Annotated in this window: 50 protein-coding genes and 1 pseudogene (1 of these 51 running past the window's edge); 31 read left to right on the plus strand and 20 right to left on the minus strand. The window is 61.2% G+C overall.

Features of this window, described 5'->3' with window-relative positions:
- Positions 1-570: 570 nt before the first annotated feature.
- From QWU44_RS09080 to QWU44_RS09090, 3 genes are all read right to left on the minus strand, one after another.
- Positions 571-3,168: an ABC transporter permease gene (locus QWU44_RS09080; protein ID WP_370915374.1), complete on the minus strand. Its 2,598-nt coding sequence runs from the start codon at positions 3,166-3,168 to the stop codon at positions 571-573.
- A gap of 8 nt (positions 3,169-3,176) precedes the next feature.
- Positions 3,177-3,950, minus strand: coding sequence for an ABC transporter ATP-binding protein (locus QWU44_RS09085; protein WP_370915375.1), 774 nt, complete (start codon positions 3,948-3,950; stop codon positions 3,177-3,179).
- Positions 3,951-4,108: 158 nt separating this feature from the next.
- Complete coding sequence (locus tag QWU44_RS09090; RefSeq protein ID WP_370915376.1) at positions 4,109-5,104, minus strand: pseudouridine synthase; 996 nt, start codon at positions 5,102-5,104, stop codon at positions 4,109-4,111.
- Here QWU44_RS09090 and QWU44_RS09095 point away from each other — a divergent pair.
- The 5 genes from QWU44_RS09095 to QWU44_RS09115 all read left to right on the plus strand — a co-directional run bounded on the left by QWU44_RS09095 (position 5,103) and on the right by QWU44_RS09115 (position 8,721).
- Complete coding sequence (locus QWU44_RS09095) at positions 5,103-5,270, plus strand: hypothetical protein (RefSeq protein ID WP_370915377.1); 168 nt, start codon at positions 5,103-5,105, stop codon at positions 5,268-5,270. The two genes, QWU44_RS09090 and QWU44_RS09095, sit on opposite strands and share 2 nt — an antisense overlap.
- Positions 5,271-6,287: an LLM class flavin-dependent oxidoreductase gene (locus QWU44_RS09100; protein ID WP_370915378.1), complete on the plus strand. Its 1,017-nt coding sequence runs from the start codon at positions 5,271-5,273 to the stop codon at positions 6,285-6,287.
- 115 nt (positions 6,288-6,402) lie between these two features.
- Positions 6,403-7,329, plus strand: a complete 927-nt coding sequence (locus QWU44_RS09105) for a universal stress protein (protein WP_370915379.1) — start codon at positions 6,403-6,405, stop codon at positions 7,327-7,329.
- A 253-nt stretch (positions 7,330-7,582) separates the two neighbouring features.
- A complete protein-coding gene (locus tag QWU44_RS09110) occupies positions 7,583-7,834 on the plus strand; it encodes a GlsB/YeaQ/YmgE family stress response membrane protein (protein WP_370915380.1) in 252 nt (83 codons plus the stop codon).
- Positions 7,835-8,163: 329 nt separating this feature from the next.
- A complete protein-coding gene (locus QWU44_RS09115) occupies positions 8,164-8,721 on the plus strand; it encodes a TetR/AcrR family transcriptional regulator (RefSeq protein ID WP_370915579.1) in 558 nt (185 codons plus the stop codon).
- Here the strand turns inward: QWU44_RS09115 and yidC are convergent.
- A complete protein-coding gene (gene yidC / locus QWU44_RS09120; RefSeq protein ID WP_370915381.1) occupies positions 8,709-9,935 on the minus strand; it encodes a membrane protein insertase YidC in 1,227 nt (408 codons plus the stop codon). The two genes, QWU44_RS09115 and yidC, sit on opposite strands and share 13 nt — an antisense overlap.
- Before the next feature lie 138 nt (positions 9,936-10,073).
- On the opposite strand from yidC, the gene QWU44_RS09125 reads away from it, so the two are divergent.
- The gene (locus QWU44_RS09125) at positions 10,074-10,907 is read left to right on the plus strand and encodes a class E sortase (protein WP_370915382.1); all 834 of its coding nucleotides are present in this window, start codon (positions 10,074-10,076) and stop codon (positions 10,905-10,907) included.
- A gap of 1 nt (position 10,908) precedes the next feature.
- Positions 10,909-11,061 carry a hypothetical protein gene (locus QWU44_RS09130; RefSeq protein ID WP_370915383.1) on the plus strand — a complete coding sequence of 51 codons (153 nt, stop codon included), beginning with the start codon at positions 10,909-10,911 and terminating at the stop codon, positions 11,059-11,061.
- On the opposite strand, the gene QWU44_RS09135 is transcribed toward QWU44_RS09130, so the two are convergent.
- The gene (locus QWU44_RS09135; RefSeq protein WP_370915384.1) at positions 11,058-11,663 is read right to left on the minus strand and encodes a DUF2020 domain-containing protein; all 606 of its coding nucleotides are present in this window, start codon (positions 11,661-11,663) and stop codon (positions 11,058-11,060) included. The genes QWU44_RS09130 and QWU44_RS09135 overlap by 4 nt on opposite strands.
- Between QWU44_RS09135 and QWU44_RS09140 the strand changes: the two genes are divergently transcribed.
- Positions 11,662-12,951 carry a sensor histidine kinase gene (locus tag QWU44_RS09140; RefSeq protein ID WP_370915385.1) on the plus strand — a complete coding sequence of 430 codons (1,290 nt, stop codon included), beginning with the start codon at positions 11,662-11,664 and terminating at the stop codon, positions 12,949-12,951. The genes QWU44_RS09135 and QWU44_RS09140 overlap by 2 nt on opposite strands.
- Before the next feature lie 60 nt (positions 12,952-13,011).
- A complete protein-coding gene (locus QWU44_RS09145) occupies positions 13,012-13,650 on the plus strand; it encodes a LuxR C-terminal-related transcriptional regulator (protein WP_370915386.1) in 639 nt (212 codons plus the stop codon).
- Between the two features lie 162 nt (positions 13,651-13,812).
- Here the strand turns inward: QWU44_RS09145 and QWU44_RS09150 are convergent, their stop codons facing one another.
- Complete coding sequence (locus QWU44_RS09150) at positions 13,813-14,151, minus strand: Lsr2 family protein (protein ID WP_370915387.1); 339 nt, start codon at positions 14,149-14,151, stop codon at positions 13,813-13,815.
- Between the two features lie 531 nt (positions 14,152-14,682).
- Positions 14,683-15,321: a DUF6474 family protein gene (locus QWU44_RS09155; RefSeq protein WP_370915388.1), complete on the minus strand. Its 639-nt coding sequence runs from the start codon at positions 15,319-15,321 to the stop codon at positions 14,683-14,685.
- 84 nt (positions 15,322-15,405) lie between these two features.
- On the opposite strand from QWU44_RS09155, the gene QWU44_RS09160 reads away from it, so the two are divergent.
- Positions 15,406-16,935, plus strand: a complete 1,530-nt coding sequence (locus QWU44_RS09160) for a TM0106 family RecB-like putative nuclease (protein WP_370915389.1) — start codon at positions 15,406-15,408, stop codon at positions 16,933-16,935.
- On the opposite strand, the gene QWU44_RS09165 is transcribed toward QWU44_RS09160, so the two are convergent.
- Entirely contained in the window at positions 16,848-18,293 is a 1,446-nt protein-coding gene (locus tag QWU44_RS09165) for a hypothetical protein (protein ID WP_370915390.1), read from the minus strand. The genes QWU44_RS09160 and QWU44_RS09165 overlap by 88 nt on opposite strands.
- Before the next feature lie 9 nt (positions 18,294-18,302).
- Positions 18,303-19,553, minus strand: coding sequence for an MFS transporter (locus tag QWU44_RS09170; protein WP_370915391.1), 1,251 nt, complete (start codon positions 19,551-19,553; stop codon positions 18,303-18,305).
- A gap of 86 nt (positions 19,554-19,639) precedes the next feature.
- Between QWU44_RS09170 and QWU44_RS09175 the strand changes: the two genes are divergently transcribed.
- Positions 19,640-20,542 (plus strand): LysR family transcriptional regulator, encoded by a 903-nt coding sequence (locus tag QWU44_RS09175; RefSeq protein WP_370915392.1) that lies wholly within the window; start codon positions 19,640-19,642, stop codon positions 20,540-20,542.
- Between the two features lie 90 nt (positions 20,543-20,632).
- On the opposite strand, the gene QWU44_RS09180 is transcribed toward QWU44_RS09175, so the two are convergent.
- Positions 20,633-21,244, minus strand: a complete 612-nt coding sequence (locus tag QWU44_RS09180) for a superoxide dismutase (RefSeq protein ID WP_370915393.1) — start codon at positions 21,242-21,244, stop codon at positions 20,633-20,635.
- A 260-nt stretch (positions 21,245-21,504) separates the two neighbouring features.
- On the opposite strand from QWU44_RS09180, the gene msrA reads away from it, so the two are divergent.
- Positions 21,505-22,182 (plus strand): peptide-methionine (S)-S-oxide reductase MsrA, encoded by a 678-nt coding sequence (msrA, locus tag QWU44_RS09185; RefSeq protein ID WP_370915394.1) that lies wholly within the window; start codon positions 21,505-21,507, stop codon positions 22,180-22,182.
- 57 nt (positions 22,183-22,239) lie between these two features.
- On the opposite strand, the gene QWU44_RS09190 is transcribed toward msrA, so the two are convergent.
- Positions 22,240-23,367 carry a hypothetical protein gene (locus QWU44_RS09190; RefSeq protein WP_370915395.1) on the minus strand — a complete coding sequence of 376 codons (1,128 nt, stop codon included), beginning with the start codon at positions 23,365-23,367 and terminating at the stop codon, positions 22,240-22,242.
- Positions 23,368-23,611: 244 nt separating this feature from the next.
- Entirely contained in the window at positions 23,612-24,274 is a 663-nt protein-coding gene (locus QWU44_RS09195) for an HAD family hydrolase (protein WP_370915396.1), read from the minus strand.
- A 125-nt stretch (positions 24,275-24,399) separates the two neighbouring features.
- Between QWU44_RS09195 and QWU44_RS09200 the strand changes: the two genes are divergently transcribed.
- The 4 genes from QWU44_RS09200 to QWU44_RS09215 all read left to right on the plus strand — a co-directional run bounded on the left by QWU44_RS09200 (position 24,400) and on the right by QWU44_RS09215 (position 27,965).
- The gene (locus QWU44_RS09200) at positions 24,400-24,996 is read left to right on the plus strand and encodes a hypothetical protein (protein ID WP_370915397.1); all 597 of its coding nucleotides are present in this window, start codon (positions 24,400-24,402) and stop codon (positions 24,994-24,996) included.
- Between the two features lie 197 nt (positions 24,997-25,193).
- Positions 25,194-26,156 carry an L-lactate dehydrogenase gene (locus tag QWU44_RS09205; RefSeq protein WP_370915580.1) on the plus strand — a complete coding sequence of 321 codons (963 nt, stop codon included), beginning with the start codon at positions 25,194-25,196 and terminating at the stop codon, positions 26,154-26,156.
- 112 nt (positions 26,157-26,268) lie between these two features.
- Positions 26,269-27,012, plus strand: a complete 744-nt coding sequence (locus tag QWU44_RS09210; protein WP_370915398.1) for a glycerophosphodiester phosphodiesterase family protein — start codon at positions 26,269-26,271, stop codon at positions 27,010-27,012.
- Positions 27,013-27,047: 35 nt separating this feature from the next.
- Positions 27,048-27,965, plus strand: a complete 918-nt coding sequence (locus tag QWU44_RS09215; protein WP_370915399.1) for a DUF5926 family protein — start codon at positions 27,048-27,050, stop codon at positions 27,963-27,965.
- A 71-nt stretch (positions 27,966-28,036) separates the two neighbouring features.
- Here QWU44_RS09215 and QWU44_RS09220 read toward each other — a convergent pair whose 3' ends face one another.
- The 3 genes from QWU44_RS09220 to QWU44_RS09230 form a co-directional block, all read right to left on the minus strand.
- A complete protein-coding gene (locus tag QWU44_RS09220; RefSeq protein ID WP_370915400.1) occupies positions 28,037-28,921 on the minus strand; it encodes an LCP family protein in 885 nt (294 codons plus the stop codon).
- A gap of 485 nt (positions 28,922-29,406) precedes the next feature.
- Entirely contained in the window at positions 29,407-30,141 is a 735-nt protein-coding gene (locus QWU44_RS09225; RefSeq protein ID WP_370915581.1) for a CPBP family intramembrane glutamic endopeptidase, read from the minus strand.
- A gap of 11 nt (positions 30,142-30,152) precedes the next feature.
- Positions 30,153-31,355, minus strand: coding sequence for an amidase (locus tag QWU44_RS09230; protein ID WP_370915582.1), 1,203 nt, complete (start codon positions 31,353-31,355; stop codon positions 30,153-30,155).
- A gap of 94 nt (positions 31,356-31,449) precedes the next feature.
- Between QWU44_RS09230 and pheA the strand changes: the two genes are divergently transcribed.
- Positions 31,450-32,304 carry a prephenate dehydratase gene (pheA, locus tag QWU44_RS09235; RefSeq protein ID WP_370915401.1) on the plus strand — a complete coding sequence of 285 codons (855 nt, stop codon included), beginning with the start codon at positions 31,450-31,452 and terminating at the stop codon, positions 32,302-32,304.
- Positions 32,305-32,328: 24 nt separating this feature from the next.
- Here pheA and QWU44_RS09240 read toward each other — a convergent pair whose 3' ends face one another.
- The 3 genes from QWU44_RS09240 to QWU44_RS09250 are packed head-to-tail and all read right to left on the minus strand — an operon-like array spanning position 32,329 to position 34,546.
- Entirely contained in the window at positions 32,329-32,673 is a 345-nt protein-coding gene (locus QWU44_RS09240; RefSeq protein WP_370915402.1) for a metallopeptidase family protein, read from the minus strand.
- 28 nt (positions 32,674-32,701) lie between these two features.
- Positions 32,702-33,721, minus strand: a complete 1,020-nt coding sequence (locus QWU44_RS09245; RefSeq protein WP_370915403.1) for a septum formation family protein — start codon at positions 33,719-33,721, stop codon at positions 32,702-32,704.
- 57 nt (positions 33,722-33,778) lie between these two features.
- On the minus strand, positions 33,779-34,546 hold the full coding sequence (locus QWU44_RS09250; RefSeq protein ID WP_370915404.1) for a GntR family transcriptional regulator: 768 nt from the start codon (positions 34,544-34,546) through the stop codon (positions 33,779-33,781).
- Positions 34,547-34,645: 99 nt separating this feature from the next.
- Between QWU44_RS09250 and serS the strand changes: the two genes are divergently transcribed.
- From serS to QWU44_RS09270, 4 genes are all read left to right on the plus strand, one after another.
- Complete coding sequence (gene serS / locus QWU44_RS09255) at positions 34,646-35,905, plus strand: serine--tRNA ligase (protein WP_370915405.1); 1,260 nt, start codon at positions 34,646-34,648, stop codon at positions 35,903-35,905.
- Positions 35,906-35,988: 83 nt separating this feature from the next.
- Positions 35,989-36,957: a lysophospholipid acyltransferase family protein gene (locus QWU44_RS09260; RefSeq protein ID WP_370915406.1), complete on the plus strand. Its 969-nt coding sequence runs from the start codon at positions 35,989-35,991 to the stop codon at positions 36,955-36,957.
- Positions 36,954-37,778, plus strand: a complete 825-nt coding sequence (locus tag QWU44_RS09265; protein WP_370915407.1) for an HAD family hydrolase — start codon at positions 36,954-36,956, stop codon at positions 37,776-37,778. The genes QWU44_RS09260 and QWU44_RS09265 overlap by 4 nt, the downstream gene beginning before the upstream one ends.
- A gap of 247 nt (positions 37,779-38,025) precedes the next feature.
- A complete protein-coding gene (locus QWU44_RS09270; RefSeq protein ID WP_370915408.1) occupies positions 38,026-38,727 on the plus strand; it encodes a TetR/AcrR family transcriptional regulator in 702 nt (233 codons plus the stop codon).
- Positions 38,728-38,793: 66 nt separating this feature from the next.
- Here QWU44_RS09270 and QWU44_RS09275 read toward each other — a convergent pair whose 3' ends face one another.
- Entirely contained in the window at positions 38,794-40,830 is a 2,037-nt protein-coding gene (locus QWU44_RS09275; RefSeq protein ID WP_370915409.1) for an N-acetylmuramoyl-L-alanine amidase, read from the minus strand.
- A gap of 711 nt (positions 40,831-41,541) precedes the next feature.
- Between QWU44_RS09275 and glf the strand changes: the two genes are divergently transcribed.
- Positions 41,542-42,738, plus strand: a complete 1,197-nt coding sequence (gene glf / locus QWU44_RS09280) for a UDP-galactopyranose mutase (RefSeq protein WP_370915410.1) — start codon at positions 41,542-41,544, stop codon at positions 42,736-42,738.
- A gap of 1 nt (position 42,739) precedes the next feature.
- Here glf and QWU44_RS09285 read toward each other — a convergent pair whose 3' ends face one another.
- Positions 42,740-44,146, minus strand: coding sequence for a DUF5129 domain-containing protein (locus QWU44_RS09285; RefSeq protein WP_370915411.1), 1,407 nt, complete (start codon positions 44,144-44,146; stop codon positions 42,740-42,742).
- A gap of 264 nt (positions 44,147-44,410) precedes the next feature.
- On the opposite strand from QWU44_RS09285, the gene QWU44_RS09290 reads away from it, so the two are divergent.
- From QWU44_RS09290 to QWU44_RS09330, 9 genes and pseudogenes are all read left to right on the plus strand, one after another.
- Positions 44,411-46,438, plus strand: coding sequence for a glycosyltransferase (locus QWU44_RS09290; RefSeq protein ID WP_370915412.1), 2,028 nt, complete (start codon positions 44,411-44,413; stop codon positions 46,436-46,438).
- Positions 46,431-46,943: a phosphatase PAP2 family protein gene (locus QWU44_RS09295; protein WP_370915413.1), complete on the plus strand. Its 513-nt coding sequence runs from the start codon at positions 46,431-46,433 to the stop codon at positions 46,941-46,943. The genes QWU44_RS09290 and QWU44_RS09295 overlap by 8 nt, the downstream gene beginning before the upstream one ends.
- On the plus strand, positions 46,940-47,920 hold the full coding sequence (locus QWU44_RS09300) for a decaprenyl-phosphate phosphoribosyltransferase (RefSeq protein WP_370915414.1): 981 nt from the start codon (positions 46,940-46,942) through the stop codon (positions 47,918-47,920). The genes QWU44_RS09295 and QWU44_RS09300 overlap by 4 nt, the downstream gene beginning before the upstream one ends.
- 115 nt (positions 47,921-48,035) lie before the next feature.
- Entirely contained in the window at positions 48,036-49,061 is a 1,026-nt protein-coding gene (locus QWU44_RS09305; RefSeq protein WP_370915415.1) for an alpha/beta hydrolase, read from the plus strand.
- Between the two features lie 1,937 nt (positions 49,062-50,998).
- Positions 50,999-52,987 (plus strand): alpha/beta hydrolase-fold protein, encoded by a 1,989-nt coding sequence (locus QWU44_RS09310; RefSeq protein ID WP_370915416.1) that lies wholly within the window; start codon positions 50,999-51,001, stop codon positions 52,985-52,987.
- Complete coding sequence (locus QWU44_RS09315) at positions 52,987-53,532, plus strand: DUF732 domain-containing protein (protein WP_370915417.1); 546 nt, start codon at positions 52,987-52,989, stop codon at positions 53,530-53,532. The genes QWU44_RS09310 and QWU44_RS09315 overlap by 1 nt, the downstream gene beginning before the upstream one ends.
- Positions 53,533-53,537: 5 nt before the next feature.
- The gene (locus tag QWU44_RS09320) at positions 53,538-54,512 is read left to right on the plus strand and encodes a cutinase family protein (protein WP_370915418.1); all 975 of its coding nucleotides are present in this window, start codon (positions 53,538-53,540) and stop codon (positions 54,510-54,512) included.
- Between the two features lie 107 nt (positions 54,513-54,619).
- Positions 54,620-56,464, plus strand: a complete 1,845-nt coding sequence (locus tag QWU44_RS09325) for a FadD32-like long-chain-fatty-acid--AMP ligase (protein WP_370915419.1) — start codon at positions 54,620-54,622, stop codon at positions 56,462-56,464.
- 155 nt (positions 56,465-56,619) lie between these two features.
- A pseudogene (locus QWU44_RS09330) lies at positions 56,620-57,671 on the plus strand (beta-ketoacyl synthase N-terminal-like domain-containing protein) (its annotated part continues 2,609 nt past the right edge of the window); the annotation flags it as partial.

Here is a 57,671-nt window from a genome sequence, read left to right on the forward strand (position 1 = left end):
GAGCTACACCACAATGAGGGCACACCGGGGGAAGACCCAACACACACCAGCGGCTCGGATGTTATTCGCGCTAGACGGAACTGTGCGATGAACGGGACCCCATCGGTACCCTCTAACTGCGCGTCAGGGACGGACAACGTCACGCAAAAACAAAAGACGATCAGAGTAGGACCACTGATGTGGAATGTGGCAACAGTGCACAGACAGTCGGACCGGGCTTGATTAGACCCTCGGGTTTGAGGTACGAGCGATTTCCGTCGAACCTTGGAACCAGTAGACGGGTCGCTTGGTCCCACGGGTTCCTCGGATCGGTCGGAATATCTCTGACGTGTTCGTCTTGTACGAGTTGTTCCCGGAACGGACGGTGTTGGGAGTGAGCCCGCCCGACAGAGATTATCCGGTAGATACTTCGGGGTCTTAACACACCGTACTAACGGAACTGCCCGCGATACCTGTGTATCGCGGGCGACGAACGTGACTTCGACATACAAAAAGACCCGCGCACCACGGGAGAAATTGATGTCTCCTGCGATGCCCGGGCCCGGCCACTCAAATAACGCTGGGTAAAGATCAGCGTTCGCTGATGGCGTCCAACGGCTTCGTCTTCGCGGCCCGGTGTCCGGGCCAAACGGCGGCGATGACACCGACGATAGCTGAGGTCACGAGCATGAGTCCGAGTTGGCCCCATGGGATGACGATGGTGTCGAGGGAGTCTTCACCGATCGTGCGGGTGAAACACCAGCCGAGTCCGAGTCCGACTGCTGCCCCGAGTAACGCGCCGAAAAGCGCGATGACCACGGATTCGAGATAGATCATCGTGCGGATCTGGTTACGTTGGGTTCCGAGCGCACGGAGCATGCCGATCTCTCGGCGCCGCTCCGTCACGGACAGTGCGAGGGTGTTGATGATGCCGAGGACAGCGATGATGACGGCGAGACCGAGTAGCCCGTAGAGAATTCCGAGCAGTTGGTCAACCTGGTTAGCCTGGGAACTCGCGTACTCTTCTTTCGACATCACCTGAACGACGAGATAGTCGGCCATCGCTTCCCGAAGCGCCTCTCCTAGTTTGGCCTCGGAGGTCCCTGCCGCGGCGTCGACAAGCACCATCTCGATGTCCATCTGATTCACTGGCAGCAGTTCGCTCGCTGCGGAGAGGCTGATGAAACCGGGGCCACCCGCCTGGAGTTGGTCGTGAATTCCGATCAGCGGTACCTCAATTGAATCGGAATCATTGAGAGTTGACAAGGTCAGCTTGTCCCCGACCTTGAGTCCGAATTTATCGGCAATGTCCTTGTAGAGGATGACCCCCTTCTCGTCGTGGAGGTTCCCGGTTCCTTCCGTTATGGCGATATCCAGGCCCTCTGCCGAATCGAAGTTGAGGTCCGTCACGCCGGTTTTCGGAGGCCCGCCGAAGACCGGGTAAAGTGGCGCGCCGTTTACCAGGATGGGGGCGAGGTAGATGGTGTGCACTGTCTCCACCTCGTCGAGGGCGGCAATATTCGCTGGTACCGAGGACGGGATCTTGAAGACGTTGGAGTTCTGCGCTGAGATGATGTAATCCGAGGTGAACACGTCTTCGACGATGTTCTCGATGCTGTGGCGCATGGTGGCACCGAGCATGCCGATGGAGCTAACCATCATCAGCCCCAGGGTGAGCGCGAAGGCAGTAGCGGCGGTACGACGGGGGCTGCGGCGGGAATTCGTTGAGGCGAGCTTACCGACGGCGCCGAAGGGGGCGCCGATGACACGTCCGAGTCCGCCGACTACCGGGATGGACAGTGCAGGTCCGATGAGCCATACGCCGATGATCACCGCGAGAGCACCGATCCCGATGGCGATAAGCCGGTATTTCATTTCATCGATACTGGTGGTGAACGCACCGAAGAGGCAGAGGCCTGTCCCCGCCGAGGTGATCAGTCCGCCGATGACGGTGCGGGTACGGAGGGAATTACCGGAGGAACTGTCTCCACTGCGCATGGCCTCGACCGGGTGGATGGCTCCGGCGCGGCGTGCAGGCGCCCAGGCGCTCAGGACGGTTACGATCGCGCCGACGACGAGTGGAACGATGACGGTAGCGGGCGTGAGCGAGAGTCCGCTGTCCGGCATACCGATGCCGCCGGCCTTCAGAGCAAAGAAGAGTCCCTTTGCCAGCGCAATACCAAGGAGAATGCCCAGGGCGGATCCGATGAGTCCGACGAGGATGGCTTCGCCGATGACGGAGCGGGTGATCTGTGACCGTGAGGCGCCGATACTGCGGAGCAACGCGAACTCGCGGGTTCTCTCGGCGACGATCATGGCGAAGGTGTTGGAGATGATGAACGTTCCGACGAGTAGTGCGATCGCCGCGAACGCCCAGAGGAAGTAGTTGACGAAGCTCAGTGCTTTCTTCAGTTCCTTGGTCTGGCGTTCGACGAGTACATCGGCGTCATCGATGGACAATTCGGGGTAGGTTGAGCGGAGATCCTCAATCGTGGCGGTGAGGTCCGAGCTGTCGCGGAGGACGAGAGATGCGGAGTTGACGAGATTGTTGGGGGCGTAGGTGTCGAGGAATTGGTTCTCGGGGAGCAGAACTCCGACCCAGCCCCCGGTGGCGGTGGGGACATCGTAGATTCCGGTGACGGTTACGTCGAGTTGGTCACGGGGGGTGACCACCGTGACGTTGTCGCCGATGCTGATGTTCCCGCGTTCAGCGGCGCTGGTGTTGACGGCCACCTGGTTGGTGTCCCGGGGCCAGTCGCCGTCGGACAGTGTGAGTGTTGCGGCGTTCCCTCCGTCTGGATTGAACGGAATCGCGTCCGATGGTGCACCGCCGGTCTGAATGGCTTTACCGTCGCTTCCGGCGAGGATGATCGGTGCGGGCTGGACGATCATGTCTGCAGCGGTGAGGTCGTCCCGCTCGCGGAGTTCGCGGACGGTGTCGACATTTACCCCACGGCCCGCTCCCTGTGGTCCGGAGATGACGATGTCGACGTCGTCGTATTGTGTGGCGATGATCTTGGCGAAACTGCTCGACAGGGACGCGGTGAACATCGACGAGCCAGCGATGAACGCTGTGCCGAGGACGACGGCGAGGATCGTCAGTGCGAGCCGAAGTTTGTGGGCGGCGATCGTCCGACGGGAGATCGTCCGCATGGGTTTACGGAGTCCGGTGTAGGTGGATGTGCTCATGGGGCGACTCACAGCTTCTCGATGTCGGCCATCACGGACAGGATGCTCTCTGCGGTGGGATCCTCAAGTTCGTCGACGATTTTTCCATCGGCGAGGAAGATCACCCGATCTGCGTAACTCGCGGCTTTCGCGTCGTGGGTGACGATGACGACGGTCTGCCTGAGATCGTCGACGGCAGAGCGGAGAATGTCCATCACTTCGGCGGAAGCGTTCGAGTCGAGGTTTCCGGTGGGCTCATCCCCGAAGATGATCTCGGGTCGGCTGATAAGCGCGCGCGCCACGGCAACCCGCTGTTGCTGGCCTCCGGACAGCTCAGTGGGGCGGTGGTCGAGGCGTTTCGCCAGTCCGAGTCGGGTGGTCACCTCCTCGAACCAGGCCTGATCGACGGTTCCGCCGGCGATGTCGACGGGAAGGGTGATGTTTTCAGATGCGGTGAGCGTGGGTACGAGGTTGAAGGATTGGAAGACGAAACCGAGACGATCGCGGCGTAGTGCGGTGATCTGTCGGTCGGGCAGGCCCGCGAGATTGGTGTCCCCGATGAACGTCGCGCCTTCGGTCACGCTGTCGAGGCCAGCCATGCAGTGCATGAGGGTTGATTTCCCGGAACCGGATGGACCCATGATTGCGGTGAACTGTCCCCGTTTCAGGGTAACGGAGACACCGTCGAGAGCGCTGACGACGGTTTCTCCTGATCCGTAACGCTTGATCAGGTTCTCGGCGCGTGCGGCGGCTGCCTCGTTCGGTATCGGTTCGGTGGGGGTGGTGGAAACGGTATGGGTCACGTTCTCTCCTCAGAAATTCATGTCTATGCAGCATTTCTCGGATCTGCCGGAATGAGTCCTCCCAAGACTAAACCCTGCCGTTGCGGAAAGGGACAGGGGAATCATGTAGGGGATACCCCGATAGCGGGGCTGACGGGCAGATGGTTCGGTACAGAATTTCAGGCGCGTTCTGACACGAAACAACGTTGTGCGCCGCTGATCGGGTCGGTGAATTCGAGGATTGTCGCCGTGAGATGCATCGGGATTCGGAAGTCCTCGGTGTCTTCGGGCAGAATGTCCGGGTACAGCGGATCACCAAGGATCGGGGCGCCGGCGATGAGCATGTGCAGGCGGAGTTGGTGTGTGCGTCCGGTCGCAGGGTGGAGGGTGTAGCGGGCCTGACGGGGGAGCGCTCCGTGAATGGATTCGAGGGCGATTTGTTCAGTGTCGCTGACGGGGGTCACGGCGCTGACTATGGTGCGTGCGTTCGGTTCGCCCTCTTCGAGGTAGGACTGCAGTCTCCCCCGAGTCTTCTGCATTCTATGTTCCCAAGTGACCGGCCCGCAGGAGACGGCGGCAGACAGTTCGGGGAGGTGCGCGGCTGTCGCCTGATAAGTCTTCCGGACCTTACGGGAGGAAAAGAGTTGTTGGTAAGCACCGCGGACTGTGGGGTCACAGGTGAGGACGAGGATTCCGGCGGTTAGTCGGTCGAGGCGGTGAGCCGGGGTGAGATCCGGGTTCCCGGTTTCCCGGCGGAGCTTGACGACGGCGGTCTCGGTGATGTGGCAGCCGCGTGGCATGGTCGCGAGGAAGTGGGGTTTGTCGACGACGAGGAGGTGCTCGTCATGGTGGATGATCCTGCAGTCGCCGGGCACGGGTGTCTCGGGGGCGGGGGTGCGGTAGAACCAGATGTCCTGTCCCGGGGCGAGGACCCGGTCCGGGGAGAGTCGTCGTCCCTGCGGGTCGACGACCTCTCCGGCGTCGAAACGTGCACGGATGGAAGCAGTGTCATCGCAGGTTGCGCGGTGTGTCTGCGTCGTGACGAGTTCCGTAACGAATTCGAGGGCTGTCACGGGTGCAGCATCGTCGGGCAGTCGTGCCCGGGATGGGTTCAGGCCATCACGGATCGGTAGCGGTGCCTGACGGCGGCGGCGCTGTACTATCCTTTTGCCCATGGATATCAATTCTCTCATGGCTCAGTTGTCTGAGTTCTTCAGTCATGGAATCGGCAAGATCATCGGCGACATTCTGCAGGCCATATATCATTTCCTCTACCCTGCGAACACTGATCCGGCCCGTACCCCGGAGGTCGTGGATGCGGCGAACGGCGCCGCCACCTAGATGCGTCACCCGCTGCCCGGGCTCTCCGTTCTTGATCTTGTTCCCGTGTCCTCCGGGTCGAGTCCGAGAGCGGCGATCGAGGCAGCCTGTGCGGCGGCCCGAACCGCCGAACGGTACGGCTACTGCCGTTACTGGCTGGCTGAGCATCACAATTCCACGGCACTCGCATGCTCCGCGACCACCCTCATCATGGGTGCGGTCGCGGCAGCTACGGAGACCATCCGCGTCGGGTCCGGCGGAATCATGCTGCCGAATCACGCACCACTTCGGGTCGCCGAGGATCTGGGCACACTGTCCGTGATGTACCCGGACCGCATCGACTGTGGCCTCGGGCGTGCGCCGGGAACTGATCGACTCACCGCGGACCGCCTTCGGCGGAGTTCCGCCGACCTCCCCGATTTCATGCGGGACGTCACTGAACTTCACGGGTACCTCGGGCCGTCGACCGGTGCCCCGGGGGAGACCGCCGTCATCGGCCGGGGGACAGGGGTGCAATTCTTCATTCTGGGGTCCTCGTCGGGAGGGGCCAGGGTTGCGGCGGAATTGGGACTACCCTTCTGTTTCGCCAGTCATTTTGCACCTGATCAGCTTCATGACGCACTTGATGTCTACCGGAGGAACTTCAACCCCGGCGCGTCCACCGCGCAGCTCAACCGCCCATGGGCCAGTGCTGCGGTCAACGTCATGGTGACAGATTCCGTGGAGGAGTCTCGCTATCAGCTCAAGACCCTGTATCAGGCTTTCGCGGGTGTTCTTAGCGGTGAACGGGGTCCTTTGCTCGCGCCGGGGGATGTCGTCGATCCACACCCGATCGTGGCGGCCCATATTAGCCAGGCATTACGTATGACGGCCTACGGCACTGCCCCGGACGTGGCGGCTCAGCTCCTCGGATGGGCTGAGTCTCTGGGGTTAGATGAAGTGATTACAGTGACCTACGCCCATGATCCCGCGGTCCGGAGAAGGTCGCTTGCACTGCTCGGTGACGAATGGCGGCGCAGGGGTGAAAGGGGGATGTGACTGTTCTGTCAACCCACTGTTGTGAATGGTTGAAGTGGGTAGGATGGGGGTAGGTACCCGGTGTGGGTGCCGGAAAGATGCCGGACAGAGTCCGGCGGGAAAGGTCGTGAGTGAGATGGCCCAGTACACCAATGGAGAGAAGAGGACCCGGGAGAACATCGTCGTCGTAGCCGTCGACGGTTCAGAGGCTTCAAAAGTGGCGGTCCGGTGGGCGGCGAACACCGCAGCCAAAAGGGGTGTTCCCCTGCGACTCGCCGCGAGTTACACGATGCCCCAGTTCCTCTACGCCGAGGGTATGGTGCCGCCGCAGTCCGTTTTTGACGAGCTGCAGTCCGAGACGATGGAGAAGGTCGATGCGGCGCGGGCCATCGCGCATGAGCTTGTTCCCGACCTGAAGATTGGTCACGTGGTCGCGGAAGGAAGCCCCATCGATATGCTTCTGGAGATGTCGGCGTCCGTGACGATGATCGTGATGGGATCCCGTGGACTCGGCGGATTGAGCGGAATGGTTATGGGGTCGGTGTCTGCGGCTGTGGTCAGCCACGCCAACTGCCCTGTTGTCGTTGTTCGTGAAGATTCCGGGGTGCAGGATGAAACCCGGTACGGGCCGATTGTCGTGGGGGTCGACGGTTCCGGGACGTCCCAGAAAGCCATTGAGTACGCTTTTGCGGAAGCCTCGGCGCGGGATGCGGAACTCGTTGCTGTGCACACGTGGATGGACATGCAGGTGCAGGCGTCCATAGCGGGACTGTCAGCCGCACAGGAGCAGTGGACGACTATTGCGGAGGAACAGGAGGTTTTGCTCGCCCAACGCCTCGCTGGTTTCGCGGAGGAATATCCGGATGTCAGGGTGAAGAAGATCGTGACCCGGGATCGTCCTGTCCGGGCTCTCTCTGATGCGGCGCAGGGGGCGCAGCTCCTGGTCGTCGGTTCCCACGGACGCGGTGGTTTCAAGGGGATGCTGCTGGGATCCACTTCCCGGGCGCTGCTGCAATCGGCGCCCTGTCCGATGATGGTCGTCCGAGGGCGTGCGGAGGACTGAGTTCAGGCACCGCAAGGATTTCCCTCAGGTTGTCGTGGCTGTTGTGTGGTCACGGTGGCCGTGGGGGAAGGGTAACGCTAAGGTTGCAGTAGAAAAACACTTTGACAGCAATGGTGCTCTCAAGTTTACTGCACTCGGATGAACACATATATTCGGTGGTGTTCATAATGGCGGCTTTCCTGGTACAGGTACTTCAGACGGGTGCCGGACGCCGGAATCGTTGCCGCAAACCAAAAACTCAAGGAGATTTATCATGCCCGGTCTTTCTTTCCTCGGCTGGATCATCATCGGTGGCCTCGCTGGCTGGATCGCTTCCAAGATCAAGGGAACTGATGCCCAGCAGGGTCTCTTCCTCAATATCGTTGTCGGTGTCGTCGGTGGTCTTATCGGTGGCGCGCTGCTCGGCCTCTTCGGGATTGATGGTGGCGGCTGGATCTTCAGCTTCTTTACCTGCCTCGTCGGTGCGGTCATTCTGCTGTCGATTCTCCAGGCGGTCCGTAAGTAGATTTCAGGGCTTGAGAGCCCACACGAAGGCCCCGCGCACCCGGTTTCCGGGCGCGGGGCCTTCTGTTTGTCCGGTGAGTTGATCTCCCGGGTCGCGGTGGTCGGGGTATTGTTGAGGGGAAACGTCTGAACCGACGTGACACATGCGTCGGGTTCCTCCATCTGCGTCTCTGCAGCCGGGCGGAGAGGTAGGACATCGCTGACAAGTGCAGGAAGGATGTGGGTGTCATCGCCGCCGCTACAACTAAGCCCGACAAACCAACCGGTCGGTCTACCGCGAAGGGTCGGGGTACCCGTCGGCGCAACCGTCCGAGCCCTCGTGAACGTCTCCTGGCTAGTGCGACAAATCTGTTCACCACCGAGGGTATCCGGGTGATCGGCATCGATCGCATCCTGCGTGAGGCTGACGTAGCGAAGGCATCACTGTATTCCCTGTTCGGTTCCAAGGATGCACTCGTTATCGCTTACCTGCAGGATCTGGACGAAAAATCCAGGGCGGACTGGGTACGGCGAACCCATGATATGAGTGATCCGGTTGACAAGATTCTCGCCTTTTTCGATCAGGCGATTGATGATGAACCGGGGCAGGATTTCCGGGGTTCGCATTTCCAGAATGCCGCGAACGAGTATCCGCGCCCCGAGACCGAGAGCGAATGGGGAATCGTGTCGGCGGTGCAGGAACACCGCAGGTGGACGCTACAGACGATGGTGGATCTGCTGACGGAGCGCAACGGCTACCCAGGAACTATGCAGGCCAATCAACTGTTGATTTTCCTGGACGGGGGCCTTGCCGGGGCACGCTTGAACCGGAGTGTCGAACCGCTCCGGACGGCACGTGAACTGGCGAAGCAGTTGTTGATGGTCCCCCCGGCGGACTATTCCATCTGACCGCGTTGGTCCGTGTCCGTGGGTTCTCCGATTGGGCCGGTGGGGTCCGGGGTCTGGTCTGAGGTTTCCTTGCCGAGTCCGTTTTTCTTCTGGGCCTTCTGTTCCCGGCGTTGACGTGTTTGCTGGCGGTTGCGTTCGCGGACCGCTGCGCGCCGCTTTTCCTTCGCGTCTCGTTTTTCTGAGGTCCGGGCCTCGATTTCGGCTTTTCTGCGCGTCAGGATTTCGACGTTCTCACGGTGGAGTTTCCTGATGCGGTGCGGTTGGATGATCATCAGCGTGCGTCGGCGTCGGATGCCCCGGCGGAGAGTTCGTTCCTCGCGGAGTTCTCCCCGAACGCGGTGTTTCGTTTCATCGCGGAATTCCTTGAATTCCTCGGTGAGTGGGTACTTTCGGTCGAGGATGAGGTTGAGGATGATGGTCTGGCTCATGGTCCAGAGGTTGCCCGCGAACCAGTAGAGGGCGATGGCCGCGGGCGCGGGGCCGGTGAGTCCGAATCCCAGGGGAAAGAGTGGGACCAACACCGCGATGATGATCATGAACTGCTGGATACGGCGGGCCGCGGTACTTCCGTGGTCCAGTGTGATGTGTGAGCGGTAAATCGACACCAGCATGTTGATTGTGGTGAAAACCGCGGCCGCGATGAGGAATGGCAGCACGAAATGGAATACCACCTCCCGGTTTGTGTCGAGAGCTGTGAGTTGTTCCGTGGACATCGCGGGGTACGCGGGCATCGGGACACCGTGGATCCGGCCGTGGAGGAACGCCTCGACATCGTTGGAGGTGAGGAAACCGATGGGCTGGTGTCGGGCTGAATCAATTCCGTCGGAGGGCCGTGCCATTCGTAGGAGTACCTGGTAAAGGCCGATGAACACGGGGATCTGGATCAGCGCCGGTACGCAGCCGCCCGCTGGCGAGTAGCGGTGTTCCTTGTATAACTCCTTGCGGCGGGCGGTGAGTTCATCGTCGGCGTCAGCATCGGTGCGGAGTTCGTATTCTTCGGTGAGGGCACGCAGCTTGGGGCGGAGGTTGATGAAGATCCTGTTGGATCGGTACTGGGTCCAGGCGAAGGGCAGGATGATGAGCCGTACGGTGACTATCAGCCCGAAGAGTGAGAGCAGCCAGGCGACGGAATCGTCGAGACCGAGCAGGGAGTGGAGCGTGATGTGCCACAGCTTCATCACGCCGGAGACCGGGTAGATCAGGAAGTCGAGCATTCGGTGTCGTCTTTTCCTCGCACTGTCAGGGGGAAGCCTCCGGGTTTTTGACCGGAGTGCCATCAACGATCGTAGCGGGCTGCTGCGAAAATCCGTGCGGCACGGTGAAAGCGAGTCCGGGCGCTATGATGAGTGCTCATGAGGCATCGCGCACCGGAACCACAGCAGCAGGATGGGTTTAGTGTCATCCAGCTCTTCGGCGAGTTACTGCTGACGGCCGGTGCTCTTCTCCTGCTGTTTGCTTTCTACGAGTCCTACTGGACGAATTTGGCTGCGAGCCGTGAGCAGGATCGGGTGGCGGCTATCCTGGACCAACGGTGGGCGGATGCCCCCGATGATTCCTCGGACATTCAGCGGGAGAATCCACGGGCTCGGCGAGACCCGGTGTTGGGCGAGGCGTTTGCCCGCATGTACATTCCTTCGTTCGGTCCCGATTTCCACTTCGCCATCGTCGAGGGAACGGGGGATGCCGACCTGTTGGCTGGCCCAGGTCGTTATCCGGACACCCAGATGCCGGGCCAACCGGGAAACTTCGCGGTAGCCGGGCACCGTGTGGGTAAGGGGGCACCATTCAATGATCTGGGTAATCTCCGAACCTGTGATTCTGTTGTGGTTGAGACCCGGGATTCATGGGACATCTATCGGATTCTCCCGATTGGCGTGGTTGATGCAGGCCAGCGTCGGACGGAGGCGGCGGAATGTCTCACTCCCGGACAGGTTGAACGGGTGGCTGTCGGTGATTACGCGGGTGTCGACGGGCGCCTGATTACCGTCCCCGGTGATGTTTCGGTGATTGATCCGATACCGGGGCAGCCTGAACTGGTGGCGGATCCGGGGATGGAGGGACTGATGACGATGACGACCTGTCATCCGAGGTTTTCCAATGCGCAACGGATGATCGTGCACGCAATGCTCGTACGGACGGATCTGAAGCAGGACGGCTACCGTCCGGTTGAGCTGAAGGAGAGCTGACATGTATGGATTGATCTGGCGTCTTCTTCCCGGTCCCCGGCCGGTGAAGATTGTGCTCTCCCTGGTTCTCCTGATCGCGGTGTTCTTCCTGCTGATGGAGGTCGTCTATCCGTGGGTGTCCACCTTGATGCCCTACAACGATGTCTCGGTTTAGCCCAGATCCAGTCGGTTGATCACCTCCTCGGCGACTATCTGGGGTTTGATGGACTGCTCCTGGTTGGAGAAGACAACTACCGCGGTTTTTCCCTTCTGTACCGCGTAGACGGAGTGTCCGTTCCCGCCGAATCGTCCTCCCGACCATCCTGCGGGTTCTTCGGCGGGGTCGGTTGAGGCAACTGGTGCAGCCCAGTCGACGACAGCGGTGGCGTCCGCGATGGTGTCCATGTGGCGGACAATGACGGTGAGTTGGGGTTCTTCAGGGTAAGACCAGTAGACGCAGGCCGGTGGGGTGAAGCGTTCGTCTGTGCCGACGCCTGTGACACGTTGGCCATTGGTTTCCGCGATCCACTGAGTGTCGAGGTAGGGACAGTCAGTCCATGATTCGCGTCCTCCCGAAACGATGGGTAAAGCATCGAAGGGGAGCAACGACTCTGCGGCTGCGGGAGGTTCGGGCTGATCGGGTGCTGCCGCCGGGGTGTGGGTCGATTCCGGGGCTGGTTTCTCAGGTGCCGGGACAGGTTTCCCGGTGGTCTCTCCGCATCCGGCGAGAGTGAGTGGTAACAGCAGGCTGGACAGTGCAAGTAAGGTACGGCGCATGGGACTTAGCGTAGGGACCGCAGCCGCCGACCGCACCTCGAATGCTCCCGGGGAGAGAAGTATCCGCCAGGGCATCCATATCCTCACCGGTGCGTTACTGGTGGTGGTGGCCTTCGCCGCCGTGAAGTCTGAGGTGAGGCAGTTATTACTCACGTTGGCGTTGTGTGTGGGTTTTGCCGGTGTGTACATCCTCGGATCACGCCTGCGGGACAGTATGTCGGGTGCGTTGGCGCAGGTGTGGTTGCTGGCTCTGACGTTGTTGTGGGTGCTGCTCATTCCTATGCAGCCGACGTCGATCTACCTGGTATTCCCCTTGTACTTCCTCTATCTGCAGGTACTCGATGATATTCGGGGTGTGATCGCGGTCATCGGAGCTACGGCGGTATCGGTGTTCTCCCAATGGCCGCACCTGACCGCGGGGGCGATTCTCGGTCCGACGGTGGCAGCGTTGGTGTCCATCGGAATCGACTATGCTTTCAAGACGTTGTGGAAGGTGTCGGCGGAACGTGAGAAACTCATCGCGGAGCTGCTGGAGACGCGTTCCCAGCTCGCGGAGACGGAACGTGCCGCCGGGATGGCCGCAGAACGGCAGCGTATCGCGCATGAGATTCATGACACCCTGGCACAGGGGCTGTCCAGTATCCAAATGCTGCTCTATGTGGCTGAACAGGAGCTGAAGAAGACGGGGATCAGTGATGATGCTGCTGAGACAGTTCTGAAGCGCATCGATCAGGCGCGGACGACGGCTGCGGATAATCTGGGAGAAGCGCGTGCGATGATAGCTGCGCTGCAGCCTGCGGCTTTGTCCCGGACCTCTCTCGAAGGGGCGTTGCACCGGGTTGCCAGTGGGATCATTGGTACCGAGGTGACGATTGCGGTGGAAGGCGACGAGCGGCAGTTACCGATGCGTACGGAAGCCTCCTTGCTTCGCATTGCCCAGGGGGCGGTGGGAAATGTCGCGAAACATGCGGATGCTCAGCGCTGTCATGTCACATTGACCTATGACACGGATGAGGTACGACTTGATGTGGTTGATGACGGGCGAGGTTTCGACCCCGAGGCAGTCGGGGAACGGCCCAGGGGACTGGGACACATCGGCTTGGATGCGATGCGGCAACGTGCTGCAGAGCAACACGGTACGCTGACTGTTGAATCCGCGCCGGGGCAGGGAACTGCGATTTCCATCGCGATTCCCGTGGAGGATGATCCTTCCACCTCAGCCCACCGGTCCAGGGCACTTACCCAGGTCGAGGATTCCGGAGATGAACCTGAGTACAACACGCAGTAGGCGACTGTCGGATTATCGTGCGTAACCGGTGAACAACAAGGGAAGAGACATTAGTTGACCATGATCAGAGTCCTGCTCGCTGATGACCATGAGATTGTCCGGCTCGGGCTTCGTGCTGTTCTGGAAGAAGCCGAGGATATAGAGGTGGTTGGAGAGGTTGCGACCGCGGAAGCTGCTATCGCGGCGGCGCAGGCGGGTGGTCTTGATGTGATCCTGATGGACCTGCGGTTTGGGGCGGGTGCGGAGGGGACGTTGGTATCCACCGGCGCTGACGCCACCGCTGAAATCAAGCGCACCATGACCAGTCCGCCGAATGTTCTGGTCGTGACAAACTACGATACCGACGCCGAGATTATGGGGGCCATAGAAGCGGGTGCTGTCGGATACCTACTGAAGGATGCTCCGCCTTCGGAACTTTTGGCGGCTGTTCGCTCCGCAGCGGAAGGTGATTCCGCATTGTCCCCGGTAGTTGCAAACCGGCTCATGACGCGTGTTCGGACCCCGCGGACATCACTCACGCCGCGGGAACTCGAGGTACTCAAACTCGTTGCGGCTGGTTCGTCGAACCGGGAGATCGGTAAAGTTCTTTTCCTCTCGGAAGCTACCGTCAAATCCCACCTGGTGCACATCTACGACAAATTAGGGGTACGTTCCCGTACTTCTGCGGTGGCGGCGGCACGCGAACAGGGAGTTCTCTAAAAGATGGGTGTGTCCCTGATTATCATTACCGATAGTCAGGGACACACCCATTCCCCATGAGTATCCTGGTACTTCGGAGGATGTCGAAGGGTGGGACAGTGAAAGAAGAGCCATTGAACACGGTTGTGGTTCTAACGGCTCTTCGTTCTGCGGGAAGAAATCTCAGTTTGCGGCGTTGAACGACTCAACGATATTGTCCGGGATCTTGCCACGGTCAGCGACCTCAAAGCCATTGTCACGGGCCCACTGGCGGATTTCCTTGGTGCGGCCGCGTGAACCGCCACCACTGCTACGGCGACGCTGGCGAGTTCCGCCAGTGATCTTACGACCCACCTCGATGTACCGCTGCAGAGAGCCGCGAAGCTCGTTGGCATGTTCCTCGTTCAGGTCGACGGAGTACTCCGTGCCGTCGAGGGAAAAGTGCACCACGTGCAGCTCGTCCTCGCTAAGGGGGGTTTTGTCCAGGTCATCGAAGTACTGGGTGATTTCGCGTCTTGCCATTGAGTAAGCTCCTTCATCGTTCTGTCTTTGCTGGTCAGTTCACATATAGTGAGATATTTTATTCAAGTGAGTTACTGTAATGCGCCCTGCGGACAGCCGCACTGCTCGTAACTGCGCAGCTTCCTGGCCTTGATTCGGTCAGCGCTGATTCGAGGAAATAAGGACACTTCCGTATCAAAAGAACTGTGCAGTCTTACGTGCAGCTACTTACCTTTACTCACTGCTTGAAGTAAAGATTATACAATATTTTCCAATTGTGCAATGTGGCCGACTGTGCTTCGGGGCTTTCGTGCCTTTGGGGTAAACACTATCTGCTTCATTGAGTTGTAGTTGATAGTTATTAGATCATGAAAGAATTATTCACCGTTCCACGATTTTTTCTGTGAAATCGGATCTATGAAACATGTGACGGTAATTGAATCAGGTGGCCGTGTGTTGTGGCTGTTCCAAAGAGCTTGAAAAAGCCGCCCGTTCCGCAGTCGGGGCGGGGCGGGCGGGCAATGTGAGCCTCGTAATGGACGACGGATGCGCTCAGCTCCGGCTCTGTATCCGTTCCTGGATCTGCGCTCCGAGGTTGTCGAGTTCCCGGGACACCGTATTGTGGCTGCGGCGCCGCTGTTGTGGGGACAGATACTCGGCGTTCTCCACTGCACTACGGAGCTCCTCCAACCGGTCCTTCGCGTCGATCCGGAAACCTGCGGACACGGGTGCAGACTCGAGGTTTTCGAGGATACCGTCGATACGCGCCTTCAACGGGGCGCCGTGCCCGGAGTAACGGGCGAGCTGATCGGCGGTGACACCGTAGCGGCTGGCCCGACGCTTCTCCAGATACTGCCTTCCGAGTGTCACTCCCCGGTAGGCGAGAGGAAGTGCCAGTGGCACGAGGAGCCGGGTGGCTGCGGTGTAGCGGCGCACACTCTGAGTGTTGAAACGCCCCTGGCGGACTTGTGCCAGCTTGTTCTTGGCCATTCTGCGCTCGTGCTGCCGCTTGGCCTTCAGGCCTTTCCGTTCAGCCTTCAGCAGTGACTTCTCCTGTTTAGCCAAGAGCTTGGACCGCCGGTGGTTCAGTTTGGCGGTCTGCTTCACCTCGGACTTGGCGCGCGCCTGCGCGGCTTTGATCTCTGCTTTAGTCTTTGCCCGGCTCTTGCGGATCGCCTCGAAAATGCCCATGGTGTCTGTCTGATCTCCAATTAATGTTGTCGTTGTCGTTCCTTTTCCAGCTTACCCGCAGGTGGGGTTAAGCTGATTGTCATTGTGGAGCTGGACATTGAATTGCAGCCGTCGGACCTCGTCGGATGTCGGTACCGGATCGTACAACGTCACCGTCACGCAGATCAGGCGCCGACGGAGGCTGTGCAGCGACGGATTGAGCGTGCCGAGGCGGGGAAGTCTCGCGTCCGTGCACTGCTCCCCTTGGCGCCGGAGGAGTGGGATTCATCGAAATTCAGCCGCGTGCACATCGAGGACGAGGGCGAAGACGCGGAGCTCGCGACGCTTGAGGCTCTTGCCGCGCAGACCACGATCATCACGGGTGCTGTTTTCACCGGTTCTTCAGACGGTCGGCGTTGGCGATCGACACCTGATGTCCTCGTCAGGGCGAATGACGGACGTTATTTGCCGGTGATCGTGTCCAACCACAGGATTGCCCGGCCTGCGGTTGGGTGTCGGCAGGAGTTGATCGCCACGAGACGTCTCGGACTGGGTGCCTCATCCTTCGGGGAGTACCGGCTTCGGCACCATGCGGTCGACGGATACCGATTGGGTCTTGCGGCCCGTGCGTTGGCGGAGTTCGGATTGGATAGTGAGCGCGGTGGTGCCATCGGTCAGGACCGGGAACTGGCGTTCCTGGTGGATACCAGGCACTACCAGTCAGCGTTGTCTAAGGCCCTCGAAGCCTCGTTGCCCGATGGCCCCCGCCGGTTGAAAGAGTGCGGTGAGTGTCGCTTCTGGTTCGATTGCGGCCAGAGGTTGACGGCGGCAGATGACATCTCCCTCGTGTTCCCGGGAGATCGTTCGGAGCCGTACCGCAGGCGAGGTATCGACACTGTGGCCGACCTGATCGATGCGGATCTGGGGGAGGCCTCCGCGTTGGCTAAGGCGTGGCGTGCCGGGATCCCGGTGCTACGGAAAGTTCCGCAGGTGACGGCGCAACGTTTTGACGTGGAGATTGACGTCGATGTGGAGGCGTATCTTGATCAAGGAGCCTATCTGTGGGGTGCTTTCGACGGCCGTGAATACCGTCCCTTCGCGATATGGGGTGGGCTGGGCACCGCAACCGAGGCGGACAACTTCGCCCGGTTCTGGTCCTGGCTCCGGACGGTACAGGACGACGCCCGTGCCCGGGGACGCAGTTTCGCCGCATTCTGCTATGCACGTCACGGTGAGAATCACTGGTTGTCCAGCAGTGCGCGGAGATTCCGGGGGCATGTGAGCCCGGACGGATGCACCGTCCCGTCGGAGGCTGAGATCGAGGAGTTCATTTCTTCCCCGGCGTGGATCGACGTGTTCGCGGCCGTCCGTTCTCAATTGATCGGCCCACGTGGCCTCGGCCTGAAGATAGTGGCGCCACAGGCGGGGTTCACCTGGTCGGAGTCGGATCTGGACGGAGAAGCGAGCGTCGATACGTACCGTGTCGCTGGTGGGCACACGGGTGCCCGTCCCGGTGAAGTGGAGGCGGCCCGCCGTCGGTTGCTGAGCTACAACGGTGACGATTGCAGGGCAACGTCTGTGGTGCGGGCGTGGCTGGCGTCCGGTGCGCCGGGGATCCCGCCACTGATGCCCTGAGAACGGGACAAGGCCACGATGATGAGAATGCCGAGGATGACCAGACCCGTGACGATCTGACCGTACGCCGGATTATGGCGTCCGGTGGCGGTCGCCGGGGTCCCGGGATCGTGTGCTCGCTGCAACCTCTGTCGCTGCAGGACAACTGCGGTAGCGGTGAGCGGAAGGAAAGCACCGAGGCTCAGCGCTATGAGGAGAGCCGGGGCCGGTCCGATGGATGTAGCACTCTCAAACTGCCGCAACGCGAGAGAACCGTTTAAAAGCGTGGCACGCAGCAGCCCCAGGGAATCCAGAACTCCCATTCCGCGACGGACGGCTGCAGGCCCCCCTCCGATGATTGACGGGACGAGGAAACTCAGCACACCGATGAGGAGCTGCGCGCCGAACCCGATCAGTAACGGCAGCACCGGGAGTGTGAAGGCGACGGTTGATCCGAGAAAGACCTCCACGGCCGCCCTGAGTATCCCGATGATGAGCCACGCCGGTGCCGCGACCACCGCGACCGCCGCGAAGGTGAGTCGGTCCCGGGGGTCCGTCAGTACATCACGGACGTTGCCCATCCAGGGAACCGCCGCGATGATCCATCCTGCGGCATAGATCAGGAGTCCTGTGCCGAGGACACCGGGGGTTCCGCAGAGCGTTCCGCTGACCGCGACGCTGACACCACAGACCAGTGCTGTCGCGGCTGCACTGGTGTGGTCCGGACGGCCTCGGGTCCGCCAGACGGCGGGGAACATCAATGTGAGGGAACCGAAGGCGGTCAACCCGACGAACCCCGGAAGGTTGAGGATGAGGTGTGCGGAGCGGAGTCGGTTGGGCCAAGCTCCGGGCACTCCGATGGTCAGCAGAATCCCTGCCGTGATGCCGCCGAGAAGACAGATGGTGGCCAAGACGTAGACCGCGACAATCGGGCGGAACCTACGTGTTTTGTCTGATTCGAGATACTGTTTTCCCAGGGAAATCCCGTGGAGGACCATCCCGGCAGTGGTCAGGGTTGCACCCATGACACTGACGTACGTCGATGGGGTGTCTGGGAGCTGTCCACCGAGAATCAGCACGGTCCCGACGGTGACCGTCCAGATCCGGTAGAGCTGCCTGACCTGATGTGCGCGGGTAGGCCGGTGGCCGGTGAAACGCGCGGTGAAATACTGGGACCAGACCATGATCGAAGTCGTGATCACCCCGATGCCGAGAATATGGTCGGGGATCCAGGAATTCATGTGTCCGGCGGCTGCAGCGCCGACGGTGAGGGGGAGAATAATGAGCCAACAGGCCACCGGAGTGTTGGCGCGCAGCATCCACTGGCGGCGTGACCATGCAGCCGCATGATCTGGTTTGTGTGTATGCGGTGCGGCCATGCCGCCAGGTTAACCCCTGATCCGGGCCGCGCGGCGGCGAAGCCGGTCCCAGGTGAGGATCACCGCGATGAGTAGCTGCACCGCGAGGATGGCGAGCAGCCAGATGATGAGGCCGGTCCAGGAGTAACGGATGAGGATGATGCCGGAGAACCAGCCCACGAGGGAAGATCCCAGGTAGTAACAGAAGAGGTACATGCTGGATGCTTCGGCACGGTCGGTCGTGGCGAGGCGCCCGATCCACCCGGAGGAGGTGGAGTGCACCGCGAAGAAGGCTGAGGTGAACAGCAGGACCCCCAAGACCGTCACCGCCAGATTGCCGGATGCCGCGAGACCGATACCGACGAAGGAGATGAGCACCATGGCTACGAGAACCTTGCCAGGACCGAAGCGTGTCGCCCATGCGCCTGCGCGTGCGGAGGACCAGGTTCCGGAGAGATACAGGACGAACAGTGCACCAACCAGCGCCTCGGACAGGCCGAAGCGTTCGATCATGCGGAAACCCAGGTAGTTGTAGAAGGAGACGAATACGCCCATCGCAAGGAATGCGGTGATGAAGAGTGCCGCGAGCCGGGGATTGCGCCAGTGTCCGAGCATCGCCGCGAACTCGCTACGGACATGAAGTTCCTTGCGGACGAAACGTCGTTGCGTGGGCAGCATCTTGAGGATCACGAGAACGAACAGTGCCGCGACGATGGCGTCGGCACCGAGCGCCCAGCGCCAGGAGGCGAATTCGAGAACCCCGGCGGGCACGATGCGGCCGATGAGCCCACCTAGTGATGTCCCGGCGACGTAGACCCCCATGGCGCGAGCGAGATGGTCCGGGTGGAGTTCCTCGGAGAGCCAGGTCATGGCGACGGCCGGGACACCCGCGAGAAGAGCCCCTTGCAAGCCACGCCCGATGATGAGCCACCAGATGTTGGGGGCGAAGGGCAGTGCCGCGCCGAGCGCGACGGCGGCCATGACCGAGATGGACAGAACCCGGCCACGTCCGAAACGCTCGGAGAGGATCGAGGCGGGAACGATTGCGAGGGCGAGTGCCCCGGTGGTCGCGGAGACAGTCAGGGCGGATTGCGTGGGGGTGATGCCGAGCTCTGTTGTGAGGGTGGGCAGCATCGCCTGGGTGCAGTAGAGGGCGTTGAAGGATGCGAGACCGGCGGCGAGCATTGCCAGGACGGCCCGCCGGTAATCGGTGTCTCCGCGCCGGAGACCTTCGGGGAGATCTCCGGCGGTGGCGGCAGGCGTGGGGGGTGTCGTGCTCATGGGATCATCGTGCCGTGGCCCGCGTAATTAGTAAAATATCAATAAAGTAAGAAACCGATGTAAAAAACGCATGGAAGGGGTGAGTGATGCCTCCATCACCGCGACTCGACGACGTGGACGCCTTCATCAAGCTCGCTGACTCCGGGCACCTCACCGCCACCGCCGAAACGCTTGGGATCCCGCAGCCCACACTGTCCCGGAGGATCGCACGTTTGGAACGGGAGCTGGGCACCGATCTCTTCGACCGCGCCGGGCGCACCCTGACACTCAATACCCGCGGGCGGGCATTTCTCGGGCACGCCCGCCGAATCAGCGCGGGCTTCGCCGCCGCGCGAACGGACATGGAGCGCCTCATGGACCCGGAGTACGGCACTGTGCGGATCGATTTCATGCACTCACTGGGCACCTGGCTCGTTCCTGGACTGCTCCGTGCCTATCGTGCGGAGCACGCTGGTGTCCACTTTGAGCTCCATCAGGGTGCTGCCAGGCATCTTGTGGAGAGGGTGCTGTCTGACGCCACCGATCTGGCACTCGTCGGCCCCCGCGCCGAGGAGAGTCTGGGGGACGGGGCGGAACTCGGCTGGCTGCGTCTCCACAGCCAGCCGCTCGCACTCGCCATCCCGGAGGGGCACCGTCTTGCTGCCAGCACGGGGCCGTTACCTTTGTCCGCCGCAGCCGAGGAACCCTTCATCGGGATGCGCCCAGGCTACGGTACCCGGCAACTGCTTGATGAGCTCACTGCCCGGGCGGGGTTCCGACCAGATGTCGTGTTCGAATCGATGGAACTCAGTACTGTTGCAGGTCTGGTCAGTGCGGGACTCGGGGTGGCGCTGCTACCCATGGACGACCCATACCTGGCACCCGCGGGGTTGCTCCTCAGACCACTGGATCCGCCGACGCACCGGGAGCTCGGCCTGGTCTGGCGGGCGGCGGCTTCTCCGGCACCTCCGGTGGATCGGTTTCGGGAGTTCGTCGCCACCGGGCCATGATGGCCCTGGATGGTCGGACCGGTGGATGTCCGTCCATGAGAACGCCGCCCACCGTACCGGTGGGCGGCGTTCTTGACGTTCTTGAGCGGGCTACTTCTTTTGGGCGGCGCCGGCGTAACGCTCAGCGACATCATCCCAGTTGAAGACGTTCCACACAGCCTTGACGTAATCAGCCTTGACGTTCTTGTACTGGAGGTAGAAGGCGTGCTCCCACATGTCCAGCATGAGTAGCGGGGTCAGGTTGGCGGAGATGTTGCCCTGCTGGTCGGTGAGCTGCTCAATGATGAGGCGTCCACCGATGTGGTCGTATCCCAGGACGGCCCAACCGGATCCCTGAAGTCCGAGAGCAGCACCGGAGAAGTGCTCCTTGAACTTCTCGAAGGAGCCAAAGTCCCGTTCGATCGCTTCCGCCAGTTCGCCGGTGGGCTCGCCGCCGCCATTGGGGGAGAGGTTCTTCCAGAATATGGAGTGGTTGGTGTGTCCACCGAGGTTGAACGCGAGGTTCTTCGACAGTGCGGTGACTTCGTCGCCGATGGTGCCGTTCTCGCGGGCCTTGGCGAGTGCCTCCAGTGCGGCGTTGGCGCCCTTGACGTAGTTCGCGTGATGCTTGGAGTGGTGTAGCTCCATGATCTCGGCTGCAATGTGCGGCTCTAGAGCATCGTACGCGTAATCCAGTTCGGGGAGTTCGTAGAAAGTCGTCATGTGAAAAACCTTTCGTAAAAGAATGAGCGTGGAACATGTCCGCGTCGTTGCCCCATGATAGGGCAACGCCGAATAAGGTCACACGTCTATCACAAAATTGTTATAAGTACGCCCCTGCGAACATGGGCCATCGGGGCTGTCGCCTGCTGCTATTGTTTCAATCCCCCGACTGGGGGTGAAAATGCGGAAACGCGGTGACCCGTCATCGGGGCCTAAGCTGGTGGTCACAGAAATATCGCCGAGAAAGGGTCTAACGCAGTATGGGATGGTTAATCGGATGTAATCCAGAGATGGTCACCGCAGATACCGCACTCAAGGGGGGCACACACCCCGTTCTGGACGACCCTCAGCCGCACGCGGTCCTCGGTACCCCGATTACGGGTCCCTGGAGTGAAGGGCAGCGCAGCCTTCTTATCGGGATCGGGTGTTTCTGGGGAGCCGAGAAAATCTTCTGGGAATTGGAGGGAGTCGAGGCGACCTCCGTGGGCTATGCGGGTGGATACACCCCGAACCCCACCTACCGTGAAGTCTGTACCGGGCGCACCGGGCATGCGGAGGTCGTCGAAGTCGTGTTTGACCCTGCCCGCATATCCTTGCAGCGGATCGTCGCCACAGCCCTCGAAGCCCACGATCCCACCCAGGGGTTCCGGCAAGGTAATGATGTGGGAACTCAGTATCGATCAGCCTTCTATACCCTCGGAGACACCGTCACCTCGCGGGATGATGCAACTGTCATCCGCATGATGGTCACTGAGTACGGTGAGAGACTCTCCGGAGCTGGATACGGGCCCGTAACCACCGAGATTCTTCCTTTGGCTGAGACCCCCGCGGGTGACTACTACCGTGCCGAGGACCATCATCAGCAGTATCTGCACAAGAATCCCGGCGGATACTGTCCCCACCATTCCACCGGAGTCGCATGCGGGGTGCCGGAATAGGGCGTTCCCCTAACGACGGCCCCCGTGCTCCGTGGGTGGCGGTGGGCCTGGCTGAACTCAGATACGGAACATGGTCGGCGTCGCTGCCCGCGTGTGCAACCATCCGGCTATCGGAAACGCTATGAGAGCGATCAGTGTCAATATCCCGACGAGTGCACCGAGTATCCCGCCGGATGAGTCCGGAAGTTGTGAAGAAGAACCCGACGCAGGGGGCGCCGGTGCGATACCCAGCTCATCATCGGTCAGAGGGCGACCCTCGAGGGTGATTCTGTCAACGTACATCTTCCGAACCGGGAAGGGATCTGCATCGCTGGCGGGGTGGGCCCAGCTCTGGTTCTCCACGTACTGGTTGAGGATGATCCTCCAGGATTGATCAAGAATTTTCGTGAACTGCTTGTCTGTCGTACGCAGATCATCGAAAGTGATGTGATCCCGCTCGTCGTACGGAGGGGTATCGTCGTACAGGGCAGGTTTCCCGTTGACGAAGAACTTCAGGGCGTCGGGACTGGTTTCGACTTTCCACGTCTGCCATTCGTCTGCGAGATCCTTCCCCTCGGTGAAAATTCGCCCGGCCCGCTTCGTACCGTTCTCATCGCAACTGAAGTGAACGGTGGACACTGACTGCTTTGAGCGCCAGGGCCACGAGTAGTGCTCGACCAGGTCTAGTTCGCCGTAGAGACTGTCGGAGTCTCCTCTGCTGCATGTCCGGTGGTTGTTCTGCATCCAGATGGCGCTGCGAAGCCCATCTTCGCCGCTGGTAACGATTTTTGCCCGAGTTTCCATGGTGAATACACCGGTGGCGATCCAGTCGGTCTGGAGACGTGCTGAGGTGTACCGGGTTATTTTTCCCTCGGGGCAGGGATCCTCGACGATGTTGTCCTCGGTCAAGGCCTCGCCCTGCTCGGATATGCAGTGTCGTGCAGTGGTTATTTCCAGCATTCCATCTCGGACCTGGACCGCATCCGGGGTCAGGACCAGTTTTTCGTTCTTATAGTCCGGTTGATCAAAGATGGTCCAGCGATTCAGTGATTCCGGGGAATCAAATTCCTCGACCCATTGATATGGACCGTCGTACACGGTCGGGGTCGTGGCTCCAGCGTGTACAGGGGCGAGTGAGCCGAGGGAAAACGCTGTGATGACTGCTGCTGCGGTTACAGTTCGGCGAGCTGTTCGGGAAGTCGGCATATTTTCTCCATACGTTGAAATGTGTAGTCGATTGAATTGATGAGCAACATTGTGTGGGCGTCAGGTTTGTACGCATGGGGACTCCCGAAGCGTCGGATTGGTCTTGGAATCAGATGATGTCGTTCTGTATGTGAATACTTCGGCGTGCAGGTAGGCCCAGTTAGATATTCTGATAATACCTAACTGGGCCTTAAAATGTCCGGTGAACGGAGGAAAAACCGGAAGTGCTGCCACCCGGGTGTGTTCAGAAGGGGATTACGTCGAGGCTTGTGGCCCCTGGGTCGCCGTCGATCGCCGGAGCTCCGTCGCGGTTCAGCCAGAATGCAGACATACCAGCTCGTCTGGGGGCGGCAACATCATTCTCGTAGTTGTCTCCGATCATCACCGCTCGATCCGCCGGTACATCGAGTATCGAGAGGGCCTTCGCGTAGCACTCGGGCCGGGGCTTTGCGACACCGAGGTCGCCGGATGCCAGCAGATGGACACCGGGCAGATCGAGTCCGGTGTACCGGAGCTTTGCGGACTGTATTTCGGTGACACTGTTGGTGAGTATCCCGACGCGGGCTCCGGTGGCCAGTGCGCGGTGGAGGGCTGGGGCGGCATCCGGGAATGCGCACCATGCCTCACGGTAGAGCGTGAGAAAACGGCCGAAGAGTTCGTCGCAGGAGGAATCGGATAGGGCTCCGTCCCCGGTAAATTCCCGGGTCCGTCCGCGGCGTTGTTCAGGATGGCTCACATCGCCCCGCTCGTAGGCAGCAAACCACCGGCGTTCTATCTCGAACCATCGGGAGGTCTGGTCGCCGTCGAAACCCAGTTCATGTGCCCAGATCCGGGCTGCGGTCCGGGCTGCGGTGGTGTGGTCGACCAGAGTGCCGTCGAGGTCGAAGATGATCGCATTGTAATCCACGCCACGGAGGCTAGCAGTTTTCGGGTTTCGGCATGTAGGGTAGCCCGCGGCGAGGGCCCGGTGGGGCTACTGCCCCGCTGGTCCGGGACCGGTTCCGAGCACAGCCATCTGGAGGAAACAACGACGTGGACGAGCACACGGCCGAGCAGGCCCAGCACCTCATCGATAGTGGTGAGATCGACGATATTCTCGATGAGATGGGTCAACGCATCATCAATGGGTCCATAACCCGCTTGGACGAAGCCTCCGATCATCTCGCCGAACAGTTACTGAACTCTCGGCTTGACTGCCGAGACGCGCGTGGCTCCGTGGAGAACGTCTCGGAGGCTCTTGCCCGACGAGTATGGGGGACCTGTCAGCGAACGGCCCGCCGCTGGGCTGACGAGGAGACCGACGTGGATCGTCTTCTCGCGGCGTTCGCTGAACTTCACGAATCCGGGATAGTGTCTGCCCTCTTCAGTGACTGGAAATCCATGGCGATCACGCCCGATCATCGGGGTGCTGTGCTCGTTCGCCGCGATGACTGGCAGGATCTCAGTTTCCTGCATCGACGTCGCCTCACGCTCAGCTATGCTGGTGCCGCCGATGATGAGGCGGAGATCGGGCGGGAGCTCACCGCAGCGTTACGCGGGGCAGGTCTTCCTGCTTCCGCTCCACACCACGGACGGGTGACGGTGCGGGTGCTGTGGAAATGGCATGTCCCGGATCTGGTCACCGTCTGATTCTTCGGGATTCGGGGATTCCGATCGGGCGTTTTCTCGCGGGCGTGGCTCCAACGGCATGTTTTCAGCGATAGATTCCTCACATTTTCCACATGAAGCAACATAAACGGGCATCATGGATGGTGGAAGAACGTAGTGCGTCGGACAACCGACGCCCAGTAGCCGGATCCACTGGGCCCGGCAGGGAGAAGGTATCCATGAAGGTCAGTGTCGGAAACAAGATTGTTCTCATCGGCGCCGGAGATGTCGGCGTCGCTTACGCGTTCGCCCTCATCAACCAGGGCATCTGTGACCACCTCGCGATCATCGATATCGATGAGAAGAAACTTGAGGGTAACGTCATGGATCTCAATCACGGTGTCGTGTGGGCGCCTTCCCGCACGAAGGTGACCAAGGGTACGTACGCGGATTGTTCCGATGCCGCTATGGTTGTCATCTGCGCCGGGGCCGCTCAGAAGCCGGGCGAAACTCGTTTGCAGTTGGTTGATAAGAACATGAGGATCATGAAGTCCATTGTTGATGACGTCATGGCCAATGACTTTGACGGTATCTTCCTCGTCGCATCCAACCCCGTGGACATTCTCACGTATGCAGTGTGGAAATACTCCGGTCTCCCTGCACACCGGGTCATCGGGTCTGGTACGGTCCTCGACTCGGCTCGTTTCCGGTATATGCTCGGTGAACTGTACGAGGTCGCCCCGACTTCCGTGCACTCCTACATTATCGGTGAACATGGCGACACGGAACTGCCCGTCCTCTCTTCGGCAACGATCGCCGGTGTTTCCATGCGTAAGCAGTTGGAAAAGGATCCGGAGCTCGAATCTAAGCTGGAGAAGATCTTCGAGGACACCCGTGACATGGCGTACAAGATTATCGACGCCAAAGGGTCGACGTCTTACGGCATCGGTATGGGGCTCGCTCGTATCAGCCGTGCCGTTCTCCAGAACCAGGATGTCGCAGTTCCCGTAGCAGCACTGCTGCGCGGTGAGTATGGTGAGGAGAACATCTACATCGGTACCCCGGCCGTCGTGAACCGCCGTGGTATCCGTCGAGTTGTTGAATTGGAGCTCACCGAACACGAGATGGAACGGTTCAAGCACTCCGCGAACACGTTGCGTGCGATCCAGGAGAAGTTCTTCCCGGCCGAGGACACCAAATAGTCTGTTCCTTCGATGTCGGTTGTACGGCGGTGCAGGTGCGCATTCGGGTGCGTGCCTGCACCGCCTTTTGTGTCAGTTCCCTGTGGATGGACCGGGATGGGATAATGGGATCGTGACTGCTCAACCGTCCACAGCCATAACCCGAATCATCGCTCATCGGGGTGATTGCGAGAACTATCCGGAGTTGACGCTCCCGGCCTTCACATCGGCTCTCGATGTTGGAGCTGACGGCATTGAATGTGATGTCCGGCTGAGTGCGTGTGGCACGGTCATGTGCATTCATGACCCGATTGTCAATCGTGTCAGCAACGGGTCCGGGCGCGTGTCGGCTATGACGCTCGACGAGTTGCGGCGGTTGAACTTCGGTACTTCCGTGAATCCTCAGCCTCCGCTTCGGCTGGATGATGTTCTAGAACTTATTTCGGCTTACCCTGATCGTGAGTTATTCATCGAGACGAAGCACCCGTTGCGTTTCGGCCGGGAACTCGAGGAACAGGTTGCGCTCCGGCTCCGCTATTTCGGTCTGCTGGATGATCCGCGTATCCGCATCATTTCTTTTTCCCCATTGTCTATTCTCCGCATGCGGAGATTAGCTCCGGCGATCCCCCGGATCCACCTGCGCAGGAAACGGTGTCCTCTCTTCGATACGATCGTGCAGGCACGCGGCAGGGTATCTGGTTGGGGAGTCTCCGTTGAGCAAGCCAAGGATGATCCCTCCAGAATCAGATACGGTGGGCTCCCCGGATATATGTGGACCGTTGATGACCCCCGGGACATAGCATGGGCGGCGGAACACGGTGTACGGTGGCTTGCTACCAATCGGCCCGGTTCGGCGTTGCGCATTCTTGGCCGGTAGCACCCGAGCGGGTGCACAGCGGGTATCTTCGAGGCATGGCCAAAAAGAAGAAGAAGAATGAAAATCTGCCCGAGGGTATGAGTCGTCGCCAGGCGAAGCTCGCCGCCCGTGCCGCCGAGCGTGCCGCCCTGGACCGGGATCCCCGGCCTTATGAGGGGCTCGCGATGGAAGCGGACCTGGTTGCGCTGCAGGAGTTTGTGCCTTCGGCGTCCGCTGAACTGAAGGTTGAGGGTATCGACGAGCCGGTTGTCCTCTGCACTGTGCTTCCCGGGGCCGTGGCAGCGGTGACACGTGAGAGCGCTGATGGGGGCGTTGAACGTCTCGTGGCGCTTCAGGTGCAGATGCACAGTCATAATCCCGGCCGTGATCTGGCATTCGCGCTGAGCTGGGTGAAGCACGCAGAGCCCGGTCAGACCCTTGAATCCACCGTCGCCGATGGAAGTCAGCCGGACCTGAAGGAGTTGATTGACCCGGCGACAACGTTGAAGCCCGTCTCTTACGACACCTTTGATTGGTGGCTCGCTGAGGGCGCTGTTCTTGATCCAAGGCTGAAGCAGGGGATCGAGCAGGCGAATGCCGCGATCATACCGTCCGCAGAGATCACAGCAGATATCGAGGGCACTGTCTGGTGGATCGATCCGGGTGAGAAGGCGCATGTCCGGTGGATCAGACTGGAGAACGAGGACAAGCTCATAGCGGCTCTTGCTCGTATCGCGGCAGCAGGTGAACTGACGCTCGGTGAGGGCACCAAATTTGCCGGGGTGTTCCGAACGCACGGTCTCGCTGTTCCAGTCTTCGATCTTCCCCGGGAAACGTCACCGGGTGAGTTTGTGGCACCATTGGAGGCCCTGGACAAGAAGATCAACCGTGAGTTGGCCAATGATGCTGAATTGACCGCGGACGAGCGTAGACAGCTCGACAACATCAAGTCCCGGCAAGTCACCATTCGCTAGCGGCGCACTAGGTTTCGTGAGGGAACCCGGTACCGCGTGGAATGGCTACTGGATCCCCTCACGTCTGCGAGTCACCTCATCGAGTTGAACAACATCTGTGCGGCAGTCTCGTCCCACAGCACCACGTTGCCCACGTTGGTGTCCTGGAAACCACCCACGGGAACGGTTTCAGTGACGACGCCCGAGCGCATCGCCAGTGCGAGGCGCGCCAGGTGCCAGATGTGGTCACCGGTACCTACCGTGAATGTTCCGCTAGCGCGACTGATCAACGGTGCCAGACGGAATGGGTTGAGCAGGGTCGTCGGGCTCGTGGCCTTCTCCATCAGCGCGGAGAGGAACTCCCGTTGGTGCGCCACGCGGTCCAGGTCGCCCATGGCGAAGGCCCTGCTACGGACGTAACCGAGGGCTTCGGGTCCGGTCAGTTCCTGGCATCCCTCGGGGAGGTTGATGTTCGCCAGAGGATCGTTGATGGCTTCACTGACACACATCTCCACGCCTCCGACAGCGTCAACGAGCCCGGAGAAACCGCCGAACCCGATTTCCGCGTAGTGGTCGACATGAAGTCCGGTCGCCTGCTCGACGGTTTCCGTGAGGAGCTGTGGCCCCCCGAAGGTGAACGCCGCGTTGATCTTGTTCATGCCGTAACCCGGGACATTGACGTAGGAATCCCGGGGAATGGACACCAGTGTTGGTTTCGATCCGCGCCCGTAGTGCAGCAGCATGATCGTGTCGGTCCGGCCCACACCGATGTCACCACCGGTACCGAGAGTGTCGATCTCCTTTTGGGTGAGCCCTTGTCGGGAATCAGACCCGACAAGTAACCAGTTCGTGCCTGCAGTATTCGCCACCTGCTGCGTGGGGGTCGCTTCAACGCGGTTCAGTTTCGCATCGGCCCACAGTCCGATGACGACAGTCAGTGTGAGAACTATCCCGATGATGAGCAGAAACGGTGTCATACACCCGGCTCCGCAGCCCCGGCGGGGTGCAGCACGTCGTGATCGGGGCCGGGGGCTTGGATTCCATTCACCGCCACTGCGGCGGGGAGTAGCAACAGGGGGCTGCGGGGGCGGTACCACCGGATCGCGTCGGTAGGTGGGAGGCGTACGATCCTGCGGCCGGTATTGCGTGGGCCGGACAGAGGGGTTCCCGGGCCGGGCGGAGGGACGCACCTGTGACCGGGGTGTGTAACGCGGGACGGGTGCTTCCCGAGGGGGTGGATTAACCGGCCTAGCTGGCCCGGATGGGCGAGGTTCCCGGGATGAATTGTGCTGAATGGGCCGCCCGGTGCCCCCGGCAGGGCGGGAACCTCGGGGCCTGCGACGTACTGGCCTACCGAAACGGTCAAGAATGGGGCGGCCCCTGCTATCACGGGCGATGTCGTCCGGCAGTTCACCATTGTGGGACGGGCCTCGAGAATCCATGGAAACCACACTAGCGGAGACTAGACCCCGAACAGACCCCTCAACCCCAACGGACCGGCAAGTGTGCTGTATCCGACGAATGCCACCGCATCAATGAGAAAGTGAGCCAGGACGAGCGGCCACACGCGTTGGGTGCGGGTGAATAACCAGGCGAAGATGAGGCCCATCACTATATTACCCAGGCCTGCGGAAAAGCCCTGGTAAAGATGATAACTCCCGCGTAAGACAGCGGAGGAACCGATCGCGGCGGGTGGGGACCAGCCGAGCTGGCGTAGCCGGGTCACCAACCAGAACACCACGACGGTTTCCTCTGCGAACGCGTTCGCGAAAGACCACAGCAGCAGCACCGGAATTTCCCACCACGCCGAATCCAACGTGGTGGGAACCACCTGACGGCTGAACCCCAGATGCACCGCGGCCAGGTAGAACATGAGCCCCGGAATGCCGATCATCGCGGCGAGACCAGCTCCCCGGAACCAGTCGCGACCAGATAACGGTCGTATCCGTATTCCGGTGGTGGAAAGCAGAAACAACACCAGTAGGCCCCAACCGGTGAGAACCGACGCCGAACACAACTGCAGAGCAGGTTCCAACCAGTGAACGTTCGCCTGCGGCGTAGTGAGTGCCACTTTCTGGCTGTTCAACGGTTCCGGGGCCAGCGTGGCGTCGATGAGCCGGAGTGCTGAACGCACCCCGGACATACCGAACGTCACCAGCAGAACGACACCGATCTCCGTACGAATCCGCCGTACCATGTCAGGTGAGGTCACGGATGGATCTCCGAGGCTACACCGAGCAACTCGTCGAAGGACGCCCGCACAGAACCCAGATGGATTCCCACAGGAGGGCGCCCCGTCACGGGTACCGGTACACTCACCGCGGCGCCACCCGTCATGTTGAACAATGTTGCCCATGGTGTCCACCGTGTTTGTTCCGCAAAATCCTCTGGTGGTTCTAACCGGGAGAAATGACCAATTTCCGGAGGGTCGAAAGCCAATGTCGGGGTGAGGAGGACATCAATCTTCCACGCGGTGAGAATCGTCTGCCGCACCGAGTCAAAATCCCGGATGGCTTCTACGCGCCGCGCCTCGGACAGTGCCCCGCCCCGTTTCCGCAACCATCCGATGATGTCACTCGCCGGACCGGGGATGTGCACGGATCGGGAGGCGAGAACGTCAGCGAATGCCGCAAATGGACGGTGTCCGTAGGGACGGAAAACCTCCTGCACCCGGTGCCCGAGATCGGACAGTCGATCCGCAACCGAACACACTGTGGAGATCATCGTCGGAGAAACCCGTCCGTCGCCGTGCAACGGCTCGACGAGCACCCCGACTCGCAACGGTCGGCGCACGGGGATCGCTCCGAACAAGAATGCCGCGTCAGCGATGGTCCGGGTAATGAATCCCTGGGCGGTGGGTACGCCTCCCTGACTGTTGTGTGGTGGTTTCACGCCCACCGTTCCCGTTGCCGCAGCCGGTACCCGGATGGAACCGCCACCGTCGGACGCATGGGCGGCATCAACGAGACCTCGTGCAACCGCGACGGCGGCTCCGCCGGATGAGCCGCCGGGGGTTCTCCCCGGCCACAGGGGGTTCTCGACGGCCGACATACCCACTGGTTCGCAGTATGCGGTCATCCCCATCTCGGAAGTCTGGGTCTTCCCCGGAATGATGACTCCCTCCGCGAGGAGTCGGGCAGCCCGGGGATCGGTTTCCGTGGGATGGGTACGCCGGGTGATGGAACCGTAGGAACACGGGAATCCGGCGACGGGCATGAGATCCTTGATCGGCAGAATGAGACCGTGGAGACGCCCCCGTTGGGATAGGGGAAGCGAGTCGAGGAATTGGGCGTGACGCAGCGCGAGTTCCGGGTCGGTCGCGGAGAAACCACTCAGCTCGGGGCTGGTGTCAACGAGAGCCGTCAATGCTGTGGATACGTCAGACACCGCAGAAGCTGCGCCGAGACGCATTCGCTCCACACGGGCGGCAATGGGCTCAACGGACATGGTCAGCAGATTACCCGCTGCGGGGATGGGGGGTCGGAGCGGACTACACTTCATGAACATGAAGAATGTCGTCGCTTATCTGGGGCCCGAGGGTACCTTCACGGAAGCTGCCCTGATCTCCTTCCATGAGCGTGGCAGCTTCGGCCCGGGAGACATCGGAAAGCTCGCGGTCGCAAGCCCCCATGAAGCTCTCGCGGCCGTGCGCGCGGGTGCTGCGCAGTACGCGTGTGTCGCCATCGAGAATTCCGTCGACGGGCCGGTGACGCATACCTTCGATGCTCTTGCGGACGGCGAGGGCGTGCGTATTCTCGCGGAAACGGAGATCGAGATCAGTTTTTCCGTGATGGTGCGGCCCGGGGCATCCGCGGGTACTGTCCGGAGCTTCTCGACACACCCTGTCGCGCGGCAGCAGGTCCGTCAGTGGACCGACCGTTCATTCCCAGGTGCGGAGTTCATTGCCGCCTCGTCCAACGCCGCCGCCGCGAAAGCGGTTGCGGAGGGGCGGGTTGATGCGGCGGTTGCCCCCAGACGGGCCGCGGATGTTTTCAATCTGGAGCGTATTGCCGATGACGTGATCGATGTTCCAGGGGCCCGGACCCGCTTTGTGGTCGTGGGGTCTGTGCAAGTGCCACCCGTGCGGACCGGAAACGACAGGACCGCCGTCGTGTTCACACTGCCCAACCGGCCGGGAACTCTGGTCTCTGCGCTGACCATTTTCGCGGATCGCGGTATCGATTTGACCAGGATCGAGTCCCGCCCGACGCGGACATGCCTGGGAACATATCGTTTCCACATCGATATCGCGGGTCACATAGACGAGGCTGAGACCAGGGATGCGCTCCATGACCTGAACGAACTCGCGGAAGAAATGACATATCTCGGGTCCTGGCCAGTGACGGACGGGCAGAGCTAGATGAGGGGTTGAGCTGGGTTGCGGTTACCCCCAACCCAGCTCATGCAGTTCGTCGTCGTCGAGGCCGAAGTGGTGGCCGATCTCATGTCCGACGGTGATGCGGACCTGTTCGATCAGCTCCTCTTCGCTGGTGCAGTAATCGAGCATGGCCTCCTTGTAGATGGTGATCGAGGACGGTAGCCCGGTGTGGTTGGCGAGGCGTTCCGGTAGCGGGACCCCGTGATAGAGCCCGAGGATGCAGGGCGAGTCAGGGTTGTAGTCCTCGATCAGGATGGCCACGTTTCTGAGGTTGTCGAGGAATTTATCGGGAATCTGAGCGAAGCCCATGTCCACGAGTTCGTTGAAACGTTCGTCGGAGATGTTGATCACTGGCGTCCTTGTTGTCGTGGAGCGTGAGCTACTGGCGTAGGGGATCGCGTTCGGGTTGGGGTGCCGGGGGCGCGCCATCGATGAGGAACGGCCCCGTGGCTGCGCCCTCGAGAGTGGCGAAGCGCCCCTCTCCGTTCGCCTTGAACAGTGCGCAGTTGACGGTATTGGCGCCTCCAGTCCAGGCGTTGGCGTCGATGGCGGTCCAGAACGATTCGAGGGTGGAGTAATAGAAGGGGTCATCGCCACCGAGGTGGGTGGTGGCGGCCTGGGTGCATGCGCCCTTGAGGAAGGCGTCCTGTTCCTCGACGGTGGGGGTGCCCTCGGGGAAGACGGGCTTGAGGTCGATTACTGCGGTGATTTCGAGCTGGTGCGGCTCGGCGCAGTCCACGGCACGGGGTGCTCCGGCGGCATCGATGGTGACGCATTCACCGGGCTGGAAGATCCTGGACTGGTCCTGCTCCGCGGCGCGTCCGCGAGTGGTCAACGTCTGGCCGGTGTCATCGGTGACCTGGACTCCGCAGAGCATAGTGCGGTCGCCGGCCTCCCATGCGCTCGCCGGAGGGAGAATGGGCGCAATGGAGTAACGGCCGCGTGGCGTGTAACGCCCTCCCAGGTAATCGATGGTGGGGGTCTTGCAGAGCTCTTCGCGCAGTTGCGCCTGCCGGGTGAGGTTGGGTGCGGGGGCGGAGGAGCCGAACTCACTCGAGGGGTAGGTGGCGAGATCTTCGCGTGCGGAGACCTCGAAGCGGTGATCGGTGGCGCAGTCGGTTTTCTCGAAGTTAGATACCGTGCCGTCGGGTGCGACATCCCAGTTGAGGCAGTCGCCGACGTCAGCGGTGGTGAAAGGAGCGGTAGACGGTGCGCTGGTGGAGGTTACTGCGGCGCCTGTCGATGCCATGGTGGTCCTGGCTCCGGTGTCGACACCATCGTCTGCGGAGGTCTCCGCGGCGACGTGGTTGTAGGAGCCGACGCCGACGGCTGCGACGAGCATCGCGATCAGCCCGGCCTGTACCGCGGTGGCTGAACGCCACGATCTGGTTGCTTTCATGATTCCTCCATCATGCCGGGTACATGGGACAGGTGCACGCTCCCTCCACGGCTTGGGTCACTCTCTGCCTGTTTCTGTAGCGCGTTCCACACGCGTTTTTAGTGCGTAGCGATCCGTTCGGTAGAGGGATGCGCACCATTCCACGGGGTGTTCCCGGGAGAACGATCGCCGGACGATCATCAGTAACGCCGTTCCAGGTTCCACATCGAGGGCGAGGGCTGTCTCATCGTCCGCGTTCACGGCGGTGGCGGTCTGCTCGGCCCCGGTGACGGGCATGCCGTAGACCTTGTCGAGGATGCCGTAGACGGAGTGGTGGATGTCGTTGTCCAGTAGGTCGGGGGCGTGGAGACTGTTGTACCAACCGTCGTCGATTGAGTAGGGGCGGCCGTCGCCCAGTCGGACACGTCGCAGATGGATGTGGGGCCGTTCAGCCACGCCGAAGAAGGTTTCCACCTGTCGTGGTGCGGTCTCCCGCTCGGCGAGGAGGATCGTGGACGTGGCCTGTAGCCCCTGTGCGCTCATCTCGGAGGAGAAGGAAGCCAGGTGTAATCGGGAGATGAGTGGGGTGGGGGCGACGAAGGTGCCTTTCCCCCGGGCGCGCTTCAGTCTGCCGGATGCGACAAGATCCCCGATGGCACGCCGTACGGTGATGCGGGACACCCCGAAAGTCTCCTCGAGCACCCGCTCCCCGGGCAGCATGTCGCCGGGGGCGAGTCTGGTGGTGCAGATTTCCTCGAGAATTTCCCTGAGTTGTGCGTGCTTCGGTTTCGGCCCATCAGTGAGGTGGCGGGCCGGTAGAACCGGAAACTTCGGGGAGGACACCATGTGAACAGTATACTTCGCTGGTAATAACCGGATGATGGTCCTTTTTAGGATCAGCACCACCCGGGACCGGGGACCGCCGGGTTCGGTAGGCTGGCAACCGTGATTGATCTCAAATTCCTCCGTGACAACCCCGACGTGGTCCGTGCCTCACAGCGCACCCGCGGCGAGGACCCAGGCCTCGTCGATCGGTTGATCGCCGCTGACGCCACCCGCAGAGAGGCGATCGTCGCCGCGGACAGCCTTCGCTCCGAGCAGAAGGCCTTCGGAAAGAAGATCGGCCAGGCCGCACCTGAGGACCGCCCCGCCCTGCTCGCCGGTTCCAACGAGTTGAAGGCCAAGGTCAAGGAAGCGGAGGCCACTCAGAAGCGGGCTGCAGAGGAGGTGGAGCGGCTTCAACTGAGTATCGGGAACATCGTGGAAGGCGCGCCTGCGGGAGGTGAAGATGATTTCATCGTCCTCGAGCACGTCGGTGAGCCCCCCAGCTTCGATTTCGAACCCAAGGATCACCTGGAACTTGGTGAGTCGCTCGGGATTCTCGATGTCGAGCGGGGCACCAAGGTCTCCGGGTCCCGTTTCTACTTCCTGACCGGATTCGGGGCTCTTCTACAGCTCGGTATGCTGACCCTCGCCGCGCAGCGTGCCACCGCCGCCGGCTTCACCCTCATGGTTCCACCGGTGCTCGTCCGTCCCGAAACCATGCAGGGTACTGGTTTTCTGGACAGTCACGCTGACGAGATCTACCACCTTGAAGAGGATGATCTCTATCTCGTGGGCACCAGCGAAGTGGCACTCGCCGGATACCACTCCGGCGAGATCATCGACCTCTCCGACGGCCCACTGCGCTATGCCGGTTGGTCTTCCTGTTTCCGCCGTGAGGCCGGATCCTACGGCAAGGACACCCGAGGTATCCTGCGTGTCCACCAGTTCGACAAAGTCGAGATGTTCAGTTGGTGCAAGCCCGAGGACGCTGTTTCCGAACACCAGGCACTCCTCCAGATGGAACGCGACATGCTCGCCGCCGTCGAGGTTCCCTACCGCATCATTGATGTCGCGGGCGGTGACCTCGGTAGTTCCGCAGCCCGGAAATTTGACACCGAGGCGTGGGTTCCAACCCAGGGCACCTACCGCGAGTTAACCTCAACCTCGAATTGCACGACATTCCAGGCCCGTCGCCTCAAGGTCCGCTACCGGGATGATGAGGGACGTACCCAACCCTGTGCCACTCTGAATGGAACGCTGGCTACGACGCGGTGGCTTGTCGCGATCCTCGAGAACAATCAGCAGGCGGACGGTTCCGTCCGGATTCCCGAGGCGCTGCGGCCCTTCGTCGGGCGTGAGATCCTTGAACCAGTGAAATAGACGCCCCGCCTCCAAGGAATAGGCACCCCACCTGCGGAAGGGGCGGGTGTCGATAAAAGCAGGCCGACACAGACAGGATTCCCATGACGCAGCGTGACTTCATCCGGGAGGGAATCTTCCGCTACCCTGCGGACCTCATCCGGGTGCCCGACCATCCGACCGAGGCGAACGAGCCGTTCTACTCCCGTATCGTCGCTCTCGTCCGCTCACTGATGAGAGTGCAGGACATCACCATCACCATTGAGGGCGTGGAGAATGTCCCACTTGAAGGTGGTGCTCTGCTCGCCTACAACCACACTGGTTACTATGATTTCATCTTCGGTGGGGTGGCCGGGTATTTCCGCGGACGCAGGCTCGTCCGTTTTATGGCGAAACGCGAGATTTACGATGTCCCCGTCGTCGGGTGGTTCATGAACCGCATGCATCACATCCGGGTTGACCGGTCCGCGGGCCGCGGTGCTCTTGACGAGGCGGTGAACAGGCTCCGTGGCGGCCAGCTCGTCGGAATCTTCCCCGAGGGCACCATCTCCCGCAGTTTTGAGATGGACAGATTCAAGACCGGTGCCGCCCGGATCGCCGATGCCGCCGGGGTGCCCCTCATCCCGGTCGCGATGTGGGGATCCCAACGGATCATCAGTAAAGGCGTCCCCCGCAACCTCGGACGCAAGCACATTCCAGTCTGGATCCGGATCGGTGAGCCGATCTCGGCGAACGGTGATCCCGTTGAGGTCACCGAGAGACTCCGTGACGCTGTCGCTGGCCTCCTCGACGGCGTCCGTGCGGACTACGCCGCAGAATATGGTGCCTTCGAGGGGGCGCCATGGATGCCCGCATCTCTCGGAGGCAGCGCCCCCACCCTCGAGGAAGCGGCGGTGATCACCGCGGAAAAGAAACAGGCTCGCGCAGACAGGAAGGCCGCCCGGGCCGCTGCCCGCGCGGACCGCCGCGCGGACTTCGCCCTTGAGCGGATCACCGAACGCGGCCGTGCACTTCCCGCCCGGATCTGTCGTGTCCTCGACCGATTACGTGATTTCCTCCGGGAGCTGCGGTGAGTCGTCCCCTGCTTGTCGGAAGCGATATCGACGGCACGCTGATCACGGGTACGGAACGTATCAGCCCACGTACCCGTGATTGTCTCCGCAGATTCATCAATGCCGGTGGTGCTCTGGTGCTCGCAACCGGACGTCCACCGCGCTGGCTTCTTCCCGTGCTTGAACAGCTTCCGGTCCGGCCGATGGCTGTCTGCGCCAACGGGGCCGTTCTCTACGACAGTGCGGTTGACCAGATCGTCGAGACTCATCCACTCTATCCCCGGCAACTGCGAACCATCGTTGACACCGCACGGGATATCTTCGCCGGTGACGGAGGCGTGGGCATTGCCGTCGAACGCGCCGGAACCAGCGCCTTCGACCCGCAACCCGAACTATTCATCATCGCCCCGGACTGGGCGCACGCCTGGCCGACGATCAATTTCGGTGAAGCCTCTGAAGATGAACTCCTCGCAGAACCCGCCATCAAGCTCCTCCTCCGCAACGAGGAACTCGACAGTGCGGACATGTACCGGCGGCTCGCTCCAGAGATCTCACCCGAACTGGCACACCTCACCTACTCGTTCAGTGATGGGCTGCTCGAGTTCGCGGCTCCTGGCATCACCAAGGCAACTGGTCTCCGTGGTATCGCCCGAATCCTCGGAACCCCCTCTGAAAGGGTAATTTGTTTCGGCGACATGCCCAACGACATCGAGATGCTCCGTTGGGCCGGAACTGGCGTAGCCATGGGAAACGCGGCCCCTGAGGTGAAGGCAGCCGCCGATCTGACGACTCTCACCAATAATGAGGATGGGCTGGCTGCTGTACTCGAACGCTGGTACTGATCCGATCCCACTATCACTCTGTGGCGAATATTGTTCGGCAGCGTTGTATAGTAGCACTGTAGCTATGAAACGAAATGTGGGCAGCAGAGATAGTAGAACTGGCAGGACGGTGCTACCACTGATGCTTTGCGGACGATAAGTCCGGGTCATCGATCCGAGGAAGTCAACCGCGGCCGGTCCTCCACCGGTTGGCGGTTTCCCATCTGCACAAAGATAACTGCGTGGTCATAATGCCCGGAGGGGGCCCGTGACCGCCGGAAAACGGGGAACGGTGAAAGATATCAGAGAAGAAAAGAAGAAGGCTGAGGGGGGTCGACGTGGTCGCCCGCTGACGGTATCTCGCGAGCGGGTCATCGAGATTGCCGCGGATCACATCATGACCAAGGGTGCCGCAGGCTTTTCGATGAGGGGGGTTGCCGAGGAAATCGGTGTCACGGCGATGGCTTTGTACCACCATTTCGATTCCAAAAACAGTCTCATCGCAGAAGCGTTTCTTCACACACTCAAAGCCGGTAGTCCCGCAGAGCTACCGTCTGATCCGGTGGACCGGATCGTCGCGATCTGCATGGAGATCATCGACCACCTGGAGAAGTTTCCCTTCGCCAAGGAAGTGATCGTCTCCGGGGAAGATACCGCCATCGTATTCGGATCGCTCTACCGTGATTTCGCGATGACCGCCCACAGGTCGGGGGTTCCCGGTCCGAACATCGTCCGTAGCGTCCAGGCTCTCCGCCGGATCATCGTCGGAGAGGTCATCGCACGTCAGGTCGACAGAAACGCCACCGAAACCGGACAGTCCCCCTATCGTAGTGAGAGCCTCTTCGAGACGCTCCCCTGGGACATCGATCGTGCCGCGGAACTGCTGGAGGAAAGCGCCCGTACCTACTCGGTCGATGAGCTTCTTCGCACTGTCGCCGTGGAGATGCTCGGCGAACGCGTCCATACCTGACCGGAAGGTTCACGAGACGCGTGGAGGGGCGGCCGGGTTCATCGGCCGCCCCTCCACTTTCTCCAACTAGGACTCGTGGATGTCCACCGTCCCAGTCTCCGGATCGAACGTGATCCATCCGCCCTGGAAATCGGTACGGATCAGATTGCCGTCCCGAAATTCCTCGTTCACGGGCATACCCAGCGGACCTGCATCAAAGCCCTGTGCCGCCCACGCATCACCGATGGCGCCCCAGATGGCGTGGGTACCGCTTTCAGGTGATGACACGATCAAGCCCCCATCAAACGGCGTGACCTCGATCCGGGAGTTTCGGGCTCCCACCGGTGTCGCCACCTGCGTACCTCCACGCGGAGAACCGAGAACGGGTCCGGCCACAGCGGAGACCCGATCCCAGGTTCGCTTCACTTTCGGGTCACTGCTGAACGACACCGCCTTTTCAACCAGGGCCGGAACATCTGAGAGTTTCAGGCCCGCGATGACTGGGGTTTTACCAATCTGTGAGATGCGTTGTTGTCCGTCTTCCCTGGAAACGAGGAATGCGACCGTGATCGCCAGGAGAGAACCGGCGACGCCGAGGATTGAATTGAGCTTCCCTCCACTGCTGGTGAGATAGTCAGGGGCAGGGGCAGGGGCAGGGGCAGGTTCAGGAATCGGCTGAGGCGTCGGGGCTGGAGCCTCGGTTTTCTCATCATCGGACAGGGACTCATCGACATTCGTGGTGTCACCCTGCAGCAACGCGCGGTACTTCGTGTTGGCCAGTGCCCGGATGGTTCCCATCTGGGCGTACCCCGCATCACCGGGGCATTCCGTAAGATCGACGTCCCGGTGCGCGAAGATGTTCGGCAACCTGACCGGTGTGCCCTTCGGGTACTGCGTGTATGACGACCCCTCGGAATAGTGGGTGTCATAGCCCAGGGGATCAATGCCGGCGACCTTCGCACGCCACCCGGCGAGCTCACCGACGGCCGCCAGCATTGTCGGATTCGGGGTGACATCCTGGTAGTTGCCGATCATCGAGATGGCCCACGTGTTCTCGTTGAAACCACCGGCGTGCGCGCCCTGCACCGCCCGATTCATTCCGCCGTAACGGCCCTCGTAGATTTGACCGAACTTGTCCACCAACGACTGATACCCGATGTCGCACCAGCCCAACGTCTGGGCATGGTACTGGTAGATACCGCGAACGATGCCCGCAGCCTGGGCGCGATCATACTGGTTGGACCCGGCCGTATGGTGAATGGTCAGCCCACTGACCTTATCGTCGTAGGTGACGTTTCCACAGCGCTTCGACTCATCGGCACCCCATCCCTTCCGGGAGATGATTTTCGGCATGCCGCGGGCATCCTCTTCGGCATTCACCAGATCCACCGACGGCACAGCAGACGCCTTGCCGTCAACGAAAACAGCCTCGATGGCGTTGGCGTCGATGACCTCTGCAACAGGTGCGATCTCACCGACATCGACAGTGGTCGTGTGGTTGACCTCGCTCACCGGGATTCCTTCAACCGGCGGTACCCCCGCAAATGCCGCAGGCTGCTCGGCCGGAACCGTCGGGGTGTCGACAAGCTCATCATCGGAGGCCTCTGTGGCCGCGACCCCGGCACCGTTGTCGGGATCTCCCGGTAGGACATCCACATTCGCCGTCGACACCTGAACCGTATGCGTCGGCTCAATATAGATCAGCTCAGTGCCGTTCTTTCCCGCGGGATTCTGAACATCACCTGCAGGCTCCGCGTCGTACCAGGGGCTCCACGATCCGTCCGCGCGTTTCGCACGGAAGAAAGCGGCGATGTCCTTCTCCCCATGCCATGTCAGGGCGAACATGGAGAATTCCTCGTCCCGGGTGAACTCCTTCACCGTTTTGGGGCCGGTCGTCTCCGATCCCTGGCTGATCACCGCGGCATCAGAAACGACCACGTTCTCGCCCGTGGCGAAATTTTCGGTGGTTACGGCGGCGGTGACCGGATCTCCACCGACGGTGTCGGTCCGGAGAATCGACTGGTTACCCACACCGACCATCACGGTGGTGATCAAAGCGGCGGAAAGAACCACCGCGAGGGCTGGGCGTCTGGACTGCGTGGTGATGCGGCGTCGCTGCTTCACGTTCTGGTTCTCCTCGGTGGGACAGGTGGGCTGTTCCGGTACCTCGCAGAACCTGCGGGGTACCGGAACATGCTCAAGTGTCGAAAGATGCTGTTGCCGATCCCCGAACCTCACCGATTCTGCGGGATATGTGGGATCAGTGGGGCAAAAGGAACAGCAGACTAGGTTTGTGGCCTATGGTAACAGTGTTGATCGTGTGACAGGTGGGGGTTGGCGGCGTGTCGCGCGGAGAACCGTGGAGAACCTACACACGGTCCCGGAACAACTGGAGCGGTCCGAACCTGGAGAACACCCCGTGCCACGGCGTGGGCGGACTTGGGACACCCGAGCCTCGACACCTTTCAACTTTCAACGCCACCGTCACGGAAGCGCATAGATCTGGTGTGCTGCCGCACGCACTGCGATCGTAGGATCCGCCATCGTCGGCCCCGGAGAAGCCAGGCGAAAACATGATTCACCCTTCCGAGGAAGCACTACGTTCCGTACCACCATGGGACCGTTTTCGAGTTCACCTTCCCTACGCTTGTCCGACGGGAACCCGGCTGCTCACCGGCCCCCGACTCTGCAGAATGATCCCCACGACGCCTCGACGTCAGATATCGTTATCTCCGGGGTGGACAGGCGGTGCCGGGGGCCTGCACTCGCAACCCCGCTCCGGGGTGCGGCGCGCCCACAGCCCGTGCCGCTGTCCGGGGCATTATTCTGGATCCCATGACAAATCCCTCGACCAGCCCCGCCATGAACACCCGGTACGACCTCATCGTCGTCGGTTCCGGCCTCTTCGGACTGACTGTTGCCGAACGGGCGGCCAGTCAACTGGGGAAGCGCGTACTCATCGTTGAGCGGCGCAGCCATCTGGGTGGTAACGCGTATTCGGAAGCTGAGCCGACCACGGGTATCGAGATCCATAAGTACGGCGCACACCTGTTCCACACCTCGAACAAGCGGGTCTGGGACTATGTCAACCAGTTCACCGAATTCACCGGCTACCAGCACCGGGTCTTCGCCATGCACGACGGCCAGGCGTATCAGTTCCCGATGGGTCTGGGCCTGATCGCGCAGTTCTTCGGACGCTATTACAGCCCGGACGAGGCACGTGCGCTGATCGCGGAGCAAGCCAGCGAAATCAACCCCGAGGAGGCCTCAAACCTTGAGGAGAAGGCGATCTCTCTCATCGGGCGTCCGCTCTACGAGGCGTTCATCCGCGACTACACCGCGAAGCAGTGGCAGACCGACCCCACAGAACTACCAGCCGGCAATATCACCCGCCTGCCGGTGCGGTACACCTTCGACAACCGTTACTTCAATGACACATACGAAGGCCTACCGAAGGATGGATACGCTGCCTGGCTCGCGCGGATGGCAGACCACGAACTCATCGACGTCCGGCTCGACACCGACTGGTTCGAGGTCCGCGACGATGTCCGCGGTGAAAGCCCCGATGCGCCGGTCGTCTACACCGGTCCGCTGGACCGCTATTTCGACTACTCCGAGGGCAAACTCGGTTGGCGCACCCTCGACTTCGAAACCGAGGTGCTCGACACCGGCGATTTCCAGGGCACACCGGTGATGAACTACAACGATGCCGATGTCCCCTACACCCGCATCCATGAGTTCCGGCACTTCCACCCTGAGCGCGACAGCTACCCGAATGACAAGACCGTCATCATGAAGGAGTACAGCCGCTTCGCCGAGGACACGGATGAACCCTATTATCCGATCAACACACCGAATGATCGGGAGATGCTGCTCGCCTACCGGAAACGTGCGGAAGAGGAGACCTCGGAGAACCGGGTGTTCTTCGGTGGGCGCCTGGGTACATACCAGTACCTCGACATGCATATGGCCATCGCGAGCGCCATGAACCTCTTCGACAACAAGCTCACCCCGTTGTTCGAGGGAGAATAGCTCACCAGCCTCCCGAGGCTGCCCCACCGGAGAATCCGCCCGAGGAGTACCCGGTGGTGGTGCCCGAGGAACCCGTGGAAGAGCTCATCGCCGACTCATGCCATGAGTTCACCGTCATAAATGGCACGAACCCGGTGTACCCGTAGCCGGGGCGCCATGAATCATCCCAGATCCGTGGTGCCGTGGTGTCGTCATCCGGCTCCACGTCGTCGAACTCGCGCCGCCGCACGGCCTCGATGACGATCCGGTAGTCGGTGATGATCTGCGCGTAGGTCTCCATGAACACCGGGGCATCCGGTGTGTCCCGAAGCGCCAGGACCCGCTCATCGATCTTCTTCAGATCCTCGCGCAGACCATCATCGGACACCGTCGTCCGGGCCTCTGTCAGATCCTCGTGCATCTCCGTCAGGCGCCGGCGACGGACGGTGCCATCGCCGTGTTCCATCCGGAAGAACTCATCGATGTTGTCCTCCGCGTTCTCCATCTGCTGCACCGTTTCGTAGGCCTCGTTGATCGCCTTCCGATGTTTGGCCAGTTCCCTGTCCTCGACCTCGTTGCCGATACCACTCAGGCTCTGCACCGTATCGTCGATAGACAGAAACCTAGAACGCACATCCTCCCAGTCGCGGCGCACTGCGTCGTCGGCAAGCGGGGACGACAACGAGTGAGCCTGCACATTGATCGAATCCAGGTGCGCCGCTACCCGCGCGTAGTTGTCCACCACGTAGTCATAGCGTTCCCGCATCCGACGTCGACGATGACACCGAACCCAGGCCGCGCTGCCGATCCCAACCACGGCACCGATGCCGCCGATCCCACCCAGGATCCACCAGTGCGACGGGCTGGCGTCCCCGCCCGCGGACACAACCGTCGTGTCCCCGGCCGCCCGGGCACCGGCCAGCAGTGCCGCCGCGATGTTCGGGTCGCCCGACTGTCGCAACGGCACCCGCATCTCGTCGAGGATCCCGTCCATGCGGCCCGCGCCGTAGAAATTGATCGCGTTGCACACGTCGTCGCCGCAGGCCACCCCGACGCGGCGGGGATCCATACCCACCGCCACAATCAGCGAACCTGGGGCGAACTTGTCCTCCGCCCCAGACAGCAGCGATCGGTCGTCGCGCTCCGCGTAGTAGCGGAGTGAATCGTTCAGGTTGGGCTCATTCGACTCGAACACCAGGTACACGACCCGCTTGACGTTGACCGGGAGGACCAGGTTCTGGGTTTCCCCCGCTAATAGTGCGACGTCGTCATCTGTGAGCACGCCTCCACGCAGGGGGATCGCAACGGAACGTTCCGTTGGTGGAGCCTGTGCTCCAGCTACCGGAATCGGCAGAAGCAGCACCATGAGGAAGGCCACCAGAGCAGCTACCTGCAGGATTATTCGGGATGAGGGTTCCGCACGGTTCATATCGCCAGTCTAGTGGCGCCTAGAAACGGTGTTTCCTCGTTGTCGGCTGGTTGTGTGCCTGCGTGCGGGTGCGCTCCTGGGGTTTTTCCTCCAGGTGGCGTTGTGGTCCGTGAAAACGAGCTTATTCACCAGCCCGGTTACTCTGGTCTTTCCGGATTACCGGCTCCGCTTGCTGTGCTCACCGCGTGGGTAACGCAGCACCATCGCGCTAATGATTAGATTGAGACTGGTACTGACCGAAGGCCGAAAGGACGTTGAAACGTCATGAGCGAATCTTCCGCCCCCGATTCCCGGGAAACACCTGCCGTTGCGTCGGCACCGCGGGTGCCAGATGATTCCAGGGCGGTGGAGCAGTTGCAGCGTGTTCTGCTGCCGAGGAGGGGCGAGCCGCACGACGTCCGCACGCTCTATCTTCTTGAGGCTGAGACGAACACACAGCGGGTGACGTGGCCAGACCGGACTAGCTTCAGTGTCCGTGCAGGTCAGGAAGTGAGTTTCCAGACCTACTTCAATGCTTTCCCGGCGTCCTACTGGCGGCGGTGGTCGCAGTTGTCGAAGGTTGTTCTCCGTGTCGAGGTCACCGGTGAAGCGCGTGTCGACGTCTACCGTTCGAAGATCGATGGTTCTCGGATTGCGGTTGCCGGCAGGCTCGTTGCGGACGGTGCGGCTGAGTTTGAGTTGTCGCTGGATCCGTTCGAGGATGGGGGTTGGTTGTGGTTCGACGTGACCGCGGAAACGGATGCGATGATTACGCAGGCCGGCTGGTTCGCACCGTGCGCACCCGCGCCGCAGACCATGCCCGATGGCACGACTGTCGGGCCGTTCGAGCCGCGGGTGACGGTGGGCATCCCCACGTTCAACCGCCCCGCGGATGCGGTCGCCGCGCTCGAGGCACTCGCCAGCGACCCGCAGGTTGACGCGGTGATCGACACCGTGATCATGCCGGACCAGGGGTCCCGCCATCCGGCCGACGAACCGGGCTATGCCGCGGTGACGGAGCACTTCGGGGACCGGTTCTTCGAGTTCCGCCAGGGAAACCTGGGGGGGTCAGGTGGTTACTCGCGCATCATGTTCGAGGCCCTCGGCGGCGTCGACGGTGCAGGGGAAGCAGGCGCGAAGAAGTCGCCGTATATCCTCTATATGGATGATGACATCGCGATTGAGCCGGATTCGGTGCTTCGTGCCCTCCAGGTGGCGCGGTACGCGAAGAGTCCGATGCTTGTCGGTGGGCAGATGCTGAACCTGCAGGAGCGAAGCCATCTGCACTCGATGGGTGAGGTCATCGACCGGTCGATCTTTATGTGGACGTCAGCGCCTCATGTCGCGTACGACCATGACTTTTCCCGCTATCCCCTGTCTTACCAGGGCAGACCCGGAGACGGCCCGAAGGATCGGAACTCACGGGATCTGCACCGTCGTATCGACGTCGACTACAACGGCTGGTGGATGTGTCTCATCCCGCGAATTGTCGCGGAGCAGGTCGGGCAGCCGCTACCGCTGTTCATCAAGTGGGATGATGCGGAGTACGGTTTGCGTGCAGGGAAGGCGGGATTCCCGACGGCCACGTGGCCGGGTGTGGCGATCTGGCACATGGCCTGGTCCGACAAGGATGACGCCATCGACTGGCAGGCATACTTCCATCTCAGGAACCGCTTGATCGTCGCTGCGATGGATCATGATGGTGGTCCGGAAGGAATCGTGCGCAGCATGAAGAAAGCGACACTGAAACATCTGTTGTGCCTCGAGTACTCGACTGTCGCGATCCAGAATGAGGCGATGAAGGACTTCCTCGCGGGACCGGGTCACCTCTTCGACATCCTCGAGACGTCGCTGCCGCGCATCAACCGCCTGCGCCGTGACTACCCGGATGCCGTGGTGTTGCCGACTGCCGCTGAACTCCCGAAGCCGTCGGGCGCGCCGGGTGTTCCTGTCAAGGACATCGGTGGCCGCCTGGCCCCGGTGAAGAAGGCCGTCTGGTTGGCCAAGGGACTCCTGCACTCCGTGCGTCCGCACGACCCTGCCCACCATGAGGTTCCGCAGGCAAACTTCGCGCCGATCGAGGCTCGTTGGTTCTCCCTGTCGCGTGTCGACGGCGCTACCGTCACCACCGCCGACGGGCGCGGTGTCGTGTACCGTCAGCGCGACCGGGACAAGGCGAAGACACTTCTCGCGGAATCCAACCGGTTGCAGCGTGAGATCCTCGATCGTTTCGATGATCTACGCATCGCCTACCGTGCCGCCCACGAGGAGCTCACCAGCCGCGAGAGCTGGGGAAAGGTCTTTCATGCGTGAATCCGATGTATTGGTGAGAATTCAGGACACGCTCTACGACGCCCCCGCTGCGCTGCCGGTGGCCAGGGGACTCAGTCTTTTCGGTGAACACGCCGCCGGGTGGATTGCGCTCGGTGCCGTGGGAGCAGCCATCGACGCAAACCGACGTGGTCCGTGGCTGGCGGTTACCGGGTCGGCATTCGTGAGCCATGCGGCATCCATCGTGATCAAACGAGTCGTGCGCCGGAAACGTCCCCACGACTCACGCATCCGGATCGGGGTGTCCACGCCGTCGAAGCTGAGTTTCCCGTCGTCGCACGCGACATCCACCACTGCGGCCCTCATCGCGGTGAACCGAGCCACCGGTTCGCGCTGGCCGCTCGTCGGAGTGCCGGTGATGATGCTGTCGCGTATGGTGCTCGGAGTGCATTACCCAACCGATGTCGTAGCGGGAGCCACCCTGGGGGCCGTGACCGCCGATGCCGTGTGTCGGGTCGTCGACAAGCGTGAAAGGAAGAACGTATGAGTCAGCCGCATGACGGGCTGCTCGGGTCCGAGCCCCATACCCGGGGGATTGAGGGCGACGGGAGACGCCAGCCCCCGAAGAATCTCCCCGATGCCATGATCAAGGCACTCCGACCCAAGCAGTGGGTGAAGAATGTCCTCGTCATCGCGGCACCTGCCGCGGCTGGATCCGCCGCGCTTCTCAACGGCCGAACCATCGCCGACATTGTGATCGCGTTCCTCGTATTCTGTCTCGCGGCGTCCTCGATCTACCTTGTCAACGACGCCCGCGATGTTGATGCGGACCGAGCGCACCCCACCAAGCGGTTCCGGCCGATCGCCGCAGGTGTACTCCCCGTGAACCTTGCCTATGTGATGGCTATCGGACTGATGCTCGCTTCCGTACTGATCTCCCTGTTTGCATCCGCAGGGGTAAACCTCGCGATCGTTGTAGCCGTCTACATTGCACTCCAGCTCGGTTACTGCTTCGGGTGGAAACACCAGCCCGTCATTGATATTGCGCTGGTTTCCTCCGGTTTCATGCTTCGTGCGATGGCAGGAGGAGTAGCGACGGGTATTGCGCTTTCCCAGTGGTTCCTCCTTGTCGCGGCCTTTGGGTCGCTGTTCATGGCCTCCGGAAAACGCTACGCGGAGATTCTTCTCGTCGAGTCCTCGGGCGCGAAGATCCGGAAGTCCCTCGAGGGGTACACCGACACGTACCTCCGATTCGTCTGGACTCTATCGGCCACCGCTGTTGTCATGAGCTATGCGCTCTGGGGCTTCGACGTCAGCCGTGCAATGGATGGGGCCGGTGGGGTCTGGTACCAAATCTCCTTGGTCCCGTTCACAGTCGCGATTCTCCGTTATGCCGCTGACATCGACCGGGGCGATGGCGGGGCACCTGATGAACTCGCCCTGTCCGACCGGACCCTCCAAGCCCTCGCCGTGCTGTGGGTGGTCTGCATCGTGATCGCCGTGTACGTTGTGCCTGCACTGTAAAAATATGGCGATCCGTGTACGGTGATCGTGTAACGAAATGATCAAGGCCGGGGATAGACGGATCGGTTGCTGCTATCAGCGCCCCCGGTCCGGAAAGTGTCCTGCAAGGAGAACCATGTCAATCGCCTCTCGCCTGCGTATCGCAGGGAAGAAGGTCACATCTGTGGTGGCCGCCACCGCCGCGACAGCCACTCTCATGGTTGTCGGTGTGGGAACCGCTGAGGCCGCTAACCGTGACTGGCTGCGGCCGGACGCCACCGGTACCTGCGAATGGGATGCTTCCGGCCACGGAGTGCAGCGCTGCGACGTGTGGTCGCCCGCCATGGACCGTACGATCCCCGTTCTCATCCAGCCCTCTCAGCGTGGTGGAGATGCGGGCTTCTACCTTCTCGACGGTATGCGGGCAGACACGCAGCAGACCGGCTGGACCATGTATGCTGACGCCCCCGCTACCTATGCGGACAGCAACATCAACCTCATCATGCCTGTCGGCGGAGCAGGAACCTTTTACAGTGACTGGGTTGCACCCGGTAACTTCTCGTCCTCCGACCCGCTCGTGATCAAATGGGAGACGTTCCTCACCGCCGAACTTCCGGGCTATCTGCAGGAGCACTTCGGGGTCAATCCGCACCGTAATTCGATCGCAGGTCTTTCGATGGGGGGTACCGCAGCACTCAACCTCGCGGCCCGGCATCCTGAGATGTATCAGCAGGCGATGAGCTTCTCCGGATATCTCACCACCACGGCACCCGGTATGCAGACTCTCATGAGGATCGCGCTCCTAGAGACCGGTGGCCTCAACCTCAATGCCATGTACGGTGCGTTGATCAGTCCGCGCCGCTTCGAGAATGACCCCTACTGGAACATGGAGGGGCTCCGGGGCAAGGACATCTACATTTCTGCGTCCACAGGAATGTGGGCGGGAGATGACTGGAACATCCCGCTCTGGGACAGGATCGTCGGCTGGGGTCTCGAGTGGGTTGCCCGGAACACCACGGTTGCCTGGGAACTCAAGGCCCGTGCCATCGGTCTGAACCCGGCGGTGGACTACCCGCCGACCGGCGTCCACAACTGGGGAATCTGGAATGATCAGCTCCACAAGACCAAGGGGCGAGTCCTTGACGTTATGAACGCCTGGTAGCGCTTCCGTTCACCGCGGTTTTCGCGGCTCCGGATTTTCCACCTGAATCCCCGCAGTACGGACTTGAGAAAGTTCCCTGCGGGGATTTCGCTGTACCCGGAGATCTTCGTACCTTGCTCTGCTGGTGAGGAGGTTCGGGATTTCCTGGTTTCTGCCGTGTTGTGTGACTTTGGCTGGCACGGTAGCTGGGTCTGTTGAGGGGATGATGTTCTACTTCGTGTTAGAGAGGTTTTAGGGGGCGGGTATCCCCGAAGATGGTGATGAAAGTCCTGTTTTCGGTGGTTGTGAGGTGCGTGGGTTTCCTCATTACTGGGGGACTTTCCGCCGAGTGCACGATCGTCTCCTGCGGTTTTGCTCCCGATGCGGCAGTGAATCTGATATTGGTGAGGTTGTCCGGTCGGTGACGGTAAATCGGGGGATGAGGAAGGGGGCTGGGCTGTCCGGGAACCTCATAAGGGGAATTGGGGTCAGATGAGGCATGGGTGTCAGGAATGAAAGATCGGTTCCCAGTGGAACTACCGGTATGACGTCTGTCATGGATCGCGGTGGTCGGGGCCGTCCAGGACGGCCTCGCTTACCTGTTCGGTGTGCGCGGGCGGGATCGCCGATGGTGGATACCCGGATGCTCACACCCGCTGAGCGGGCGCGGGTGTATGCGCGGGTGCGGACGGGTGATTTGGTGCGGGTAACCCGGTGTATTTTCGCACCGCCGGACATCGTTTCGGGTGAGCGGTGGGATCGGTGGGCTGCGTTCGCGGTGGGGGTGTCGTATCGGTATCCGGATGCGGTGGTGATGGGTGAGGCGGCCGCTGTGCTGCACGGTTTCCCCTTGGCTGGGCGGTTGTCTGGCGTGTCGTTACAGGTGGGGCGGGGTATGTCGGGTCCTCGGGTGGAAGGGGTACGGTTTCGTTCGGCGCAGGATGTTTGTCGGGCGGATTCGGTTGTGGTGGAGTCTCGGTGGGGTCCGGTGCGGGTGACGTCACCAGTTCAGACAGCGGTTGATGTGGCACGGTTCGGTTGCCCGGAGGACGCGGTGGTGGTGTTTGATCATTGTCTGAGAGTGGGTTTGTTTTCGGTCGCGGATGTGGTTGAACGGCTTCGGGTGATGCGGCGGTCGAGGTGGTTGATCCGGGTAGTTCGGTTGTTACCGGTGGTGAGTGGTGCGGCGGAGAGTCCGAGGGAGTCGCTGGTGCGCTATGTGTTGTGGTGTGCGGGGTGTCCGGTTCCCTGGTTGCAGGCGGAGGTTGTGGATCGGAGAGGGGTTTTCGTGGGGCGTGTTGATTTTCTTTTCAGGGATTCGGGGGTGGTTGTGGAGTATGACGGTAGGGAGAAATATGGCCTGGTGGAGGTGGTGCCGGGGGTGGATTCGATGTCGTCGGAGGAACTTCTGGGGCAGGTGCGGGTCACGCAACGTGCGTTACTCGCGGAGCAGGAGCGGCAGCAGCGGCTGGAGTTGCAAGGCTTGCGGGTGGTGCGTGTGAATTGGCGGAATTTTAGGGATAATTCCTGGTTGGAGGTGGTGCGCCGGTTATCTTCGGATGGGGGTCCGTTGTGGTCGGGTGCTTGTCGACGCTGGGTTCCGGGTTGGTCGGAGTCTTTTATCGCGGTGTCAGGTTGGCGGCGGGTGTCGCGGTGCTTGGGGAGGGTACTGGTGGGGTAGCCTCGGCGTGTCATGTGTTGAAACTCGACTAAGTCTTATGTTCAACCTAAACTTAAAGTCGATCTTTAGGGTTTGGTCCGGTGGCTGGTACAGCGATTGGTAACGGTCTGGCCCTGGATCGACGACATAGCTACAAGAAGAACCGGTGACGGCGTCACTTGTTCCGGGAGCGGGGAACTCCCGGAGCGTTGTGGGGCGCCTGTTCGTGTCACCGGTTGCACCGGTCGGCCTTTCACGCCGAACATTGATTTCAAGAACCGATACAAAGGACACCTTCATGCGCGACACCGCATTCACCAGCAGCCGACGCTCTTACCGGATAGCCCTCGCTGCAGTCCCCACGGCAATTGCCCTGGGCGTCGGCCTCTTCTCCCCGGTCGCTTCTGCGGAGCAGACGACTGTTCTGGCTCAGAGTTCCGGCCTGAGCGGACTATCGAGTGCGTTCGGCTCATCCGGTGGTATCACCGATTACCTGAAGGAAGAGAATGTTCCGGAGCGGACTCCTGTTAAAACGGAGTACCCCGATATCGAGGGCCTTCCGGAGGGCGTTGATGTCGTCCGCCAGGAGTGGCTGGGTACGCACCGTATCGCTCTGTTCATTCGTTCTGCCGCGATGCCGGAGCAGCTCATGCAGGTGCAGGTACTTCTGGCCCGTGACTGGTACTCGCAGCCGAATGCCACGTTCCCGAGTGTGTGGATGCTTGATGGATTGCGTGCGGTCGATGAGGAGTCCGGCTGGACGCTCCACACCAACGCAGAGCAGTTCTTCGCGGACAAGAACGTCAACGTGATTCTGCCCATCGGTGGTGAAGCCTCGTTCTACACGGACTGGAATCGTCCGGACAACGGGAAGAACTACCGGTGGGAGAGCTTCCTCACGCAGGAGCTTCCGGCTGTGCTGAAACAGGGCTACCGGGCCAACGGTAAACGTGCGCTCATTGGTCTATCGATGGGAGGTACAGCAGCCGTCAACATTGCGGAACACCGTCCTGATCTCTTTGATTTCGTCGGTTCATTCTCGGGTTACCTTGATACGACATCGACGGGTATGCCCGCGATGATCTCGGGTGCCTTGCGTGAGGGGGGTGGGTACAACGCTGATGCGATGTGGGGACCTGCAGGATCTCAGCGGTGGATCGACAATGACCCGAAACTGGGTATCGAAGCGTTGAAAGGCAAGACGGTATACGTTTCGGCTGGCTCCGGGCGGGACGATTTCGGTGAACCGGGATCGGTGGCGACCGAGCCCGCGAACCATGCGGGTAAGGGATTGGAAGTCATTGCCCGGATGACTTCGGAGACGTTCGTGCGTTCAGCCCGGGAGGCTGGCGTTCCGGTGATCGCGATGTTCCGTCCGTCGGGTGTCCATAACTGGCCCTACTGGCAGTTTGAGTTGACGCAGGCATGGCCCTACGTTGCAGACACTCTCGCGCTCAAGGAGGAGGACCGCGGAGCGGACTGTGAAGCAATTGGAGCGATCGGTGCGTTGACTGCATCCGGCGCGTGGGGTAGCTGCGTCAACAACGAATACGACGTGGTGGCCGGCGACGGTGATACGGGTAAGGCCCAGGATTTCCGGGGCGGGCAGGCGTACTGGTCGCCTGACACTGGTGCGCACATGTTGATTGGTCGTATTGCGGCGCGCTACGCGGAACTGGGTGGGCCACGTTCTTTCCTGGGCTTCCCGAAGACCAACGAGCTGACGGCGCCGGATGGGCGGGGTCGCTTCGTTCACTTCGAGAACGGATCGATCTACTGGACGCCGGAGACCGGTGCTCAGGCGATCCCCGGTGACATGGTCGAATCGTGGGGTAATCAGGGCTATGAGAAGGGTGTACTGGGTTACCCGGTGGCTGAGGCGAAGGAGCTGGAGGGAAGCTGGATTCAGCAGTTCCAGGGTGGCTACGTCATCCGCACGCCGAAGAATGGCACGTTCTGGTCGCGTGGTCTGATCGCCCGTAAGTACGGCGAGATGAAGGCGACCGCCTCGAAGCTCGGTGCCCCCACCTCCAACGAGTTCCTGATCCCGGGTGGTGCACTCCAGAACTTTGACAACGGCACGATCTACTGGTCACTGGGCAGTGGTGCTCATGCGGTCTACAACGGTGCTATCCGTGACTACTGGGGTGAAAATGGCTGGGAGAACGGTAAGTTCGGTTGGCCAACATCGGATATGGAGGAGATCCCGACCGGTGGCCTGAGCCAGACCTTCCAGCATGGAACGATCAAGCAGATCAACGGTGGAATCGTTGAGGAAATGAAGTGATGCGTAGGTTCATTTTTCCTCTGTTCACCATCGTTGCATTCGTCTTGGCGGGGTGTGGTGGTGCGACGTCGGAGAGTGATGATGTCGTGGAGCCGTCGGTGACGTCATCGTTGCCGAAGGCTTCGCGTGAGGATGTCTCCGAGTCCGCCAGCGCGGAGCCTTCAGGCAGGTCTGAGGATCCGTCCCTGGTGTCCGCGAGTCCGGAGCGTCGGGAAGCTGCGCCACAACCGGTGGTTCCGCCGATTCCCGAGCCTCGTGATGGTGCGGCACGGGAGATCGACAAGATCCCTGGACTGGCACAGGATCGTAGCGCCGCTGATCTGGCGTACCTGAAGGAACTGCGAGAGGGTGGAATCTCTGTCGACGGTATTGAGGATCAGATGATCGGTGCCGCTGCGGAGGTCTGCCGTTCGGCGGCTAGCGGTGTCGATAATTACACGTTGGAAGCTGTCGCAGGTCAGCTGATAGAGCAGGCGCGGGCGTCGGCGTCGGTTGAGGTCGTCGCGGATCGGATTGCCTCTGCCGCCAAGTCAGCGTACTGCTAGACGTTATGAAAAAAACGCTGACAGTTCTGGTGGCCATCGTCGTGGTCGGCATGATCGCTGTGGGAACCTGGCGGTGGGTCAATGATGAGGGGGCCCTCCCTGGTTCGGGGCCGGGTGCGCCGGGTGATCCTTCAGCTACCGGTCCGGTGCAGCCGGAGTGGTGCCCGGATGTAGAGATCATCGCGGCACCGGGTACGTGGGAGTCGTCACCCACCGATGACCCGGTGAACCCGATGTTCAACCCGAATTCTTTCCTGTTGTCGGTCACGAGGCCACTGCAGGAGCGGTATTCTGCGGAGCGCGTGAAGGTGTGGACCCTGCCTTACACGGCGCAGTTCCGTAACCTGAACTCCGAGAACGAGATGACGTATGACGAGTCCCGGAGTGAGGGTACGTCGACGCTGGAGAATGAACTCCGTATCACTCACCAGGACTGTCCGCTCACGGATTTCATCATGACTGGTTTCTCACAGGGAGCGGTTATCGTCGGAGATATCGCCAGTGAGATCGGTAACGGTCACGGTGCCGTGCCTGCGGAGCGGGTCAGGGGTGTCGCCCTGGTCGCTGACGGTCGGCGCGAACCGGGTGTCGGCCAGGCTGTGGGAAACCCGGTATCGGGTGTAGGTGCGGAAATTTCTCTCGAACTGTTGAATCCGGCTGTGCAGCTCGTGACGCCTGGTGCGACGATGCGCGGGCCGCGGGACAGTGGTTTCGGTGTGCTGGATGACCGTACCTTCCAGATCTGTGCTCCGAACGACCACATCTGTGACGCCCCGCTCGGTGTCGGCAACGCGGTGGAGCGTGCGCAGGGTCTGATCGCGAACAATGGGGTGCACGCACAGTATGCGACGAATCCGAATGTGTTCCCGGGGTCGACGACGACACGGTGGTTGATCGATTGGATCTCGGGGCTTGTTGACCGTGCCCCGGAGTCGGCACCGGCGTCGGGCGTGGTGGGATCGGTTCCACCGGTTCCGTAATGCCCTGCGGTGGCGTCGTTTCCACGCCAAAGTAATACACTGGACCAAACATGCGATGCTGATAATGGTGCCGGACAGTGTGCACCCACTGACAAACAAGGAGAATTATGGATCTCAAGGCGGCCATGGGCCAGTTCTTTGATGACAAGGGCCAGATCAATCTTCCCGAGAAGCTGACGCTCGCCGGACTGTGCGAGACCCTGTACATGGTGGAGGCCGCCTCTGGTGGAGCGGATCGGGAGTGCCTCCGGTTCTGGGACTACTCGGAGAACCGCGAGGGAATCTCCACGGATTACTCCCGCAGGCAGATCAACACCCGCATCAAGGCCGTCGCCGCCCGACTCCAGCAGATCGGCACGCTCGGTGATCGTGTCGCGATTCTGGCGGGGAACAGCCCGGAGTATATGTTCGGTTTCCTCGGTGCAATGTACGCCGGAATGGCGCCGATCCCGCTCTACGATCCGATGGAACCCGGCCACGGGGAGCATCTGAAGGCGGTTCTCGCGGACTGTGGACCGAAGTTCATTCTCACCAACTCGGGGTCGGCGGCTGCTGTGCGGCGCATGTTCGCGGATCGTCCCGCAGCGGAGCGCCCCCGAGTCCTGACCATTGATGCACTGCCGGACTCCCTGGCGGAGAGCTTCGTCAATCCGCTTGAAACAGAGGCCGGCAAGCAACTGGCTGCGTCCTCGACGACGGCTCCGTTGGACCTGGTGGCGTTCCTGCAGTACACCTCCGGTTCGACGCGTACACCGGCTGGCGTTGTGCTCACCAACCGCAACATCATGACCAACGTGCTGCAGATTTTCGCCGCGGCGAAGTTGACGATGCCGCTGCGGGTTGTCTCCTGGCTGCCACTGCACCACGATATGGGGATCATCCTGGCCGCGTTCTGTGTGATCCTCGGCCTGAAAATTGAGATGATGAGCCCGCGTGACTTCATCCAGCAGCCGAGCCGCTGGCTGGACCAGGTTTCGTCGGGTGAAGAAGATGAGAAGATCTACACCATTGTGCCGAACTTCGCTCTCGAACTGGCTGTGCGTTACGGTCGCCCGGCAGAGGGAAAGACTCTGGACCTCAGCCGCCTCGATGGCCTGATCGTCGGCTCCGAGCCGGTCACGCCGAAGGCGATCAACCAGTTCATCGATGCTTTCGGTGAGTACGGCCTGAATAGCAATGTGATCCGTCCGTCTTATGGTCTGGCCGAGGCATCTCTGATCGTGTCCACACCGCAGACCGACTCCCGCCCCCTCATCACCTGGGTTGATCGCGAGCGTCTCAACGAAGGTACCGTCGAGATTGTGGATGGTCCGGGGGAGAATGCGGCCGCACTCGTGTCCAATGGGCAGGTAGCCCAGCCACAATATCTAGTTATCGTGGATCCGGAAACCCGTTGTGAGGTTCCTGACGGCACTGTCGGTGAGATGTGGACCCACGGTGACAACACGGCGATGGGTTACCTCGATCGTCCGGAGGACACCGCTGAGACCTTCCGGAACACACTCGCCGGTAGGTTGCCCGAGAACTCCCGGGCCGAAGGCGCCCCGGACGATGACCGCTGGATGGCGACCGGTGACCTCGGGGTGATCGTTGACAATGAGCTCTATATCACCGGACGTCGCAAGGATCTCATCATCATCGCGGGCCGCAATCATTACCCGCAGGACATCGAGTACACCGTCGATCATGCCTCCGAACACATTCGACCGGCCGCCGTCGCGGCGTTCGCGGTGCCGGGTGATGAGGTGGAGAAACTCGTGATTCTCGCGGAGCGTGACCTCGGCCGTGAGGCGGATGGCGATGCGGCCGCGATCGAGGAGATCCGGACCGCGGTGTCCCGCTCGCACGGTATCGTTCCCGCAGATATCGTGATCGTCGCACCCGACGAGATCAGGCGCAGTTCCAGCGGTAAGATTGCCCGGAGGGTCTGTCGCCGCGACTACCTCGCGTAGCGGGGCGTCAGCTACCACCGGAGACCCTCCGTGGATCCCGTCCCGGCACACCGGGTGGGGTGCCGCGGGGGGTTGCTTCGTCGTCGGGTTGAGTGTCCCCGGCGAGATAATCCTCAAAGACCGAAATCAGCACACGAAAAGAGTGAAGCCACCGTATGGATCACAGCCAGCAGTCCCCGTCGATGACGACCGCCGAACTACGTACGTGGTTGCGTCACTGGGTGGTCAGGACAACCGGTCTGCCCGAGGAGGAGGTCACCGATGACAAACCGATGGAGACCTTCGGGCTGTCCTCGCGCGATGTTGTGGTCCTCTCCGGGGAACTGGAGAACCTGGTCGGGGCGCAACTCGACGCAACGGTGGCGTATGAATTTCCGACGATCGCGGCACTCGCCCAACGGGTGATCGAGGGGCCGACGACGAAACGCCGTAGCCCCCGTGCCCAGGCCGGGGTACACACGGCGTCAAGAGGCACGACACCCGGCACCCATGACATCGCTATTGTCGGTATGTCGGCACGTTATCCGGGTGCTGGCAACCTCGACGAGATGTGGGATCTACTGGTCAGTGGCCGTGACGGCGTAGGCGACCTACCCATCGGGCGCTGGTCCGAGTACTCCGGTGACGAGGTGCTGTCACGCAAACTGGCGGAGGTGAACACCACGGGTGGCTATCTCGAGGATATCGCCACCTTCGACGCGGAGTTCTTCGGGCTATCGCCCGTCGAGGCCGCAAACATGGACCCTCAGCAGCGTATCGTTCTTGAACTGGCGTGGGAAGCCCTCGAACATGCGCACATACCCGTGTCCTCGCTCCGGGGAGAACCCGTCGGGGTCTACATCGGTTCGTCGAACAACGACTATGGCATGCTCATCTCCGCCGATCCTGCGGAGGCCCACCCCTACGCGCTCACGGGCACGGCGAGTTCCATCATCCCGAACCGGATCTCCTACACCTTCGACTTCCGGGGCCCCTCGGTCTCCGTGGACACCGCCTGCTCGTCATCCCTCGTCGCGGTGCATCACGCCGTCCGTGCCCTGCGTGACGGTGACGCCACCGTCGCCCTCGCCGGTGGCGTCAACATCCTTTCGTCACCGTTCATCTCCACCGCGTTTGGGGAGCTCGGTGTGATCAGTCCTTCGGGCAGGATCAACGCGTTCTCGGATGATGCTGACGGGTTCGTCCGTGCGGACGGTGCGGGTATCGT

It is taken from the genome of Corynebacterium sp. CCM 9203 (assembly GCF_041357675.1).
GTDB lineage: Bacteria > Actinomycetota > Actinomycetes > Mycobacteriales > Mycobacteriaceae > Corynebacterium.

Coding starts and splice junctions, on each gene's coding strand:
- QWU44_RS09080 (WP_370915374.1), bottom strand. CDS start 3,168: ATGAGCACATCCACCTACACCGGACTCCGTAAACCCATGCGGACGATC.
- QWU44_RS09095 (WP_370915377.1), top strand. CDS start 5,103: ATGGATATCAATTCTCTCATGGCTCAGTTGTCTGAGTTCTTCAGTCAT.
- QWU44_RS09090 (WP_370915376.1), bottom strand. CDS start 5,104: ATGGGCAAAAGGATAGTACAGCGCCGCCGCCGTCAGGCACCGCTACCG.
- QWU44_RS09100 (WP_370915378.1), top strand. CDS start 5,271: ATGCGTCACCCGCTGCCCGGGCTCTCCGTTCTTGATCTTGTTCCCGTG.
- QWU44_RS09105 (WP_370915379.1), top strand. CDS start 6,403: ATGGCCCAGTACACCAATGGAGAGAAGAGGACCCGGGAGAACATCGTC.
- QWU44_RS09110 (WP_370915380.1), top strand. CDS start 7,583: ATGCCCGGTCTTTCTTTCCTCGGCTGGATCATCATCGGTGGCCTCGCT.
- yidC (WP_370915381.1), bottom strand. CDS start 9,935: ATGCTCGACTTCCTGATCTACCCGGTCTCCGGCGTGATGAAGCTGTGG.
- QWU44_RS09125 (WP_370915382.1), top strand. CDS start 10,074: ATGAGGCATCGCGCACCGGAACCACAGCAGCAGGATGGGTTTAGTGTC.
- QWU44_RS09130 (WP_370915383.1), top strand. CDS start 10,909: ATGTATGGATTGATCTGGCGTCTTCTTCCCGGTCCCCGGCCGGTGAAG.
- QWU44_RS09140 (WP_370915385.1), top strand. CDS start 11,662: ATGGGACTTAGCGTAGGGACCGCAGCCGCCGACCGCACCTCGAATGCT.
- QWU44_RS09135 (WP_370915384.1), bottom strand. CDS start 11,663: ATGCGCCGTACCTTACTTGCACTGTCCAGCCTGCTGTTACCACTCACT.
- QWU44_RS09145 (WP_370915386.1), top strand. CDS start 13,012: ATGATCAGAGTCCTGCTCGCTGATGACCATGAGATTGTCCGGCTCGGG.
- QWU44_RS09150 (WP_370915387.1), bottom strand. CDS start 14,151: ATGGCAAGACGCGAAATCACCCAGTACTTCGATGACCTGGACAAAACC.
- QWU44_RS09155 (WP_370915388.1), bottom strand. CDS start 15,321: ATGGGCATTTTCGAGGCGATCCGCAAGAGCCGGGCAAAGACTAAAGCA.
- QWU44_RS09165 (WP_370915390.1), bottom strand. CDS start 18,293: ATGGCCGCACCGCATACACACAAACCAGATCATGCGGCTGCATGGTCA.
- QWU44_RS09170 (WP_370915391.1), bottom strand. CDS start 19,553: ATGAGCACGACACCCCCCACGCCTGCCGCCACCGCCGGAGATCTCCCC.
- QWU44_RS09175 (WP_370915392.1), top strand. CDS start 19,640: ATGCCTCCATCACCGCGACTCGACGACGTGGACGCCTTCATCAAGCTC.
- QWU44_RS09180 (WP_370915393.1), bottom strand. CDS start 21,244: ATGACGACTTTCTACGAACTCCCCGAACTGGATTACGCGTACGATGCT.
- msrA (WP_370915394.1), top strand. CDS start 21,505: ATGGGATGGTTAATCGGATGTAATCCAGAGATGGTCACCGCAGATACC.
- QWU44_RS09190 (WP_370915395.1), bottom strand. CDS start 23,367: ATGCCGACTTCCCGAACAGCTCGCCGAACTGTAACCGCAGCAGCAGTC.
- QWU44_RS09205 (WP_370915580.1), top strand. CDS start 25,194: ATGAAGGTCAGTGTCGGAAACAAGATTGTTCTCATCGGCGCCGGAGAT.
- QWU44_RS09215 (WP_370915399.1), top strand. CDS start 27,048: ATGGCCAAAAAGAAGAAGAAGAATGAAAATCTGCCCGAGGGTATGAGT.
- QWU44_RS09220 (WP_370915400.1), bottom strand. CDS start 28,921: ATGACACCGTTTCTGCTCATCATCGGGATAGTTCTCACACTGACTGTC.
- QWU44_RS09225 (WP_370915581.1), bottom strand. CDS start 30,141: ATGGTACGGCGGATTCGTACGGAGATCGGTGTCGTTCTGCTGGTGACG.
- QWU44_RS09230 (WP_370915582.1), bottom strand. CDS start 31,355: ATGCGTCTCGGCGCAGCTTCTGCGGTGTCTGACGTATCCACAGCATTG.
- pheA (WP_370915401.1), top strand. CDS start 31,450: ATGAAGAATGTCGTCGCTTATCTGGGGCCCGAGGGTACCTTCACGGAA.
- QWU44_RS09245 (WP_370915403.1), bottom strand. CDS start 33,721: ATGAAAGCAACCAGATCGTGGCGTTCAGCCACCGCGGTACAGGCCGGG.
- QWU44_RS09250 (WP_370915404.1), bottom strand. CDS start 34,546: ATGGTGTCCTCCCCGAAGTTTCCGGTTCTACCGGCCCGCCACCTCACT.
- QWU44_RS09260 (WP_370915406.1), top strand. CDS start 35,989: ATGACGCAGCGTGACTTCATCCGGGAGGGAATCTTCCGCTACCCTGCG.
- glf (WP_370915410.1), top strand. CDS start 41,542: ATGACAAATCCCTCGACCAGCCCCGCCATGAACACCCGGTACGACCTC.
- QWU44_RS09285 (WP_370915411.1), bottom strand. CDS start 44,146: ATGAACCGTGCGGAACCCTCATCCCGAATAATCCTGCAGGTAGCTGCT.
- QWU44_RS09290 (WP_370915412.1), top strand. CDS start 44,411: ATGAGCGAATCTTCCGCCCCCGATTCCCGGGAAACACCTGCCGTTGCG.
- QWU44_RS09295 (WP_370915413.1), top strand. CDS start 46,431: ATGCGTGAATCCGATGTATTGGTGAGAATTCAGGACACGCTCTACGAC.
- QWU44_RS09300 (WP_370915414.1), top strand. CDS start 46,940: ATGAGTCAGCCGCATGACGGGCTGCTCGGGTCCGAGCCCCATACCCGG.
- QWU44_RS09305 (WP_370915415.1), top strand. CDS start 48,036: ATGTCAATCGCCTCTCGCCTGCGTATCGCAGGGAAGAAGGTCACATCT.
- QWU44_RS09310 (WP_370915416.1), top strand. CDS start 50,999: ATGCGCGACACCGCATTCACCAGCAGCCGACGCTCTTACCGGATAGCC.
- QWU44_RS09315 (WP_370915417.1), top strand. CDS start 52,987: ATGCGTAGGTTCATTTTTCCTCTGTTCACCATCGTTGCATTCGTCTTG.
- QWU44_RS09320 (WP_370915418.1), top strand. CDS start 53,538: ATGAAAAAAACGCTGACAGTTCTGGTGGCCATCGTCGTGGTCGGCATG.
- QWU44_RS09325 (WP_370915419.1), top strand. CDS start 54,620: ATGGATCTCAAGGCGGCCATGGGCCAGTTCTTTGATGACAAGGGCCAG.